The sequence below is a fragment of the Marvinbryantia sp. genome (assembly GCF_047017445.1).
In the GTDB taxonomy this organism is placed as follows: Bacteria; Bacillota; Clostridia; order Lachnospirales; family Lachnospiraceae; genus Marvinbryantia.
On record NZ_JBKXTT010000012.1, the window covers coordinates 1 to 57,120 of the forward strand.

The 57,120-nt window shown below is 47.8% G+C and carries 60 protein-coding genes and 1 pseudogene (1 of these 61 only partly in view); 58 read left to right on the forward strand and 3 right to left on the reverse strand.

Annotated features, from left to right (window positions below):
- Positions 1-76 precede the first annotated feature (76 nt).
- The 16 genes from ACLU9Q_RS13580 to ACLU9Q_RS13655 all read left to right on the forward strand — a co-directional run bounded on the left by ACLU9Q_RS13580 (position 77) and on the right by ACLU9Q_RS13655 (position 15,433).
- Positions 77-316, forward strand: coding sequence for a hypothetical protein (locus tag ACLU9Q_RS13580; RefSeq protein ID WP_412625419.1), 240 nt, complete (start codon positions 77-79; stop codon positions 314-316).
- A 62-nt stretch (positions 317-378) separates the two neighbouring features.
- Positions 379-1,260, forward strand: coding sequence for a hypothetical protein (locus ACLU9Q_RS13585; RefSeq protein WP_412625420.1), 882 nt, complete (start codon positions 379-381; stop codon positions 1,258-1,260).
- Between the two features lie 83 nt (positions 1,261-1,343).
- Positions 1,344-2,072, forward strand: a complete 729-nt coding sequence (locus ACLU9Q_RS13590; protein ID WP_412625421.1) for a DHH family phosphoesterase — start codon at positions 1,344-1,346, stop codon at positions 2,070-2,072.
- Between the two features lie 24 nt (positions 2,073-2,096).
- A complete protein-coding gene (locus ACLU9Q_RS13595; protein WP_325214143.1) occupies positions 2,097-2,627 on the forward strand; it encodes a hypothetical protein in 531 nt (176 codons plus the stop codon).
- A gap of 32 nt (positions 2,628-2,659) precedes the next feature.
- Positions 2,660-3,772 (forward strand): hypothetical protein, encoded by a 1,113-nt coding sequence (locus ACLU9Q_RS13600; protein WP_412625422.1) that lies wholly within the window; start codon positions 2,660-2,662, stop codon positions 3,770-3,772.
- A gap of 16 nt (positions 3,773-3,788) precedes the next feature.
- Positions 3,789-5,120 carry a TPM domain-containing protein gene (locus ACLU9Q_RS13605; RefSeq protein WP_412625423.1) on the forward strand — a complete coding sequence of 444 codons (1,332 nt, stop codon included), beginning with the start codon at positions 3,789-3,791 and terminating at the stop codon, positions 5,118-5,120.
- A 14-nt stretch (positions 5,121-5,134) separates the two neighbouring features.
- Positions 5,135-6,301 carry a hypothetical protein gene (locus tag ACLU9Q_RS13610; protein WP_412625424.1) on the forward strand — a complete coding sequence of 389 codons (1,167 nt, stop codon included), beginning with the start codon at positions 5,135-5,137 and terminating at the stop codon, positions 6,299-6,301.
- 23 nt (positions 6,302-6,324) lie between these two features.
- The gene (locus tag ACLU9Q_RS13615) at positions 6,325-7,923 is read left to right on the forward strand and encodes a hypothetical protein (protein WP_412625426.1); all 1,599 of its coding nucleotides are present in this window, start codon (positions 6,325-6,327) and stop codon (positions 7,921-7,923) included.
- 82 nt (positions 7,924-8,005) lie between these two features.
- Positions 8,006-8,608 (forward strand): hypothetical protein, encoded by a 603-nt coding sequence (locus ACLU9Q_RS13620; protein WP_412625427.1) that lies wholly within the window; start codon positions 8,006-8,008, stop codon positions 8,606-8,608.
- Entirely contained in the window at positions 8,605-10,383 is a 1,779-nt protein-coding gene (locus ACLU9Q_RS13625) for an ABC transporter permease (RefSeq protein WP_412625428.1), read from the forward strand. The genes ACLU9Q_RS13620 and ACLU9Q_RS13625 overlap by 4 nt, the downstream gene beginning before the upstream one ends.
- Before the next feature lie 97 nt (positions 10,384-10,480).
- A complete protein-coding gene (locus ACLU9Q_RS13630) occupies positions 10,481-10,657 on the forward strand; it encodes a hypothetical protein (protein ID WP_412625430.1) in 177 nt (58 codons plus the stop codon).
- On the forward strand, positions 10,654-11,385 hold the full coding sequence (locus ACLU9Q_RS13635) for a transglycosylase domain-containing protein (protein ID WP_412625431.1): 732 nt from the start codon (positions 10,654-10,656) through the stop codon (positions 11,383-11,385). The genes ACLU9Q_RS13630 and ACLU9Q_RS13635 overlap by 4 nt, the downstream gene beginning before the upstream one ends.
- Before the next feature lie 117 nt (positions 11,386-11,502).
- Complete coding sequence (locus tag ACLU9Q_RS13640) at positions 11,503-12,228, forward strand: winged helix-turn-helix domain-containing protein (RefSeq protein WP_412625432.1); 726 nt, start codon at positions 11,503-11,505, stop codon at positions 12,226-12,228.
- A gap of 407 nt (positions 12,229-12,635) precedes the next feature.
- Positions 12,636-12,935 carry a hypothetical protein gene (locus ACLU9Q_RS13645; protein WP_412625433.1) on the forward strand — a complete coding sequence of 100 codons (300 nt, stop codon included), beginning with the start codon at positions 12,636-12,638 and terminating at the stop codon, positions 12,933-12,935.
- A gap of 228 nt (positions 12,936-13,163) precedes the next feature.
- Complete coding sequence (locus tag ACLU9Q_RS13650; RefSeq protein WP_412625434.1) at positions 13,164-13,574, forward strand: DUF4313 domain-containing protein; 411 nt, start codon at positions 13,164-13,166, stop codon at positions 13,572-13,574.
- Between the two features lie 131 nt (positions 13,575-13,705).
- Positions 13,706-15,433: an AAA family ATPase gene (locus tag ACLU9Q_RS13655; protein ID WP_412625436.1), complete on the forward strand. Its 1,728-nt coding sequence runs from the start codon at positions 13,706-13,708 to the stop codon at positions 15,431-15,433.
- A gap of 103 nt (positions 15,434-15,536) precedes the next feature.
- Here ACLU9Q_RS13655 and ACLU9Q_RS13660 read toward each other — a convergent pair whose 3' ends face one another.
- Entirely contained in the window at positions 15,537-16,031 is a 495-nt protein-coding gene (locus ACLU9Q_RS13660; RefSeq protein WP_412625437.1) for a hypothetical protein, read from the reverse strand.
- A gap of 756 nt (positions 16,032-16,787) precedes the next feature.
- Between ACLU9Q_RS13660 and ssb the strand changes: the two genes are divergently transcribed.
- The 14 genes and pseudogenes from ssb (at position 16,788) to ACLU9Q_RS13730 (ending at position 32,682) form a co-directional block, all read left to right on the forward strand.
- Positions 16,788-17,465, forward strand: coding sequence for a single-stranded DNA-binding protein (gene ssb / locus ACLU9Q_RS13665; protein ID WP_412625439.1), 678 nt, complete (start codon positions 16,788-16,790; stop codon positions 17,463-17,465).
- A 34-nt stretch (positions 17,466-17,499) separates the two neighbouring features.
- Positions 17,500-18,132 (forward strand): hypothetical protein, encoded by a 633-nt coding sequence (locus ACLU9Q_RS13670; protein ID WP_412625440.1) that lies wholly within the window; start codon positions 17,500-17,502, stop codon positions 18,130-18,132.
- A gap of 3 nt (positions 18,133-18,135) precedes the next feature.
- Positions 18,136-20,355, forward strand: coding sequence for an ATP-dependent RecD-like DNA helicase (locus ACLU9Q_RS13675; protein ID WP_412625441.1), 2,220 nt, complete (start codon positions 18,136-18,138; stop codon positions 20,353-20,355).
- A gap of 19 nt (positions 20,356-20,374) precedes the next feature.
- Complete coding sequence (locus ACLU9Q_RS13680) at positions 20,375-20,839, forward strand: hypothetical protein (protein ID WP_412625442.1); 465 nt, start codon at positions 20,375-20,377, stop codon at positions 20,837-20,839.
- Between the two features lie 131 nt (positions 20,840-20,970).
- A complete protein-coding gene (locus tag ACLU9Q_RS13685; RefSeq protein WP_412625443.1) occupies positions 20,971-21,261 on the forward strand; it encodes a hypothetical protein in 291 nt (96 codons plus the stop codon).
- On the forward strand, positions 21,254-23,044 hold the full coding sequence (locus ACLU9Q_RS13690) for a hypothetical protein (protein ID WP_412625444.1): 1,791 nt from the start codon (positions 21,254-21,256) through the stop codon (positions 23,042-23,044). Before ACLU9Q_RS13685 ends, ACLU9Q_RS13690 begins: the two co-directional genes overlap by 8 nt.
- A 44-nt stretch (positions 23,045-23,088) precedes the next feature.
- Positions 23,089-25,320: a cobaltochelatase CobT-related protein gene (locus ACLU9Q_RS13695; RefSeq protein WP_412625446.1), complete on the forward strand. Its 2,232-nt coding sequence runs from the start codon at positions 23,089-23,091 to the stop codon at positions 25,318-25,320.
- Positions 25,321-26,028 (forward strand): hypothetical protein, encoded by a 708-nt coding sequence (locus tag ACLU9Q_RS13700; protein WP_412625447.1) that lies wholly within the window; start codon positions 25,321-25,323, stop codon positions 26,026-26,028. It abuts the gene before it with no gap.
- 21 nt (positions 26,029-26,049) lie between these two features.
- Complete coding sequence (locus ACLU9Q_RS13705) at positions 26,050-26,466, forward strand: hypothetical protein (protein ID WP_412625448.1); 417 nt, start codon at positions 26,050-26,052, stop codon at positions 26,464-26,466.
- A 50-nt stretch (positions 26,467-26,516) separates the two neighbouring features.
- Complete coding sequence (locus tag ACLU9Q_RS13710) at positions 26,517-28,709, forward strand: hypothetical protein (protein ID WP_412625450.1); 2,193 nt, start codon at positions 26,517-26,519, stop codon at positions 28,707-28,709.
- Positions 28,642-31,086 (forward strand): hypothetical protein, encoded by a 2,445-nt coding sequence (locus ACLU9Q_RS13715; RefSeq protein WP_412625452.1) that lies wholly within the window; start codon positions 28,642-28,644, stop codon positions 31,084-31,086. The genes ACLU9Q_RS13710 and ACLU9Q_RS13715 overlap by 68 nt, the downstream gene beginning before the upstream one ends.
- A gap of 324 nt (positions 31,087-31,410) precedes the next feature.
- Positions 31,411-31,649: pseudogene (locus ACLU9Q_RS13720) on the forward strand (hypothetical protein); the annotation flags it as partial.
- Between the two features lie 62 nt (positions 31,650-31,711).
- Positions 31,712-32,332: a hypothetical protein gene (locus ACLU9Q_RS13725; RefSeq protein WP_412625454.1), complete on the forward strand. Its 621-nt coding sequence runs from the start codon at positions 31,712-31,714 to the stop codon at positions 32,330-32,332.
- A 206-nt stretch (positions 32,333-32,538) separates the two neighbouring features.
- On the forward strand, positions 32,539-32,682 hold the full coding sequence (locus tag ACLU9Q_RS13730; RefSeq protein ID WP_412625455.1) for a hypothetical protein: 144 nt from the start codon (positions 32,539-32,541) through the stop codon (positions 32,680-32,682).
- A gap of 31 nt (positions 32,683-32,713) precedes the next feature.
- On the opposite strand, the gene ACLU9Q_RS13735 is transcribed toward ACLU9Q_RS13730, so the two are convergent.
- Both ACLU9Q_RS13735 and ACLU9Q_RS13740 read right to left on the reverse strand, forming a co-directional pair.
- Positions 32,714-32,944, reverse strand: coding sequence for a helix-turn-helix domain-containing protein (locus tag ACLU9Q_RS13735; protein ID WP_412625456.1), 231 nt, complete (start codon positions 32,942-32,944; stop codon positions 32,714-32,716).
- Between the two features lie 118 nt (positions 32,945-33,062).
- Positions 33,063-33,275: a helix-turn-helix domain-containing protein gene (locus tag ACLU9Q_RS13740; RefSeq protein ID WP_412625458.1), complete on the reverse strand. Its 213-nt coding sequence runs from the start codon at positions 33,273-33,275 to the stop codon at positions 33,063-33,065.
- Positions 33,276-33,372: 97 nt separating this feature from the next.
- Here ACLU9Q_RS13740 and ACLU9Q_RS13745 point away from each other — a divergent pair, with 97 nt between their 5' ends.
- The 28 genes from ACLU9Q_RS13745 to uvrA form a co-directional block, all read left to right on the forward strand.
- Positions 33,373-34,086 carry a hypothetical protein gene (locus ACLU9Q_RS13745; protein ID WP_412625459.1) on the forward strand — a complete coding sequence of 238 codons (714 nt, stop codon included), beginning with the start codon at positions 33,373-33,375 and terminating at the stop codon, positions 34,084-34,086.
- Between the two features lie 436 nt (positions 34,087-34,522).
- Positions 34,523-34,963: an RNase A-like domain-containing protein gene (locus tag ACLU9Q_RS13750; RefSeq protein WP_412625460.1), complete on the forward strand. Its 441-nt coding sequence runs from the start codon at positions 34,523-34,525 to the stop codon at positions 34,961-34,963.
- 14 nt (positions 34,964-34,977) lie between these two features.
- Positions 34,978-35,259: a hypothetical protein gene (locus ACLU9Q_RS13755; protein ID WP_412625462.1), complete on the forward strand. Its 282-nt coding sequence runs from the start codon at positions 34,978-34,980 to the stop codon at positions 35,257-35,259.
- An 18-nt stretch (positions 35,260-35,277) separates the two neighbouring features.
- A complete protein-coding gene (locus tag ACLU9Q_RS13760) occupies positions 35,278-35,598 on the forward strand; it encodes a hypothetical protein (protein ID WP_412625463.1) in 321 nt (106 codons plus the stop codon).
- Positions 35,585-35,953, forward strand: a complete 369-nt coding sequence (locus tag ACLU9Q_RS13765) for a hypothetical protein (protein WP_412625464.1) — start codon at positions 35,585-35,587, stop codon at positions 35,951-35,953. The genes ACLU9Q_RS13760 and ACLU9Q_RS13765 overlap by 14 nt, the downstream gene beginning before the upstream one ends.
- A gap of 173 nt (positions 35,954-36,126) precedes the next feature.
- On the forward strand, positions 36,127-37,593 hold the full coding sequence (locus ACLU9Q_RS13770) for a phosphoadenosine phosphosulfate reductase family protein (RefSeq protein ID WP_412625465.1): 1,467 nt from the start codon (positions 36,127-36,129) through the stop codon (positions 37,591-37,593).
- Between the two features lie 17 nt (positions 37,594-37,610).
- Complete coding sequence (locus tag ACLU9Q_RS13775) at positions 37,611-38,024, forward strand: hypothetical protein (RefSeq protein WP_412625466.1); 414 nt, start codon at positions 37,611-37,613, stop codon at positions 38,022-38,024.
- Between the two features lie 58 nt (positions 38,025-38,082).
- Positions 38,083-38,847, forward strand: coding sequence for a Cas9 inhibitor AcrIIA9 family protein (locus tag ACLU9Q_RS13780; RefSeq protein WP_412625467.1), 765 nt, complete (start codon positions 38,083-38,085; stop codon positions 38,845-38,847).
- Between the two features lie 18 nt (positions 38,848-38,865).
- Positions 38,866-39,417: a hypothetical protein gene (locus ACLU9Q_RS13785; protein ID WP_412625468.1), complete on the forward strand. Its 552-nt coding sequence runs from the start codon at positions 38,866-38,868 to the stop codon at positions 39,415-39,417.
- The gene (locus ACLU9Q_RS13790; RefSeq protein WP_412625469.1) at positions 39,414-41,570 is read left to right on the forward strand and encodes a PcfJ domain-containing protein; all 2,157 of its coding nucleotides are present in this window, start codon (positions 39,414-39,416) and stop codon (positions 41,568-41,570) included. Before ACLU9Q_RS13785 ends, ACLU9Q_RS13790 begins: the two co-directional genes overlap by 4 nt.
- Positions 41,571-41,655: 85 nt before the next feature.
- Positions 41,656-41,844 carry a hypothetical protein gene (locus ACLU9Q_RS13795; protein WP_412625470.1) on the forward strand — a complete coding sequence of 63 codons (189 nt, stop codon included), beginning with the start codon at positions 41,656-41,658 and terminating at the stop codon, positions 41,842-41,844.
- Between the two features lies 1 nt (position 41,845).
- Positions 41,846-42,988 (forward strand): sarcolemmal membrane-associated protein, encoded by a 1,143-nt coding sequence (locus tag ACLU9Q_RS13800; protein WP_412625471.1) that lies wholly within the window; start codon positions 41,846-41,848, stop codon positions 42,986-42,988.
- Between the two features lie 88 nt (positions 42,989-43,076).
- Positions 43,077-43,334, forward strand: coding sequence for a type II toxin-antitoxin system Phd/YefM family antitoxin (locus ACLU9Q_RS13805; RefSeq protein WP_412625472.1), 258 nt, complete (start codon positions 43,077-43,079; stop codon positions 43,332-43,334).
- Positions 43,324-43,656: a type II toxin-antitoxin system RelE/ParE family toxin gene (locus tag ACLU9Q_RS13810; RefSeq protein ID WP_412625473.1), complete on the forward strand. Its 333-nt coding sequence runs from the start codon at positions 43,324-43,326 to the stop codon at positions 43,654-43,656. Before ACLU9Q_RS13805 ends, ACLU9Q_RS13810 begins: the two co-directional genes overlap by 11 nt.
- Before the next feature lie 61 nt (positions 43,657-43,717).
- Positions 43,718-43,969 carry a hypothetical protein gene (locus ACLU9Q_RS13815; RefSeq protein ID WP_412625474.1) on the forward strand — a complete coding sequence of 84 codons (252 nt, stop codon included), beginning with the start codon at positions 43,718-43,720 and terminating at the stop codon, positions 43,967-43,969.
- Between the two features lie 230 nt (positions 43,970-44,199).
- Positions 44,200-44,391 carry a hypothetical protein gene (locus ACLU9Q_RS13820; protein WP_412625475.1) on the forward strand — a complete coding sequence of 64 codons (192 nt, stop codon included), beginning with the start codon at positions 44,200-44,202 and terminating at the stop codon, positions 44,389-44,391.
- 59 nt (positions 44,392-44,450) lie between these two features.
- Positions 44,451-44,786: a hypothetical protein gene (locus ACLU9Q_RS13825; protein ID WP_412625476.1), complete on the forward strand. Its 336-nt coding sequence runs from the start codon at positions 44,451-44,453 to the stop codon at positions 44,784-44,786.
- A 26-nt stretch (positions 44,787-44,812) separates the two neighbouring features.
- A complete protein-coding gene (locus ACLU9Q_RS13830; RefSeq protein ID WP_412625477.1) occupies positions 44,813-45,223 on the forward strand; it encodes a hypothetical protein in 411 nt (136 codons plus the stop codon).
- Positions 45,224-45,312: 89 nt separating this feature from the next.
- Complete coding sequence (locus ACLU9Q_RS13835) at positions 45,313-47,478, forward strand: PcfJ domain-containing protein (protein ID WP_412625478.1); 2,166 nt, start codon at positions 45,313-45,315, stop codon at positions 47,476-47,478.
- A 64-nt stretch (positions 47,479-47,542) separates the two neighbouring features.
- Positions 47,543-47,815: a hypothetical protein gene (locus ACLU9Q_RS13840; protein ID WP_412625480.1), complete on the forward strand. Its 273-nt coding sequence runs from the start codon at positions 47,543-47,545 to the stop codon at positions 47,813-47,815.
- 182 nt (positions 47,816-47,997) lie between these two features.
- On the forward strand, positions 47,998-48,522 hold the full coding sequence (locus ACLU9Q_RS13845; RefSeq protein ID WP_412625481.1) for a hypothetical protein: 525 nt from the start codon (positions 47,998-48,000) through the stop codon (positions 48,520-48,522).
- Between the two features lie 11 nt (positions 48,523-48,533).
- Positions 48,534-48,722 (forward strand): DNA-binding protein, encoded by a 189-nt coding sequence (locus ACLU9Q_RS13850; protein WP_412625482.1) that lies wholly within the window; start codon positions 48,534-48,536, stop codon positions 48,720-48,722.
- Between the two features lie 163 nt (positions 48,723-48,885).
- Positions 48,886-49,914 carry a tyrosine-type recombinase/integrase gene (locus ACLU9Q_RS13855; RefSeq protein ID WP_412625483.1) on the forward strand — a complete coding sequence of 343 codons (1,029 nt, stop codon included), beginning with the start codon at positions 48,886-48,888 and terminating at the stop codon, positions 49,912-49,914.
- Between the two features lie 68 nt (positions 49,915-49,982).
- On the forward strand, positions 49,983-51,245 hold the full coding sequence (locus ACLU9Q_RS13860; protein WP_412625511.1) for a tyrosine-type recombinase/integrase: 1,263 nt from the start codon (positions 49,983-49,985) through the stop codon (positions 51,243-51,245).
- Between the two features lie 202 nt (positions 51,246-51,447).
- Positions 51,448-51,735, forward strand: coding sequence for a UPF0175 family protein (locus ACLU9Q_RS13865; protein WP_412625484.1), 288 nt, complete (start codon positions 51,448-51,450; stop codon positions 51,733-51,735).
- Positions 51,732-52,232 (forward strand): DUF3368 domain-containing protein, encoded by a 501-nt coding sequence (locus tag ACLU9Q_RS13870; RefSeq protein WP_412625485.1) that lies wholly within the window; start codon positions 51,732-51,734, stop codon positions 52,230-52,232. The genes ACLU9Q_RS13865 and ACLU9Q_RS13870 overlap by 4 nt, the downstream gene beginning before the upstream one ends.
- A gap of 338 nt (positions 52,233-52,570) precedes the next feature.
- Entirely contained in the window at positions 52,571-54,553 is a 1,983-nt protein-coding gene (gene uvrB, locus ACLU9Q_RS13875) for an excinuclease ABC subunit UvrB (protein WP_412625486.1), read from the forward strand.
- 149 nt (positions 54,554-54,702) lie between these two features.
- Positions 54,703-57,120, forward strand: partial view of an excinuclease ABC subunit UvrA gene (gene uvrA, locus ACLU9Q_RS13880; protein WP_302592498.1) — the 5' portion only. 420 nt of this gene lie beyond the right edge of the window; 2,418 of the gene's 2,838 nt are visible here — the first part of the coding sequence; it begins with the start codon at positions 54,703-54,705; its stop codon lies beyond the right edge, outside the window.

The window sequence follows — 57,120 nt, forward strand, 5'->3', positions numbered from 1 at the left end:
GTACGTACGGTTCAATGGGAGGGGCGAGATAATTATTCTCCCTCTACCCTATTATTTTGGACGAGGAGGTACTACCGTGAAATTAAAACCGGTTTTTGCCGCGATAAGTATTCTGATGGGTATGCTGGGGCTTGCTGCCTGCGGGCAGAGCCGCGATCAGGTCGTGTATCAATATCCGGAAACCGCAGTCCTGTTCCCGCTCGTGAAAGCTGGACGTGTTTCTGCGGCACCACGAATGCCGGAAAATACTGTACGGAGTGCGGGATATCCAAGCCCCCGGACAACTTTAGCTGGACCTGCTCCTGCGGAGCGGTGAACAAGGGAAAGTTCTGCACCGAGTGCGGCAGACCGTTTTAATCTCTCGGGGGTTAATGAACTATGAAAAAGAAAAATGTATGTAAAGTAATGATTATTGTGTCAGCCCTCTCGATGTTTTCCGGACTTTTCGGATGCAGCGAAAGCAAAAAATACACTGCCGATGAGGTGGTTTCGTTCTATACCTCTTATTCTGGCATGGAAAGATACCCCGTGTATTCTTTTGCGCTGCGAAAGGAAGGCGAGAACTGGCTCTTTTCTGCAAACTGCTATGTGGGAAGCCAGAAGGAGCATTACGCATCGTTCAGTTCCGTCCAGATCCCGCCTGAAGATGCAGAAGGATTCCTTGAGATCATTCGTGAGGAAGGCGAAATAGAACGGCTCAGAAAACACCGTGAGCCGATACGCTTTTTTCACATATCCGATGCGCCGATGCGCAGCTCTGGAATGACATTCACTGACGGAAGCAGTATAGACAAGGAAACCGCATTTGGTGATAAGACGCTCGATTATCTCTATGCGCTTGCCGGCAGGCACTATGAGGCAGCTGAGAAAATTGAGATCAGGGCTGTTTCCGTCCACAGCAGCTGCATGGATCATTCCTCTTCCTATTCGTTTGCCATCGAAAAAGAAGGAGATGATTGGTTCTTTTCATTCGATGCTGCGCTCAACCGCGGTGGCGCTCACATGGAGGTGGAAAACCAACGGATTGGAGAGGGCGATGCGGAGGAGATACTCCGCATCATAAAGGAGCAGCAGCTCGTTACAAAAGTGAAAGAGTATGAAGAGCCGCCGGATGACGGCATATTCGCCCTTGACGAAACCACGTATCAGATGTCATTTGAGTTCGCAGATGGCAGCTCCATATATGCCCCGATAGATGCGGGCAATGAACTGATCGATGCGTTCTATCGTCTTGCGGCAGTGGGAATCCATCAAAGATAAGCTGACACTGCTGCACGAGGGAAAAAACGGTCAGGGCTGACAGACCGGCGGCAACCGTTGAATAGATAGGAGTGGATACGAAAATGAACGACTTTAACCAGCTTGCGGCGTTATGCCACGGCAAGCATATCTACATACAGACCCATAATTTCCCGGATCCGGATGCCATTGCCTCCGCCTTCGGCTTACAGCGCCTTCTGGCTCAGCATGGAATCACCTCTACCCTCTGCTACGATGGCAGGATCGACAAATTGAGCGCATCTAAGATGCTGGAGGCATTCCAGATCCAGATGTTCCCCTATGAGCAGCTGCGTCCGGACATGGCTGAGGAAGACTATGTGATCTGTGTGGACGCGCAGAAGCACAGCGGAAATATCACGGATTTTGTTGGGGATGAGGTGGCCTGCATCGACCACCACCCCACTTTTGTGCCAATTGAATACCGCTACCAGGACATCCGCCCCACTGGGGCCTGCGCCACGATCATCGCCCAGTATTATAAACAGCTTCCGTGCCTGCCAGACAGGTACACGGCGACTGCCCTGCTCTATGGCCTGAAAATGGACACGCTGCAGTTTACACGGGGCGTGACGGAACTGGATATTGAAATGTTCGCATTCCTGTTCCCTCTGTGTGACCAGGAAACGCTGGCGCGGCTGGAGCGCAACAACATGGAGTTCAACGATCTGAAAGCATATGGCGGCGGCCATGCGGAGATGGCTGGCGGGATGATTCGGAAAGAAAAGGAGTGTCTGCTGGGTCGGTATCCAAAAGACACCATCCGGGACTCGTTTTTACGGGTTCTGTCGTGAACAGTTTGATTGAGGAGGTTTGATATGGAGCTTTACCTGACTGAAAAAGTTCGGCTGGGCTATAGGACGGGGGAACTGATCCGTATGGCGGCATTCGCACTTTTGGGCGTGATTATTGCGGCATCGGTTTTCGAGGTGGATCTGGAGTTTGACCTGGGCAGTGTGCTTGCGGAGCTGTTCATGCTTTCAATGGGCGTCTTGTGTATCTGGAAGGGTACGCTTGGCCCGGTCCGCCGCCAGAGCGCCAGCCGGCTTGCCCATCGGCTGGCGGAATGCTTCTTCGCCAGCCCTGAGCCGGAGGTTTCCTTTGAGCAGCTTTCCGGAGCCATTGGCGGAAAGAACGTGGAACGTAAGGTACGCCATATGATCCAAAAAGGATACTTAGAAAACATCAGTCTTGATACGCCTAACAAGCGTATCATGCTGACAGCCTTTAACAAAGTTGCCCAGAAAGAGCAGTACGAAACGGTTACCTGCCCCCATTGCGGCGGAGAGAACGTCATACGGCCTGGATGGGCTTCGTCCTGCCAATACTGCGGCTCCAAGCTGATCTGAAGAAGATAAACCAGTAGGAGGAGAGATAAAAGATGCCTTCACAAGTAACAAATTACCAGTGTCCGGCCTGCACAGGCCCGCTGCACTTTGCCGGGGACTCCGGGAAACTGGAGTGCGATTACTGCGGGAGCGCCTACGAGGTCTCTGAGATTGAGGCGCTGTACCAGCAGAAAGAAGAACAGGCCGTGAAAGCCCATGAGGACGCTCAGGCCCAAGGCGCGGAAGATGACGGCTGGGACACCTCCGGCCTGAGCGGTGACTGGGGCGCGGATGCCGCAGGGATGAAAGCCTATAACTGCCCTTCCTGCGGAGCGGAGCTGATCTGTGATGAAACTACCGCCGCCACATCCTGTCCTTATTGCGGGAACCCCACCGTAGTGCCGGGGCAGTTTGGCGGTACGCTGCGGCCCGATTTTGTGCTTCCATTCAAGCTGAGCAAGGAGGATGCGGTCGCGGCCCTTAAAAAGCACTATAAGGGCAAGGTTTTTCTGCCAAAATCCTTTACCGCCGGGAACCACATCCAGGAGATCAAGGGGGTTTACGTCCCTTTCTGGATGTTTGACGGCGAGGCGGAGGGCGATGCCCGGTATGCAGCCACACGTTCCCGTACCTACCGCTCCGGCGATTATGAGGTCACCGAGACAGAACATTATGACGTTTTCCGTTCCGGTTCCGTCGCGTTTGAAAAGGTTCCGGTGGATGCGTCCAGCAAAATGCCGGACGACTACATGGATTCCATTGAACCCTATGACTATACAGAACTGAAACCCTTTTCCACGGCATATCTGCCCGGTTTTCTCGCTGACAAGTTTGATGTGACGGTAGAACAGAGCCGGGAGCGGGCTGACAAACGCTGCGAGAACACGCTGGCCGCCGCGCTGCGGGATACCGTGAAGGGCTACAATACCTGCACGTCCAAGGGGGGCAGTACTTCCCTCAAGCGCGGCAAAGTCCACTATGCGCTCATGCCGGTCTGGATGCTTAATACCAAGTGGAACGGAAAAGATTTTCTGTTTGCCATGAACGGCCAGACTGGCAGGCTGGTGGGTGAGCTGCCCGTGAGCCGCGGCAGATTCTGGGCGCTGTTCGCCGCCATCGCCGTGCCGCTGTCGGTGCTAAGTTCGGTATTGTTCACGCTTTTGTAGATAAGGGGGATCGGATATGAAGAAAATTGCGAGTTTTGTGCTGTCGGCACTGCTGGCGCTGACTCTCTGTATCCCGGCTGCGGCAGCGGAAGATTACGGCGTGATCTACGATGAGACAGGGCAGTTAGGGTCGGAACCGCTGCGGTATGCAGGAGAGGTCACGCTTCCCGCGCTCACAGAGCGGTATGGTGTTGACCTGCGGGTAGATATTCTGACGGAAAGTGATTATGATACCGTGCTTGACGCAGCGGAAGGTATTTACGAAGAGTATGAATATGGCTATGGAAAATACCACTCCGGTATTACGCTGACCCTGCTGCTTACGCCCTGCGGAGACGGCTATACAATGGCCGCGGATGACTGGTGTGTCTATCTGGGCGGTACGGATGAAAATCTGCTTTATGGGGATTGGCTTTACGATCTTACCAAAGCAGTGGAGCCTTATTTGTCAGTGGAATCCGGCATGGAGCCTGGGGCATGGTCCGGCGATATGGATATGAGCGCCGTGGCGCTTTCCCAGGCGGTGGACGCTATGGCGGAATTCGTGGCGGACTTTTTCGCGCCGGGAGACAGCGGCTATGAAATGACTGGAGGGCCGTCCGGTCAGGATGCGGAGGAACCGGACAGCACCTCAATGTACTATATCTTTGACATCAGCGACCTGCTCCCCTTTGACCAGTGGGAGGAACTGGAGCAGCGGGCCGGGGACATCTCCCGGCGGCACGGCTGCGGCGTCTATGTGGTTCTTGTGGATGACTATGAGGATTTTGGCTCCGGGGATGTCTATGATGTGACCACACAGATCTATCACTCCGAACAAAACAGCTTCGGAATGGGCGATGGGCGGGATGGCATCATGATCCTTCTGAGCATGGCGGAACGTGATTACGCCATGTTTGTCTACGGTAAAAGCGCCGGATACGCCTTTAACGAATACGGACAGGAACAGCTGGAAGAGAGCTTTTTAGGCGACTTTGGCAATGATGACTGGTATGGCGGCATTTCCCATTACCTGGACTCCTGCGATGAGTATCTTGCCAAAGCGGATGCCGGGCATCCGGTGCGGGCCAACCCCTTGTGGGGAATTGGATTGATGACGTTTTTGTCCTGTCTGGCGGCGCTGGCGGTCTGCATGGTGCTGAAACGGAAGATGAACAATGTCCGGCGGAACGCGCAGGCCAACGAATACATTGCCCCTGGCGGGCTACGCCTGGCAGATAGTTACGACCGCTACACGCACACCACTAAAACCCGTACCAAAATCGAACAGAAGAGTTCGAGCAGCAGTGGCGGCAGTAGCAGCAGCTGCAGCGGTGGCGGCGGTTCGGGCCGCAGCGGGAAATTCTAAGGAGGAACAAATTCATGAGGAGAATGATAACGCGGACCGCGTCCGCCCTTCTGACGTTTCTGCTCCTGTTTGGCCTCGCCGCCTGCGGCAGTAAGCCACAGGACGGCGCCGGCAGCGGCGATGCAGCGTCCATACCAGCCGATGGAAGTACCGGCAAAGGAGTGCTGGCCGACGGCAGACAGCCGGATAAGGATATGTCTGCCACGCCAGACGAGGGAACGGAGCAAGAGGCACTGGCCTGGCTGCGGGAATTTATGGCGGAACACGCACCGCAGGCAGCCATAGCCGCAGCATACCTTGGCTGTAGGGGGGCGGATGACACCACTTCTCTGACAGAATGGCTGTGGGACAACTCGCCCGGATTGATGGAGGAGATGCCTTTTATCTGGACGATCCCGCCCGTGCGTATTCTGGGTCCCGGCTATGGGGACCTTTACTGCATCGTGCCGAGGGACGACAGGACCACCCTTTCAGTGAATCATGTCACATGGAAATCCACAGGCAACGGAGTCTGGCCCGAATCGGATGAAGTCCTCTACCGGGAAGAGTATGCCCAGCCGGTGCTGGTATTTGTAGGTTATGAGGAATTTCGCGATGAGCCGGATATAGAGATCATTGCCAGCGACAGCGGTGGCGCAGGAGGTCTGGTGACATGGTATCCGGTATGGGACACGGAGGTTGGCGGTGATATGATCGTTCCCACAGGCGAGGACTATGCCCCCCTGGTCATGGACTTCACAATCTTTGGCGATGTCACAGGCCTGGATTATTGGGGCGATCCGGACGGCTGGGAACCGACAGGGGATGACTGGTGGGTGCCGCCCACGGAGGAAGGACTGGCGGATACCTGTTGGGTGTGCGATGGATGGTCTCTGAACCTGCTTGGCGGAGGCGGTGATCCGGACTACGCGGGCATTGCCGAACTGTATTGCCAGTTCGAGGATGGGCAGGAATATCAACTACTCTATTCCGGCATCTGGCGGATGGTGGATGACTGTCTACAGCTAATTGTCTCCACGGGAGTAGGAAATCTTCCCAGCGATGCCAGCGGCGTCTTTCCTGTCCTGATCGACCCGTCCGGGGACTACCTGCATATCCAGCAAGACAGGGACAACGGAATGCGTCCGCCTTTCTTTGATAATGACATGAGTTCCATGGAGCTGATACGCTCCTATGGATAAATAAACCGGAAAGGAACAATGGCATGAAATATAGACGCATATTTGCACTTTTATTCGTTTTGATTCTGTCCCTTACCGCCTGCGGCAGGGAGCAGGTTCCGCCAGGGAACGGCCCCCTGGATCAGGACAAGAAAATACCCGGTAAAGGAGCTATCAATACCCCCACAGAGGATGGCGGAGCATCCGGTTCCGCCGCCAGTGAAGGGGCAGCCGCCTGGCTTTCTGTCGAAGGAGGGAAAGTATTGGATGACCTGCGTGAAGGGGCGCAGGCGGACGGCTGTATCTGTTCCGTAGCTTTTTTGGGCGCCGCCCTGGAGCCTGGGGAAGATATTGCGGCCTTTCTGGCATCAGAGGAGGCGGAGCAATATCTGGATGCGTATCCATTCATCAAGGAGATACCGCCTGAACGATGGATTGCCCACCCGGAGGGTGGATATGAGGTCTACTGCATCGTTCCTACAGACCCCGAAGCTTCCACAGCGGTCAATACATGGGACATCAACGAGGACAACGATTTTCTTGGCGAAAGCGACCAGGTACTCTACCGCAGCGACTGCGGGGATCCTATCCTCCTTTTGGGCAACCTCAGCGATATTATGCCCAGCCTGGATGTGGAGATTGTGGACAGTATAGGGAGAAGCCTGAGTTACCAGCCCTCTCTGTGGCTCTACGATGGTTCGCTGTCAGGCCCGTCTGAAATTTTTGATTTTACCATGTATCATAATCCTGACCTTATTGGTATATGGTCCGCCGTGATTCCGGCGGAATTAGGAGGCGGTATCTCCCTGAACCTGAATATCGGGCGCGGGGGAAATCTTACCTACAGCTATGGCCGCGGTAACAGCGAACCGATTGCTCTGTATGAAGGCACCTGGAGCAGGCCGGATGAGGCGATGGCCCAGTTCGGGCCGGAGTGCGTGGTTTTCGAGCTGTGCCTTGTAGAGGGCATTGAGGATAACGATCTGTGGGGACAATATGGTCCGGGAGAACTTCATGATGAGATATGCGGCGTTTGGACCTGTGAGCGGGGGGACGGGCCGGGCACATCCTCACTCAGACTGACCCATGTTCAGGGAGATCCTTTTATTGATGGATATGGGGGATGCGCCATTGTATTTGAAGGCGAATACCAGGGCGGAGACAATGGAGGTATGGAACAGGGAACAAACCTCAATCCCCATGTGCTTACCACAGGCGGGCCCGAATTTACCCACATGACCGTCCTTCAAACGGAAAATTATCCTGATGGGGGCTATTACTATGAGGATATGACACAGGACGGTTACATGGCGATCATAAACTGCGCTTATCCAGGCGGCCGCGGGAATGGAGTGTCCATGGAAGAATACGCAGTAAAGAGTATCGCGCATCTGACGGATTATGAGGCAGAAGATCTCTCTGTCGAAAAGAACAGCGGCTACAGTGAGGCATTGGGACACCCCGTCTATATTTTGACGTATACGACAAGTGAAGATGATAGTACGAGACACTGGAAAATCTTTATGACGGAGGCGGATGGCTATACCTATCTCTATGCCTTCAACGTATGGCGCGGGGTCTACGCAGATATGGAGGATGTTATGGATGATGTTTTCGGACGGCTGTTCTTCCTCGAGATGTAACCGCCCGATGTTATACGCACGAACGAAAACATTTGCCAACTTAAATGTATAACGAGTGGATGAAAAAACGTGGAGGATAGATATGAGAAGCAGTAGATTTGCGGCAGCGTTGCTTTGTCTGCTGTTGCCGCTGGTACTGGCATCGTGTGGGAAAAATGGGAGAAAAATGGGTGAAAACGGCCCATCCAGTGCGTTGCCGCCTATCAATAAAGAAAGCAGCACATATTCGGATGCCTTGCCCGAAAACACTTCGGAATCGGAACCGGAAGATACTGAAGATCCGTGGACGAATACCTGCTGGCAGGCTGTACGGTACATAATGACAGAGGAAGGCCAGACGATGGAAGGGACTTTGCCGGAGGATGATTGGGTTATAGAACTGTACCTGTTGGAGGGCGGCGGCGCCCGGTATCGGGAGTGGAAGCCCCGGAGCTTTGACTATATCGGTGCGTACCACCTTCTGCTCGGGATCGGCCCGGACTGCTTCTGGTATTCGGATGGCAACGGTGGCTTTTTTCTGAGTACGGAAGCTGACGGGACAGACGAAGACACGGTTTTTGCCCAAGGCCATATGGCGGATGGTCAGTTGATGCTGGATTTCTTGGGCGACCAGTTCTGGCTGGAGCGGCAGCCCATGTCAGCCAAGGGCGGGGAATACTGCATGGCGGACCTACGGTATATATGAATAGAACAGCGTTTTCTGATTTGTGTTCGGCAAATAACGCAGAAGAATCTCCAGTTTATTATGTCCGTTTTTCATCGGATAGTGGCGTAACGAAACGCATCACCGAGATTAAAGAGGACTATGGACTTGCCGATGAGGTTGTAGATGAGAACACCGCACTCCTGGCAATTACGGGTGCCAGCAGTAATGGATATGCACAGGCTCTTTATCCGCTTGCCGCTATCTTGTTTGTATTGATTGTACTGGCAGGTGTGTTCATGATTTCGAGCAGCATGAACAGCAATGTTGCCCAGAGGACACAGTTTTTTGGCATGATGCGCTGCATTGGGATGAGCAAACAGCAGGTCACCCGTTATGTGAGGCTGGAAGCACTGAACTGGTGTAAGACCGCCATTCCCATCGGCATCGTGCTTGGCATTGCGGTAACATGGGGATTATGTTTCTGGTTGAAATATGGGATTCAGGGAGAGCTGACGGGAATCCCGCTCTTTTATGTCAGTGCGTCTGGTATTGTGCTTGGTGTGATTGTCGGTATTCTGACGGTACTCCTTGCGGCACATTCCCCTGCAAAACGTGCTGCGAAAGTCTCCCCGGCGACAGCGGTTTCCGGGAATGCTCAAAATACGGTGAAAACCAACCGGGTGAAATTGGCTGGCACTGTAAAGATTGATACGGCTCTTGGCATCAACCATGCGGTATCGGCAAGAAAAAATCTGATCCTTATGACAGGCTCTTTTGCGCTCAGTATCATTCTGTTTTTTGGTTTTTCCGCAGGCATTGATTTTGCAAAAGTGCTCATGCCGTCTACAAGAGCGTGGCAACCGGATTTTTCGATTACAAGTGATGACGAAACGAACTCCGTGGATAAAAGCCTCGCGGCAGAATTGAGTAAGATTGAAGGCGTTGATGAAGTCTATGGAAATATGGCAGCTATTGATGTACCGGCTGTGGCTGAAAAAGACGTAAGCGAAATCACACTGGTTTCTTATGAAGAATATATGCTTCAATGCGCTGAGGACAACAAAATAAGTGGAGATTTTTCAAAACTTTCTGAGAATAGCAACTATGTACTAACGATTTACGATGCGAGGAATCCGTTAGATGTTGGCGATAAGATCCAGGTTGGCGGGGTGGAATTGGAAGTTGCAGGAACCGTATCAGAAGGGCTGTTTGAAGATGATATTACGCTGATTTGTACAGAAGAACTGTTTGAACAACTGATGGGAGAATCCGGTTATGCACTGTTAAATGTTCAGATTGCGGACGATGCGGATAAAGATAAAATTGTCACATCTATACGGAACTTGATGAGCGAAGACTACAGTTTGAATGATTCTTATGATCTCAATAAAGAGAATAATACAGAATTCTGGGCGTTCCGGATTGTTGTCTACGCTTTCCTGGCAATCATTGTCCTGATGGCTGTATTGAATATTGTTAACAGCACATCTATGAGTGTGTCAGCAAGGACAAAACAGTATGGAGCCATGCGTGCGGTTGGAATGGACGGGCGGCAGCTTACCAGGATGATTGTGGCAGAAGTTTTTACTTATGCGCTTTCCGGCTGTGTGATAGGCTGTGTTTTGGGATTGCTTTTGAATAAGAAGATATTTGAAACCTTCATTACGGCATATTATGGAGAACTATGGAATGTTCCTGTGACGGAACTTGTAATTATTCTGCTGATTATCTTTGCTTCTTCGGTTATAGCGGTTCACGGACCGGCGAAACGTATGAGGAATCTGGCAATCACGGATACAATCAATGACCTGTAATTGGAACGGCAGATAAAAACTGCGGCACAGTGGGAAAAGAAAAAGCTGCTGTGCCGTAGAATTTTTACACAGCAGTTTCAGAATGTGAGAGCGGCGTATGGAAAATAAGAGTTGCATTTGCGGCACGCTGATTCAGCGGGGCAAGGAAATAGGAATGATGGCAGCACTGTGTGTATTTATGGTTCTGCTCTGCCTGCTGTTTCTTGGCGTTGGCATTGTATGGGAACTGGCAGATTGGATTATCAGAAAGCTGGAGAAGGATGGATGCTTATGAGGAAAAGGCGGAAAAAGAAACATCCGGTTAGGAAATTTTTTCGGAATATGATGGCGGCTCTGCTCTGCATATTCGTTGTGGCCTGTGTTTTTTTCAGTGCGAAGGGCTATCAGATGTACAAAGAGGCTGTGGCAGAAAAGCCGGTCAGCGAGCGGGTGGAAGAAATCCGCAGTATGGAAGGGTTTACGCCTTATTCTGAACTGCCGCAGTTTTATATAGATGCCACGATATCCGTGGAAGATCATCGGTTTGAGAAACACTGCGGAATTGACTTGATTGCGATTGGACGGGCTGTGCTGACGGATATTAAGGAACGAGCCTTTGTGCAGGGCGGGAGTACGATCACACAGCAGCTTGCGAAAAATATGCTTTTTACGCAGGAAAAGAAGCTGGAGCGGAAGGCCGCTGAGGTGTTTGCGGCGTTGGAATTGGAGTCTGATTATACCAAGGAAGAGATATTTGAGCTGTATGTGAATACTTCCTATTTTGGAAATGGATACTATGGTGTTGGCGAGGCTGCTTACGGATATTTTGGAAAGCCGCCTTCTGAGTTGAGGGAATACGAATGTGCGATGCTGGCAGGGATTCCCAATGCGCCGTCTGCCTACTCTCCGGATGGAGATGGTGAACTGGCGGCGAGAAGGACAGAAATCGTTCTGGACAGCATGGTGAGAAATAAAATTCTTACAAAGGAAGAAGCTGATGAGATAAAAGAGGAAGATTTTTAAAATATTATACGATTCATAGACGGTTCATAACTCATTCATAAGTCGGTAGTGTAAAATGATATGTTGAGTCGTTGGTCAGATGAGTCGAAGCGAGAAAATATGGGTAGAGAAACAGGTATGGATATACAACAGACAATTATGATTCTTTCCGAGCAGATAGAGCTTTATCACCTGCTGAAAGAACAATTTGGTGAGAAATATGATATTTTCCGGCATCCGCTGCATGGATGGCAGGAAGAAGTAATGAAAGAGTTTTTCGGAAACGGGATACTGCTTTTGATAATCGAGTTTGAGGATGGATTTAAAGAAATCATGGAAATGGTAAATAAAATCCGGCTGTGTGCATATACAGGATTTATTCTGCTGCTTTCCAGGACCGAGGAACGCGAGCGACAGGCGGAGGAGAAAATTCTTGCGATTGACGCTGGGGCAGATGAGTACCTGGATGGTTTCCAGACGAAAGAAGAGGTGCTTGCCAGTGTAAAAGCAGTGCTGCGGCGGCTGAACTGGAAAGGGGACTGCGTGTTGGCAGTCAGAGGCAGGCAATTTTTCATGAATATACATAATTGGCAGTTGGAGATAGACGGAAAAGAAATTCTGTTCACGAAAACGGAATTTTCCATTTTAATCTATCTGATCCAGCATTTAAATCAGACAGTCTCCTATAAAGAGCTTTATGAAGCAGTCTGGGAAAAAGCATATAGGAAAGATGACACCAATATTATGGCGCACATCCATCGGATGCGCCGGAAAATGGGGGATGATACACAGAACCCACTCTATATTCAGAACGTATATGGGATTGGATACCGGATAGAAGGAGAAATGAGCATGTATATGTGATACGAAACGAGATATAGTGGGAACACGGTTGACGAATACTGTATTTTGTGTTAGGATGAAAGAGAAATTTGGATTTGTATCCGTTAGGAGGATGGATAAGAAGTTTTTGTTCCGGCACGGTCGGAAGATAACTTTGAGGGATCGCAGATTCCTGGCTTTTGGAGCTTATGCAGCCATTTAGAATGAATCGTTCTAAATGGCTCTTTTTTTGTCTCTGAAAGAAATACGGTACAAGTACAAAGAAATTCAAAAGGAAAGGGGGATATGAGTTTAGTGGACGATGGATACTGAGAAAAGCAATCTAAGCCGCAGAGAATTTTAAGTGGTCTAGGAGGAAAAGGAGCGAAAAAACAAACAAGAAAAGTTGCTTTATGTGAGTACAATAATGCGGAGGTATTGATAGGACGATGAATAAGATTGTATATGAAGACGTCACCTATGAAGTTGGAATGAGAATTGTAGGAACAGCGGAGAGCGAGTATGAAGGTTTGTATGGGGTTATCACAGAAATCCGGGACGGAGAAGAAAAAGATACGGACAATGAAACGCCGGACATTTACTGCTGTTTTGAGCAGCCGGTACTTCCATGTGGAATTCAAAAACTGGAAGAACGGTTTTCTATCTTGTATGCGGAACCGAAGAAACTGGAGGATATTATTCTGGATGCTGTGATTATGGCTCCTGATATGATTGAACCTGTTGGCTAAAGAAGAGATCCTGAATATTTTGATAAAAAGGAGCGTGATGAGCAAAGGAAAGAATAAGGAGTACTGGTGGGATGGGAAATACCGGCGGCCAACGACCGCTACCCCGGATGAGTATGAAATGGCAGCATGAATACGTGTGGAGCGGAGCATTGATTATTTTTGAAATAATGGATGCTTTTTTTATTGCCGCTGCGAAAGCGAAAAACATAAAAAGGAGAATTTGAAAGAATGAAAGAACGCAGAACATTAGAATATGACTGGGAGCATGGACAGGAAGAACTGACAATAAAAGTGGATTCTTATTTGACAGGAGGCGGATTATATATTGGCCTGTATTGTGAAGAGGAAGGGGAAGAAGAGGCCTTTGGAGACCTGACCGTCAATCTTCCGTTTGAACCGGCAGAAGTAAACGAAGCGTATATTGCGGATTTCGGAAGCAAGGATAAACTGAAATTTATCCGGAAACATAAGCTGGGGAAGGTACTGCCTGAGTTTGGCTATTCCGGCTATTGTAAATACGCGAAGGTAGCATTTGATCTGGAACGTCTGGCAGGGCTGGATCCGGAGGGAGTGGAGCGTTACAGACTCCTGCATGGACTGACACCCAAACCGGAAACAGCCATGGAAGAAACGGATTGAGGAGTTGAGAAAAGTAACAGTAGGATTTGCACATGGTTTCTGCTATAATGGAGAAAACAGTTTACGAAGAGAGAAGGAACCGCGAATGCGCTGGCATAGAAAGCAGGAATGAAAAAGAGGAGTGTGATAAAGTGGAAATAGGGAAAAAGAGACTTCCGATAGGGATTGAAAGTTTTCAAGAACTGCAGACAGAAAATTTTTATTATGCAGATAAGACAAGCCTCATTAAAGATCTTTTGACAAGGTGGGCGAAGGTGAATCTTTTCACACGTCCGCGGCGTTTCGGAAAGTCCCTGAATATGAGCATGTTGAAATGCTTTTTTGAAATTGGCGGCGATAAAACGCTGTTTGACGGGCTGAAAATTTCGCAGGAAAAGGAGCTGTGTGAAACGTATATGGGGCAGTTTCCGGTCATATCCATAACGCTTAAGGGGGTGGATGGTTTAGACTTTATAACTGCAAACGCGGCTATGCGAAACATTATCGGAAAAGAAGCGCTGCGCTTTCAGTTCCTTTTGGAAAGTGATCGGCTTACGGAAAAGGAAAAAGAAATGTACAGCCAGCTGATTGAAGTAGGAACAGAGAAAGAGGCAATTTTTTCCATGCCGGATTCTGCACTTGGAGATAGCCTTCAGACACTATCCCAGCTCCTGGCAAAGCATTATGGCCGGAAGGTAATCCTTCTAATTGACGAGTATGATGTTCCGTTGGATAAGTCGTTCCAGGCAGGATACTATGAGGAGATGGTTGCCCTGATCCGTGGGCTGTTTGGCAATGCCTTAAAAACAAACGACAGTTTACAGTTCGCCGTCCTTACGGGCTGTCTCCGTATTTCTAAGGAAAGCATTTTTACAGGTCTGAACAATCTGAAGGTTCTGTCAATTGCAGAAGTGCAGTTTGAAGAAGCATTTGGGTTCACAGACAGAGAAGTAAGGGAGATGTTGGAGTATTATGGGCTTTCTGATCATTATGAAGAGATGAAGGAATGGTATGACGGCTATCAGTTCGGAAATGTGGAGGTATATTGCCCATGGGATGTGATCAATTACTGTGACGCACTGCGGGCAGACCCGGACGCAAGACCGAAGAATTACTGGATCAATACCAGCAGCAACGAAGTGGTCAGGAGGTTCATCCGGGAATCGGACAAGGCGTCCGTCAGACGTGAGATCGAAAACCTGGTTGCAGGTGAGAAGATTACAAAGGAGATCCATCAGGAACTGACCTACAAAGACATGTATGATTCCATCGACAATCTGTGGAGCGTCCTGTTCACTACGGGCTACCTTACCCAGAGAGGAAAGCCGGAGGGAGACCGTTTCCAGCTGGCGATCCCGAACATGGAAATCCGAAAGATCTTTACTACCCAGATCATGGAATTTTTTAAGGAGAATGTACCGAAGAACGGGGAAGCCCTGAAGGAATTTTGTGATGCGCTGATAAATGGGAATGCGGAAGGCGTGGAAAAGAGACTTGGCGAATATCTGAAACGGACGATCAGTATCCGGGATACTTTCGTAAAGAAGCAGATGAAGGAAAACTTTTATCACGGCATTCTGCTGGGAATCTTAGGGTTTGAGGATTCCTGGAGTGTTTCGTCCAATAAGGAATCAGGAGATGGTTACAGCGATATTTTAGTGGAAACAGACGATGGGGAAACCGGCATTATACTGGAGCTGAAATATGCACAGGATGGAAACCTGGATGCAGCCTGCCAGGAGGCATTGGATCAGATTGAGCGGAAACGGTATGAAGAGGCCCTTCTTGATGAAGGAATTGACCATATTTTAAAATATGGGATTGCCTTTTATAAGAAACGATGCCGCGTGATGTTTACTGGCGATGTAAATCATCAGTAAAGGCTGGAAGATAAGAACGTAATTAAAAAATCCCTTTGGACAGTCCGCTTTTAGGACTGCTCAGAGGGATTTTTTATAAGGAATATGCGGTATCGGTTCAGGGTTACCTGCCTTGATAAGGGTCTCTCTTTGAAGGGCGGAGCTGCTCATAACTGCCGGGTTTTTCTTTGCAGATTTTGATCGGGAATTTCAGGGCGGCATTGCTTTCGTCCTCACAGGCAATGTCAATCCCAATGTTCCGTTTCCAGTCGTTGCCGTAAATTTCCTTCATGTAATCGTCTGGTTTTCCATCGACAAAATCCAAAAGGCGGCTGCATTGGAAATGATACCGCTCCATTGCTCTTTGATACCATTCTTCTTCCTGCTGAGTATTTTTAGGAACTGTCGGTTTCGGGCGTTTGATATTGTCAGCAGAGATGGATTCCCTGTTCCAATCCGCGACCAGATCGTAAATATCGTGCCCGCCAAAGATCCCATAGCAGTAGTAACAAGGCTCGTAAATTACAGTGCCGTCCGGGCAGGGTACATAAGCCGTGCCATACAGCTTTAAAGCACTTCTGTTATTAGTATCTGCGTATTTCCAGCTGAATTGTCCCATGATTGTATATCTGTCTCCTTTCTGCGTTGTGTTTCCGGATCGTGAGAGTACTCCGGATTTTCTGCTCATAAAATCTCTTCCAGTCCATTCTTTCCTGTGCTTCCAACGGGGTTTGTCACCTCCTTCTGGCAAAAAATAAAGAAAAAAGGCACTGACTATTTCATAGAAAATAATCAATGCCATTCTGACAGAATGTGAAATTTTAGGTTCTAAGCAGGTTTTAGAACGAAACTTTAAGAGTTTTATGTGCGATCATAAAACTGAAACTACCATCTTCAATATACCTGTGGGAAACAGGTTTGTCAATGGAAAAACATGAAATAAAAACAAGATATGGAAAAGTTTTGTTGACGAACACTATATCTTGTGTTAGTATGATAATGAAATTTGTGTTTGTATCCATCAGGAGGATGGATAAGAAGTTTTTGTCCCGGTTTGTCCGGGAGAAAATTATGAGGGATCTTGGATTCCTGGCTTCTGGAGATTATGCGGCCGTTTAGAATGATTCGTTCTAAATGGCTTTTTTTGTTTTCCAGCAGATATTTGGTGCAAACGCAGATGATCTTATGAGAAAGGCAGGTGAAGGAAGCATTTTACGGCGGAAAGGAGGAAGCGCGGGAGAACGCAGACAGAAAAGGGAAGATGGTATGTAAACGGTATTTGGATGAAGATTCCAGATACCTTTTTTATTGCCATTTTTCAGGAAACGATGGGAAATAAAAGCAATCAAAAGTAAGACGATCAGGAGGAATGTATATGAACAAAGCAGTTATGATGGGTAGATTAGTCAAAGATCCGGAAGTACGGTATGTTAATACAAAGAAAGGGGAAATGCCGATCGCAAATTTTCGGATTGCAGTAAACCGTAGATTTGTGAAAGAAGATGGCGTAGATACAGACTTTTTTTCCTGTTCTGCATTTGGCAGATTGGCAGAATTTGTCGAAAAGTTTCTGCTCCAAGGAGTCAAGGTGATTATTTCCGGAACAATAGAAACAGAGTCTTATAAGAACCGGGAAGGCGAGCAGGTTTACGGTGTGCGTTTTCTGGCGGATGACATCGACTTTGCGGAAAGCAAACGGGCATTTGAAGAGCGCATGAATGCAGAAGCACAGGACGATCGGGGACGGCAGTCTTCCGGCCGGAGCACTTCTTCCAGAGAACGTAATGAGAACGGGGGCAGACGTTCCGGCGGCTCTAAACGGAGCGATGAATACGAGGATGAGCGAGACGCGGACAGGGATTCTGGCAGAAGAAGCTCCGGGAGCAGAAATTCCGGCGGCAGAAGTTCTGCGAGAAGCACAGCGTCTGAAAGGGGCAATGGAAGGAGTTCTGCAAGAAGCGCGGCGTCCGAGAGAAACAGTGGAAGGGGACGTAATGTAGACGATGAATACATGGAGATGGATGAGGCAGGCGAAGAGCTGGATTTTGATTGATGAGGTCTAAGAAAAACCAGAAGGAGGAAATGAAGTGGATGATTTAGAACACTGGATGAAAAATAACCGGAAACTTTGCGTTGTGACGGGGATTTTCGGGCTTTTGGTGTCCCCGTTTTTGTGGCCGTTTTTTCTGGCAGTGATCTTTCAGTCGCTGTCACTGGCGGTACCGATCATATTGGCGTGGCTGCTTATCAGGCAGCCCTGGAAAGATAAGGAGAAGCAGAATGAAGAGAGTTTTCAAAGAGAGCAGTATGGTAAAAGTACAGATACCTCAGAAATACATCCGGATGGCGCATCGCCCGATGATATGCCGAAGGATCGGGCGGAAGCGGGACAGGATCCGTTAAGCGAACAGGCGGATAAAAAGAAAGCAGAGCCACCGGACGGGGAAACCTGTCTTGCGCTTTTGTGGTATCAGAGGGAAGGACGTGAACGTTTTTTCTGCTTGAAAGAGAGTGCAAAAAAAGAAGGAAGGCAGGCGTTTTCCATCGGTAAGGAGGGAATCTGCAGTGTCCGAGGGAAACGTGGGTTCCAGCGGATCGGCGTCCTTCGGGGCTATCCGGGAAAACGGATATTAAAGGTGGCAAAAGAGATCAAAAAGGATGGTTTCTTGCTGAAGGAATCCGGAGATTATGTCTGGGTTTCGTGGAAAAAGGGGGAATGATAGATGCATTGTAAAGCGATGCAGCAGATCTATTACAATCCGGGAAACGGATATACGGTGGCCTCCTATATGACAGAGGAAGAACTTCCGCAGCAGGTCATGCTGCAGAACAAGGGAAACTATGGGATCTTCCAGGCGGTTGGCGAGGAACTCCCCACTAAAGAGGGATTAGAACTGGAACTGACGGGGGAGTGGAAGAATGGGAAATACGGCCTTCAATATGAGGTTTCCTGGTTTCATGTGGACACGCCTACCACAGAAGAAGGGATACGGGCGTATCTCTCCTCAAACCTGATCAAAGGGATCGGGCCAGTCATGGCGGAGAACATTGTAAGGAAATTTGGAAAACAGACCTTTTATGTGCTGGAACATACGCCGGAGAAGCTTCTGCAGGTAAGAGGAATCACGGAATCAAGGCTGGAAGAGATCTTAAAAGGCTACCGGGCCAGCAATTCTGTCCGGGAACTGATGGTATATCTGGCGCCTCTGGGGGTCACGCAGAGAAAGCTGGAAATGATCCAGGAGCATTTTGGACCGGCGGCAGCCAGCATTGTGCAGGAAACCCCGTTCCGTTTGTGCGAGATCAAAGGCTTTGGTTTCCTTACCGTAGACCCTATTGCGGTAAAGGCAAAAAATTTTAAGGCGGATGATCCGCTGCGTATTAAGGCGGCAATCAGCCATGTGATGGCAGAAGCGGAAGGAGAAGGGCATCTGTTCCTTACCAGCCAGGAGATCGTAAACCGGTCGGAACATCTGTTGAACCATAACAAGGAGCTGGAGCCGGTATCGGAGCGTGCCATCCGGGATGTGGGAAATGACATGATCCATGAGGAAAGAAGCCTGGTAGTAAACGGCGGCGCGTTCTATACCCCGAAATGCTTTCTGGCAGAGTTCGGAGCGGCGGCCGCCCTGGTGCGGCTCAGTATGCAGCAGGGAATGAAGGTAAAGGTGGATCACATCCTGAGAAAGGTGCAGGAAAAGGAGCAGATCGTCTTAAATAAGAAACAGCAGGAGGCGATCCGTATGGCGTTCGCACACCCGGTATCTATCATCACTGGCGGTCCGGGGCGGGGGAAAACCACCATCATCCGTTTTCTCATAGCAATCCAGGAGACGTTAAAAAAGGACGCTATGATCCTGCTCTGCGCACCAACCGGAAAGGCGAGGCGCAGGATGTATGAGAGTACGGGTTATCCGGCCATGACGATCCATAAAGCAATCGGGTTAACCGGAGAGGATGGAGAAGAAGAATGGAACGAGATGGAACCGATGCCGGATGACCTGATCATTGCGGATGAGTTCAGCATGGTGGACATGTTTCTGGCAGATAAGCTGTTTTCCTGTGTGAAAATGGGCGCCCGGCTGATCCTGGTGGGAGACAAAGACCAGATCGAGTCGGTAGGCCCCGGAAATGTGTTTAAGGAGCTGATCGATTCCGGCGTAATCCCGGTGACGGTTCTGGATGAATGTTTCCGGCAGGGGAAAAATTCTACGATCCTTCAAAATGGAGATAAGATTAACGAAAACCGTCTGGATCTAAAGTATGATGAATCCTTCCAGTTCCTTCCCGCATCGAATGCAAAAGAGGCGTCTGAACTGATTCAGAAGCTTTACCGGGAAGAACTGACGAAAGGTGAGAGAAAACTGGAAGAGGTACAGGTTTTATCTCCCCTTAGAAAAGATACTGAGGCCGGGTCTGACGCATTGAATGCCGTCCTCCGTGACATTGTAAATCCGAAACAGAAAGGGTATCCGGAGGTGGTAAACGGAAAACTGACGTTCCGGGAAACTGACAAGGTGATGCAGATCAAGAACAATGATGAGATCTCCAATGGGGATGTGGGGGAGGTACTGAACATCTACCATGAGAGCGGAAAAACAAAGATGCGCGTAGATTTCGGGGACGAGCGGATTATGACCTATGATGAGGAGGACTACTGGCCGCTGACCCATGCTTATGCCATTACGGTGCACAAATCCCAGGGCAGTGAATATCCGGTGGTGATCCTTCCGATGCTCTCCTGTTTCCGCAGGATGCTGCGCAGAAACCTTTTTTACACAGCGGTTTCCAGGGCGCAGGAAAAAGTGATCATCGTGGGCAGCAAAAGGGCAATCGCGCAGGCAATCCGTACCGATGTAACCACGAGACGGAATACCAGATTGGCGGTCCAGATGCGTAGGATTAAAGAGGAAATGCTGAGGCAGAACCAAAAATCAGCGTGAAAGGAGGAAACGATTTAAAGTGTTCATTGGAACAAAAAAACTGAAGAAAGAACTGCTGAACGAAAGAAAACTTTTGGAACAGGAACGGAAAAAAAGCCTGGAGGAAAGCAGTGAGCGGCAGGAATTGGAAATCCGTCTGTGGAGGGCGGAAGGAGAAATCCGGAACTACCAGTACCGGGAGAAGCACATCCGGGATGTGCTGAAATACGAGTACTGGAACCGGATCAGACCGTTGTATGCTATGGGAATGGAGGATTTAAAGCGTTCTGTGCGCCTCGATAACCTGTTTTTGGACAAGGGCAGTGGAAAATGGGGTGTTGTGGAGTGCTATTGCCTCCAGTGCGGAAATGCCCTTCAGGCAAGGTATTTTGACGATGAACTGGAAGCGCTCCGCTATATGGCGCTCCGGCAGGTGCTTGGAATCGCGCCGGCGTTTGATACCTGTATGGAGTGTTATCAGAAAAGCATGGAATTGTGCGCGTAGGGATGTTTTCCCGTTTGACCGGGACAGAAACATAATGTAAGAAAATAGAGATTTCTATAATTGCACAGGCAGGATATGAACGAATGGATTTCATACCCTGCCTTTTTGCATTTCAAAAAGGAGGCCGTGTTTTGGAAAAAGAAGTGGTGAGAAGTTATTATGTACAGCACGAATCCGAACTGGAGGATGTGTGTTTAATGAATGATCCCGGTTATCAGGAGCGGGAGCAGGAATTGAAGAAGGCTGTGGCAGAACTGGAGACGCTTTTAAAGGGATTCGGGCACGAGGCATGGCAGAAGCTTGACCGGGTGCTGACCGCCCAGAACTGCTGTGAGGCGTATGCATTGCGGGAAATGTATATCAAAGGCGTGCAGGACGCGTTTTCAGTTTTTGATGCAGGAAAGGGGGAGAAGGATGCCTGAGATCAGTCTTTATAACGCATGGACAATGAAACTGCCCCTGCCGGAACCGTTTGAAAAACTGGCAGAGAAGACAAAGAAAAAGCGGGTCAGCTATGAGGGGACGGAGTGTTCAAGCCACAATAAACGGCAGAAAGGACGTTCCGCAAAACTCCATCCGCCTACCTTATCGGCAATCCTGAGCCTGATCCAGATCGAGGAAGGTTCGTCTGACGGCGCCTGCGGCATCCGGAAAAGGAAGGACGTGGATTACTTCCTGATGGAATATGTAAAGCCAAAGGAAAAATGTGTCCTGGTATATAACTACAGGAACGGGCGCTTTGCCGGACAGCGGATCGCAGGAGAGCAGAAAGAGAAGCTGCTCTGCGTGGCGCCGGAGAAGAGCAGCGGGGAAGAATATCTGGCAGTGCTGGCGTATGCAAGCCTTCTGGCGGTAAGTCCTCTATATGACGCGGAGTTTTCTGAACAGTATTTCTGTTTGAAGGAGCAGTACCGGTGTGGATGGACGGAGCCGAAAGCGGCAATGCGGGCAGCGTTTCTTTGCTGCGACAACCTTTACCGCAGGCTTACTGCCTCCCCGGAAGAAGCGATCCCGCTGGAGCAGACACAGCTTTATGAGGAAGGAAAACTGGATTTTCTGTCAAATTATAAGATGGTTCTCGGTGTGTATGAACCAAACGACCATATCTGGGGGACGTTTGAGCATCTGATGGCAAAGGAACGGACATATGCAAACAGCACCATTGCGGATATGAAAAAGATCTATGGATGCGGATGGGAAGTATCTGAAGCGTCAAAAGGAAAGATACCGTCTCTCCCGGAAACCTATCAGGTGAGCGGGGATGTGGAAGAGATCCTGCAGCGGATCGTGGACACGCCTGCAAGGATGTTCATGCTGACCGGGAGTGCGGGCGGCGGAAAGACCACAGATGCAAAGATCATAGCCCAGGTTCTGGGGCTTCCTTATTATGTGTTTACCTGCGGCCCGGATACGGATGAGCTGACACTTCTTGCCAGCACCGTACCAAATATGGGCAGGAAGGCGGAAGAAACACAGGCTTTTCCCTTGCTTGAGGACCTGATGATGGATCCGGCGACCGCTCTTTCCATGATGAGCGGCGATTACCAGGAAGGGATCAGCCAGGAGGAGGCATTTGGACATCTTTTGGAGGCGGCATACCAGAAGGGATATGAGCAGGCAAAGAAGGAAAAGGATTTCCTGTTAAAGGAATCAGAGATCGTAAAGGCTTGCAGGGAACCCAGCGTGCTGGAAATCCAGGAGCCGTCTGCCATTGAAAAACCGGGAACGCTGGTGCGTTTGAATTCCCTGTTTGACGACGGCGCCTGCACAGACCTGCTAAATGGAGAGATGCTCCGGCGCAATCCAAATACCATTGTCATTATGACGACGAACCTGAATTATGCCGGATGCCAGACGTTCAACGCATCCGTAGTGTCGCGGATGGCGCTGGTACAGCACAGGGAAGATCTGTCGGTGGAAGATATGATGCGGCGCGCTATGGAGCGGACCGGGTTTGCGGATGAGGAGATCCTTCACCATATGGCGTCCACGGTAAAGAATATTCAAGCGCATTTGGAGAAGGAGGAGATCACGGACGGCATCTGCGGTTACCGTGAGCTGGAAAGCTGGATCTGGAGCTATATGGCAACGGGAAATCTGTCAAAATCGGTGAAAAATACGGTCATCAGTAAGGCGGCGCTTTTGCCGGAGGACCGGAAGATCCTGATGGAGACGTTTATTGAGCCGTATAATCCAGCACCGTAGATCAATGCGTAGAAGGGATACCATAATGAGGAAGGAGGAAACGAATGGAAGGACAGGATAGAGGCAGCTACCGGGCAAGAATCCGGGCGGAAACCGAAAAGATCCAGCCTGGGGAGGTGTTTGATACACCGGATTATAAGAACCTGCTGAGGATTCTGGCGAGGGAACTGACCGGCGGCCGTCTGGACAATGTACGGTTATATCAGAACCCATACGAAAACCGGATGGGCTGGTGTGACGGAAGGACGATTGCGATTAATTATGGAAATGCAGTGCTGGAAAGCTTCCATACACTGCCGCAGAAGAATCTCAGCCTGATCGGGACGTTGGGACATGAATGCGGGCACAAACGGTATTCCGATTTTGCCCTGCGGAAAAAGTACCTGGAAGGGATGCTGGAGGGAATCTGGTATCCGCATCCACCAAAGGCGGAGACGGCTCAGGAAGAGGAAAGCCTGGAACAGATGAAGGGCTATTTCCTCCAAAAAGATCCGGACGTGATGGCGCTTCTGGTGCAGGTGGCGGGGTATCTGGACAACCTTTTGGAAGATATTTATGTAGAAGAAAAGATGTGTGCCCTGTTTCCGGGAAGTGTGCGCAGGGGGATCCTCCTTAACCGGGAAAGAAACGTGGAGTGGATCCCCACCCTGCGTCAGCTTTTGGAGGAAGGAGAGGATCCCGTTTCTATTTTGATGAACCTGTGCGCCCAGTACACCCTGTCCGGGCGGATCAATAACTGGGATAATGAGGAAAGCGTGCTTCTGGATACGTTAAAAGAGCTGATGCCGGTGATCCAAAAAGGCATTACAGGAGAGCAGAAAAGCACCCGTTTTCTCGCTGTGAACCGAATTCTTTTGAAAATCTGGAGCTATCTTTATGAGATCATCCGGAAATTGGAAGAAGAGAAGAAGAAAAGAGAACAGGATCCGCAGGAGAATGGGCAGCAGGATGGAGCAGAAGGAAATGGACAGGAAGGTAATGGAAAGGATGAAGAAAAAGACGGCGAAAAAGGCGCAGACCAGGAAACGGAAAATGGAGCGTGTCCCAATAACCAGAAAGGAGGCGGCAAACAGCCGGAAAACGGCGGCGGAGAAATCCCGCAGGATGGATCCGGCCAGTCCGTCAGCTCTGCTATGGAGGAATATTTAAAGCATCTGGCAGGGCGTATCCCGCAGTTTATCCAGGAGCCGGAAGGGGAATCCCTTTTTTACGGTTTTCCGGAGGATACAGTATGGAGCGGGAGCTGGGAGCTGGAGGCAGAGGAATCGGAAGAACCATCTGCCGCCGCAGGCAGGGAAGAGCAGAAAACCAACCATGCCAGGCTGCCCGACGCGGAAGGAAAGCTGTGGGAGATCCTGTTCCTGCTCGCCAGCCGGCGCGTGGATGCACAGATCAATGCGGAAATAAACCGTCGGCTGCAGAATGAGATAGACGGTATGGAGTTTGACAAAGGGCATGAAAAGGTGAAAAAGCAGGTCTGCCGGATGTACGAGATTACGGACAGACAGAAATGGCAGTATGGGTTTTATGAGGAAAAGGCAAAAGCAGCGCAGAAACGTCTTCGGAGGTTTTTACTGCCGGTTTTCCAGAACCAGGGAGCAAGGTCTGAACGGCGGCTTTTCATGGGACGGCGTGTGGATATGCAGAATATCGCAAACCCGCAGGGCGCGATCTTTAAGAAGGAATATCCCGGAAAGCATCTGGATCTGGCGATGGCGGTACTGATCGACATGTCGGAATCCATGATGTACGGAAGGCTGGAACAGTCGAAGCTGGCGGCGCTCTGCCTGTATCTGTTCTGCCAGAAAGCAGGGATTCCGATCATGGTTTACGGACATCATACGGACGGTTATTCCCACAGGCGGTTGGAGGAGGAAACCGTATACCTCCATTGCTGTGCGGAATTTGAGCCGGATAAGAATGACTGCTACCGGATCGCTGCCCTGCAGCCGCATGGAGCGAACCGGGATGGCGTAGCACTGCGTTTCATTGGGGAAAAGCTCTCCAGACGGCCGGAACGGCACAAGCTTCTGGTGCTGATCAGCGATGGGATGCCGAACTCGAACCAGTACCGGGGCAAGATGGCAAAACAGGATCTAATGGAGGTAAAAAAGAAACTGACAGGCAGCGGGATTGCGTTTGTGGCGGCTGCGATCGGTGCGGACAAGATGCAGATCCGGGAAATTTACCAGAAAGCGTTTCTGGACATTTCCGATGTGGAAAAAATCCCGGATGCTCTGGTAAAAAAGGTCGTGAACTACGTGAGGAGGGTTTAAATGAAAGCGAAAGGAAGAAATAATGGAGAAAAGGACTGGAGCCAGGAAGTGTCAAAGCAGATTGGTGTATATAAAACGCAGAATGCGCTTCTGGAGCTGAATAACTGTATGCGCCCGGCATCCCCGTTGGTACCCTGGCATATCCATGCGGAAGGAAGGGAAGATGAGGAAGGCTATTCTTTGATCCGCGTGGTGATGGTGGACTATTCGGACCGGGAGAATACGAAAAGCGTTTACGCAAACCTGAGTCCGGAGCTGGTGAAGTATCTTTATACGCAGATCGCTTGGGGATTGTCAAATTTTTCTTATTCCCAGCAAAAAATCTTTCATGAAGAGGGTGCGGGACCAAAAGATGGCATCGTTACCTGGTTCTCGATCAACCGGAGTGTTCGTGACGCCCAGGGGAATGAACGGAGGATGCCATGGACAGTACGGATTCAGAATGGATATGGCAGGATCGCACATAACAAAAATGGAGGACAGTTCTGCGAAAAGGGCAGCTATCAGGTCGAGAAGGATGTATGCATCAGCCTGCGGGACGAGGACATCTTTGCCTTGTTTGCGCGGGCGGAAGCAGTGATCCGTGCATTTGAACAGGATTCCCCATTCCGTAAGCGGAACGCAGGAAACTTCCAGAAGCTGTACAAGATGCTGGAAAAACTGATCCTTGAAAAGTCGGCGGAGATGCCCATGGACCGGGCTGCCTAGCAGGTATGGAAAGGAGCAGGCATGGGAACAGAGGATTTTAAAATGAAGGAAATGCCGGAGGTATCCCGGATGCTGCGGACAGGCTATGTGATCGAACTGGATGAAAAAAGATATTTTTCCGGTTGGAGGGCAAAACGGATCTGTACAGGAATAGTGGAACGCGCCAGGTATTTTTCAAAGATGGGACAGGCGGAACGGTATGCGAGACAGAAGTTGGGATTTATCGGACTTCGCATACATATCTGCCGGGTATGCTGGACGCTGGTAGAAACAGAATCGTTGGAGGACAGCTGGCGGCTTATTAAGGAAAAGGGAGACGCGGTAAGATTTTCCACCTATGAGGAGGCAAAAAACTATCAGCGGGAGAACTCCCTTTGGAGAACAACAATGATCGAGCGTTATACGTTCCGGGAAAAGGATGTTTCCCTGGCGGCGTAAAGCGCGATTTTAGGGGCTGGAGACAGCCCCTTTTTGAATGGAGGAATTTTATGGAATGGAAGATTTTTGAAGAGCGGCTGGATATTCCTCTTTATCGGCAGATGGAAGAGCTGGTCTATCTGACAAGTACAAAGGAAGATAAATACCAGCGAAGACAGGAAAATGAAAGATATGCGCTCTTTGGGGAAAGTACAGAAAAGACGATGGAGGAAGCGTATGGGCTTCATTATCCGGGTGAAGTGCTGGAGCGTCTGTGGGAGCGTCGGGAAGTTACGGCAAAGGAACTTAAGGCTTTAGGGTTTGCGTTGGCAAAAACGAAAAACCTTCAGGAAGAGGGGCTGTTCATCGGAAACCAGTTGCCCGTATTCTTAAAAAAGCTGTATGCGCTTCCGGAGGATGCGTTTCTTTTGGGAATCCGGTATCTATTGGAGGAAAGGGAGAAAAAACAGTTTTACGAAGCGCTTTTCTCTTATCCCTACGAAGAAATCGCGGAGATCCTGTTTGTGCTGTCGATTTTGCCGGAGGATGACGACTTTTGGGAAACCGTAAAAAAGAAGCTGAATGCGAAACTGGGGACAGATAGGGAAATTTCCGTATATGAAAATTCCGGCGTATATCAGTATCTGGTACAAAATTTCCAGTTCCGTATGAAAGGCTACCGGAAAAAAGACCTGGATGTGCTGAAATATCTGATGCGCCTGCCCTTTGGAAGCATCTGCGGAAGCGGGAGGCTTGCAGGAGAAAAACTGATGGAAAATGGGTATGCCAGCGAAGAAGCTGCGTATCTGAATTATTTTCTGATCAGGGAAACAAACCTTCCCGGAAGAATCGATACAGACAGTATAACGGCGGAAAAACTGGCGATCGAGGTATGCCGTCAATTTCTGAGTGCCGAACGGGAATATCCGGATCTGGCATATGAACTGTGCAGCCAGCTTTGTGCAGCTTACCATTCGTTTGAGGTGAAGGTACAGGGATTTGCGGGGATTACAGATGTACTTGCAGAAGAGATAGAGGTTAAAAATGTGAAGGCATTCCAGGTTCTGTATCCGTATTCGGACAAATCAGGGAAAGAACACTGGAAACGGCTCCGTCTGACAGACTCCAAATGGGACGTGCTCTATTCGGTGCTGGAGAAGAAAAAATATGATGAATGTGTGCTGGAAACCCTGGAGTGGGAAACGGATGGGAAAAAGCTTGCAGAGAGCCTGACACATTACCGGGAACTGACGGGAACGGATTACCGGAAGCGGTTCTGGGAACAAGAACACTGGAAACAGCTCACAGTGTTCCGCCATCTTGCGGAACCTGGATTGATCCCGGTGACAGGGCTTATGGAACAGTTTCTGGCAGAGTATCAAATGGATGAAAAAACGGCTGTGGATAAATGGAAGAATATGCTCTATTATCTTCACAGCTATATGAAAGGTATCCAGTCTCAGGAATCCTATGCTATGCTGGAATGTTATGTGAAGGAAATGGGCATCAGGGACATAGCAAATGCATTTTCCGTGACAGAATTGTTGGAGGGCTGTTTTAAGAATATTTACAGCAATTACAGCCGTTACTGGGAACTGGATTTGTTCCGACCGTTTCTGGAACCGGAAGAACACCGGCATTTTTTTACGTGGCTGGATGATTACGTCTTCCAGAATTATACGGAGTATTACCAGAGTTTTGTGTTCCATATCCTTTCCAGGGAGGAAAACCTGCTATGGTTTCCCAAAGAGGAGGCACAGGCGGTATATTCCGGCCTTCGGGAAAAACTTGGCGATCAGAAGATGCCGAGCATCCTCCGTAAGATTTATATGACGGAAGAGGAACAGCAGAAACTAAAAGACATGGAAGAGCTTTTGGAAGAGAGAAGGGCGCTGAAAAAGCAACTGGACAAGATCCGGGATATGAAAGCTGCTTTTTCCAAAATGATTGCGGGAAGCAGGAAGAAGGCCGGGCAATTTCTAAAAATCCTTGCTTTCGTGAATTACAGCGATCTGGAAGAGGCAGAGGACAGCGCGGTTTCCTATCTCCGTTCTCTTTTCAGAAGAGGACAGGTGTATCTTTATAACGCAGAAGATATGGGAGAATTAACTGGGCTTCTGTCCAAACTTTATGCATGCGGAAAACTGGAACTGAAAGAGGAAAAGAAGTTTGTGAATGAAGTGGAGGAAATGCAGAATGAAGGAACAGATATTAAGGCACCTACAGACGGTCAACAGCATGAAGGAAGCCAGACTCCCGTATGAGTTTGTGAAGAAATTTGGCGAGAAGGGCTGCGCAGAAGTCAGTACGAAGATCGTGGAATCCGGGGTCAGCCATGTTGTAGAAAAGATGTCAGAGAACAGTAAAAAATATCTGATGAAAGATGGAGCTGTCATTGATGCAATCAGGCAGATGGACGGATCGGATATGGAGCTTCCGTTAAAACGTCTGGAGAGCCTGTTTTTACAGGCAGGAGATAAGAGGCTTTCCGAGCTTTCATACATGGATATTCAGGAAGTACTGATGGATGAGGAAATCCCGGAAGCCATCCAGTACAATTTCCTGAAGTATTATAAAAGAAGGGAACTGCCGGAAGGAATGCGCAGCCTGCTGCTGAAAAATCTGGAGAAATACCGATTTTATGTCAAAATTGACATGGGGCAGCTTACGGAGGACGAACGGGGGCTGTTGTTTCTGCCGCTGTTTTCTTCACAGCTGCTGGATTCTTTATGGGATATACGGGATACCTGGAGCTATCTGCAGCAGCCAGGGGTTCTTCCGCTGATGCAGATGATCCATGTGCTTACAAATAATACCTGTATGTTAAAAGAAGCGCAGTTTTTACAGATGGCAGGAAATGCGGAAGAAATCAAAGAATTACTGGAGAAGGTGCTGGCATTTTGGGAAGAGGAGCAGCGACAGGATTTTATGCGAATGTGGTTGAACAATGCTTCGTTCCTCACTGATTTAAAGCACCTGATAAGGGTGCTGCCGGACCTGGATGCAGGACAGAAAGAAAAAATGCTGGAAAACAGGATTTCTTATGCAGCAATGACATACCGGGCGGATTTGGATGGGGTACCGATTGATGCGCTTTCAGACAGGCATGTGAAAATTCTTCTGTATGCGATCGTAACAGGGAAGAGACACTTCCTTGCGCTTGTAAAGGAACACAGTGAGGAATTTCTCGCACTGTCTTCATGGTCTTTGCTGCTGGACGAAGATATTTACCGGAATTATCTGAACCTGAATACCTTGAATGAGAAGAATCTGCGGGATGGTTACGCTCTGATCTTCGGGAGAAAAGATGCGAAAAAATATCTGAACCGGGAAATCTATACGTTTGAGGAACTGAAAACGCTGGCTCCTTTGCAGGTATCTTATCTTCAATTATATGGTTTCCTGGAATTGGAAAGGAGCGATGACCGGATGCGTGTGCTGCGGGAACTGGTAAAACGGGGATGCCTTTCTGATGCTATGGAAGAGACGGCTTTGCAAAAGCTCGCCGGGCGTCTGTCAGAAAAGCCGTTATCGTCATGGATGCAGGAAGAACTGGGGCATATTCGGGACCTGAAAGCAAAGGTGTCCGTAAAACTGCTCGCGGACTGGGAGGATTACCAGAATTATATTCCGGAAGTGGAGAATGAACGGCAGGTGCTCTACCTGATCCGCAACCGGAAAACGGTAAGAAACTATGATTCCTTCGGACAGTTCCAGAAAAAAATGCTGCAGGAGGATGCGGCTTGGCTGTGGCTAAAGGAGATGCTTCCGATCTCCGATGAATTTGTGGAGCGGTTTGAGCAGAGGATCCGCGAATTTGTGTATGAAGGCGAGGCTGAGATCGTCTATCAGTTCTGTCAGGGAGAAGAAAACCGGTTGGAAACGGTGAGGCGTCTGGTGACAGCCGAGCTAATGGGTGAATTTGAAAAACTGAAATACCATGAAGCGGACCTGGAAAGGGAGATCGCCTATCCGGTAGATTCCAGCATGGAAAAAATATGGCGTGAAAATCTGAAAAGGAAAGATAATAAATATGAAATATGGGAGGAGGACCGTTTTATCCCGATGCTTCAGATCGGAGAAGTTCCGATGTCTACCTGCTTGTCTTATGTGAATGGTATTTATAAAGATTGCCTGCTGTCCTGCTTTGATGCAAACAAAAAGGTGCTGTACCTGGCAAAAGAAGGAAAGATCGTATTCCGGGCACTTCTGCGGCTGACAAAGGGTTCCGATACACCAAAGCCTGTGAAAACGCAGAAAATTGAATTTGTGGATCTGGTCAAAGAGGCGCAGAAAAAGGAAGAGGAGGGAAAGGAGGAATTGATCCTGTTTCTGGAGAGACCGTATTTTTCCAAAATCAGCGGGGAAGAGGAAGAAAGTGCGGTGGCCCTGGCTTATCAGGTCGTACAGGAAAAAGCAAAAAAACTGAATGCCCGTATTGTGATCAGCACAAGCTATGAAAAATATGAATCATCAAAAGCATTTCGGAGTGCGGAGTATTATGTTTACATTTCTGCATCGAAAAACGGGAAACAGTATCTGGACAGCCTGCATGGAGAGGCGTCCGTAAGCAGATCTGGCTCCTATGGGAGAAACTGGTTTTTGATGATGGAGGACAAGAGAGGGGAATGTGCGGCATGAGTTTGACATTCTTCTGTAGAAATCACTATGGCTTATCTGGGTATCACCCAGAACAGTGAAAAAATTAGAACATGTCGGCAAAATGGGGTATTTAGAAGATACACTTTTTGAAATTCGCGGGTTACGCAAGTTGAAAAAATAAACAAATCCACATCTTTTGGTACTGAAAATGACTTGAAAACAGGGCATTTTTGAAAAGATGTGGATTTTGTAAATTATAATTTGTTATTTGGGAGAATTCATATTTGAGAGGATTCGGATTGATATGGTAGCCTTTCTATGTTATATTTGTGGCAGGAAAAGGTTGGCAGTGTCTTTGGAAAATTAGAAGCTGCAAAAAGATATGTTCGTGGGGGATATGACGTGGTTGTAGATGGTATCATAGGGCCGTGGTTCTTGAAGCCATGGCTAAACATTGTTCAAGAGAAGAATCAATGTGCGAGCGATTTTGCAGTCTTGGGCTATATGAATCGAATGTTATAGATACGACAACACTTTCAATCCAAGATACTGTTTCCGTAGTAAAAGAGAAAATTTCAAAAAGAATGGCGTTACTATCTTAAAATAATTTTTATACAAGTAACTTCCCGTTTACAGAATACTGATGGAAGGGCAGAAAAATGCTATGAACATGTACGAAGAGATGGATAAAGAGACAAAGGAAATGCTGTTGGATACACTGGCGGAGCTCACTTTGTCCGGGAAACAGCAGTGGGAGAAACTGGATTATATTCCGATTTCTTTTATTGAAGAGCCGGATAATTATGGGGAACTGGCTGGAACGGAAAAAGTGGAGGCTTTTATCAGCCAGAGTTTTGAGATGGAGGGAGCTTTTAACGGGCGCAGGTACAGCCTGGAACTTATGGAGGAGATTGATTTTCCTTCTAAGAAAGGGAATATTTCTGGAATACTTACTTATGGTGGTGAACAACGGGGAAAATATGACTTTGCTTTGTCGTTTGATAACCGGTATGAGGATGCTCCGGCGGACTGCTTGAAAGAATTGTTTGCGGATTCTACTGCTGTGAAGCTGGCAGAAGCGGTGGTTTCTCTTTTTGAAGGAACCGAGGCTGTGGAAGAAGGATTTTCCTATGCGTATTTTGTAGTTCAGGATGTGGGTAGGAAATGGAAACGGATGCCGCTGGTGAAGCTGGGCGAGAAGTTAATGAAAGAAAAGAGAATAGCTGATTTCCATAGGATAGTTCTGGATATGGAATACCGAGAGAAACTCCAGGAAGAGGTTTGAGGAAGCTGTGAAGAGCGAAAAGTTTAGTAGTGGTCGTAATACATTTTACGCAAAATCCCCCAATAAGGGTTAGTATCTCCCAAAATCCACTCGTATTTGGGAGAAAAATAAACATGATGGGAGAAACTTATAAGGAAAAGGAATGTCCAGTTGTTGACTTAGTATGATGTTTTGCTATGCTGATAATAGATAAAGAGGTGACTGAGATGGCAAGTACAGATTCGCACAAGGCATTAACGGAGTCTGAATTATTAGAAAAGTTAGAAAAATCACGCGAACACGCAGCGCAGGGAATGTTTAGGGATGCTGAGAAGGTTTCTCGTGATATAAAAGAGAAATACGGATTATAGAAGAAATGTAAAAACAGGAGACGCATCCGGCTTAGGGTGTTGTCTCCTGTTTCTCTTCGTCTTCATCCGGAACATATTCCATGATGTCTTCTACCTTGCAGTGAAGAATCTTGCAGAGGGTGTCTACCGTGCTGGTCTTGATAACCATATTGTGGCGCAGCCGGTGGAGCTGCGCTTTATCAATGCCATATTTTTCAATCAGCACATACTGGCTGATGTCTTTTTCTTTTAATGTGAGCCACAGACGGTCATATTTAATCATTCGTTTTCACCTCTCTTTTTATTTTAACGGTGTGTCCCGGTTAAGAATATGGTGCGTATCCGCACCATAGAACCGGAGAAAAAAGAACATTGCAAAAACGGCGTTTTTTACAACGTTCTTATTGGACGGTATCATTTGGAATGTATTCCATAATATCCTCAATACGGCAGTCCAGAATCTCACATAGCCGGTCCAGGGTGATGGTTTTAAGAACCATGTTTTTTCTCAGCCTTTGAAGCTGGGCTTTATCAACCCCGTATTTGTAGATGAGGTCATATTGGCTGATTCCTTTTTCTTTCATGGTCTTCCATAAACGGTCATATCGGATCATTTGATCGCCTCCCTTCTCTTGCATTTTAAATAGCGTCTCTTTATAATGATATGGTGCGTATACGCACCATAAAGAAAAACGCAGGAGGAATGAAAAAGTGGGAAAACGAGGGGGATTGTGTCTTACGGTGCTTTTATTCGGAGCTTTTTTAGGATGTGGCAAAGTACACACAAATATGCCAAAGATAAAGGAAGAAATGGAGACAGAGGAATTCCAACTGGAAATATCCTCATCTGTAGAGCAGGGGGAGTGCTATATTTGCGGGGAGCGGGAAGATAGTTTAATGCCCTATTATGCAAAGCGTGATTCCATTGGCATTGTCCATTGGAACCAGCCGGCAGTTACAGATTCGGAAGTGCGGGCTTATGATGATGATGGACAGGAGGTGTTTGGACAGGATGGTACGCGTATGAGTATCGACAGTTTTGGGGAAGGGTATGGAAGTATCTGGGTAAGCGGAACCCCGGACAGAGGTTATACAGACATAAAAATCCATTGCAAGAAAGAGGATGAAATAGATTTAAGCGCGGCAAGCAAGATTTTGTGCCAGCGCTGTCTGGATCAGGTAGTAGAATTCTATACAGACCAGAAGAATTATGGGGACGATAGCAGGCTTGCGACAACAGGATATTGTCTGGTGGATTTTACGACAAGGAAATTGTATACCCTGTCAGATCCATATCGCGGATATTTTATTAGAGATTATTATGTTACTTACGACATTGAACAGGAAGCACAGGACGGGGAAGGAGAAATTGATATTTTCCTGGCGTATATGCCAAAACGGGAACCGCAGGCAGTGATAAAATAAAAGATAAAACAAAATATAGAATTGGAAAAGTTGACAAACACAATATATTGTGGTAGATTGTAGATGGATGATAAATTGTGCATAGAGCTTTTGTGCAGAAAATTTGGTTCCGGCGGTGAGGCCGGGAGAATAATTTCAGGGAATCCTTTATCATGCAAGAATGACATCAAAAATCTGAAAATGGGTTTTTGGTGTCTTTTTTTATGCCTGTATATGGAAAAAGGGTTTGTAAGGAAGCATTTATGCGAATGGAAAAAGAAGGAGGGAAGCAATCATCCGAATAAAACCAAAAGAAGATAAAACATATTTGCGGATAACAGATGGAAATATGGATTTTTGAAGGAGAAGGGAGCGCATGCCCTTCTTTTCTTTATGGAAAGAATCTGGTATCCGCAGACGGGATACCGGCATTTGTTATCGGCGGAAAGGAGAAGACATGGTTGATCTATTTGCGGATATCCCGGAGGAGATTATTGAGAATACGCTTCAGGTGATCCGGGACAATTTGGACAAGGTAAATCTGTATGGGGGACATACGCTGCGCAAACATGCGGATATTCAGGTACAGGCGCTGCAGTTCCGCTTAACCCAGGAAGACATCCGGTATGCGACATCTTTTTGGGATATGGAAGTGGCGGTAGCTGTTGCACAGGAAATGATGCGGATGTTTTTTGATGAAGAGATTACATTCTGGCTGCGGAGCAGCTATAGCGACTGCCTGCCCCTGGTAAAACGGTTTGAAAAAACGGTAGGCTACGGTTTTCGGAGAGGTGAGAACATCTTACGGGAAAATCTGAAAAAAGCCTGCCTGGTTCTGGTAAAAGACCAGGATGCAGACTGGGGATTTCGGATACTTACCAGTTATCCCATGTTTTAAGAAAGAGGGAAGAGATGAAAATACAGGTATTGATGGCGGTAAAGGAAGGGATTGCACGGGGAAAGCGGATTGATTTTGCGTTGGATGAGAAAAGCAGTCTGTACATTGCTTCCTGTGAAGGAAAGGCTTTTGGGGTTGCGAAAAAGCTTTTGCACGGAAGAAGGCGTCATTTGAAAAATCTTAGCAATTCCTTCAGCGGAGTGGCGGTTAAGGTAAGCCCGGAAAGCAGAAACATGGAAGTCAAGATTATGCGGGAAAGGAGAGGACAGGGAACGGGTAAAAACTGTCTTGGATAAGCAAAGGCGGTGTATGGCATGAGAGATGAAGAATATGCTGGCTATTGCTGCCTGGTGATTGCTATTTTATGCGATCTGAATGCAGATGAAGCCAGAAAAATGTACCAGTACGGGCCGGATCACCCGCTCTGCCGGAAAATTCGGCAGAGGAAAGTAAGCAGGGCAGGACTGGAAAAACTTGACCGGAAACAATCCGGTGAAGTGATGGCAGAATTATTAAGCCAGGGGTACAGCGTGGATGCAGTGGCAGAGGCTTTTTTCTGCTTCCCATCGACAGTCCGGCGGCGGGTAAGGGAATTTCGGACCAAAGGAGAGGAGGAAAGTGATGCACCTTCATAAATTTGCGGACATGGTTTCTTTTGCTGAAGCCGCATCATGCGGCACACTTCCGGCGACGGAGGAATACCGCATTTTTTTTAAGAAGCTGCACCCGGCCCAGTTTTTAAATTCGATCATCCGGATCCCGGTTTATGAAGTGAAGTATTCCTATTATACGAAGCGAGGGAATTACCGTGTAGCGTATAAATATATGTTCGTACAATTGGAACACGAGGAACTGGACATGGAAATAGAGATGGCGTTTCGGGATTGGGTGACGGATCTAAACAAACAGAAACCTTACCGTGGGATTTCCAATGCAGAAATTCTGGAAATCCGTCTGGTGGCCTATGCAGGACTTCGGATTGGTTTCTAAAAACGCTTTGTTTCTTCGCTTCCTAGGGGACAGCCTGGGTTGCCGCTTAGAAAGGCCGCGATTGCGCGTGAGTCTTTTGATAAAAGGAATCGGTCAGGCGGTGTAAAAAGACACACCGGAAAGCATGGCTTTTCCGTCCAAAAGCAAAATCACAGGCAGAGGACGGGGAAGGAATGGAGCAGCTTAGTTTATTTCCAATCGAGGAAAAAGTGGAACGTGCAGTGCAGAATTTAAAAATGTTTGAAGCTACGGCGCTCAGGATGCATCCGGACGGATATTATCTGGCGTTCAGCGGCGGCAAAGACAGCCAGGTGATCTATCAGCTTGCAAAAATGGCGGGGGTAAAGTTTACAGCTCATTACCATGTCACAACGGTAGATCCGCCGGAACTGGTGCGATTTATCCGCCGGGAATATCCCGAGGTGCGTATAGAACGGCCGGAAACGACTATGTGGAAACTGATTGTCCAAAAAGGGTTCCCGCCTACAAGAAAGGTACGCTATTGCTGTTCGGAATTAAAAGAACGGGGCGGCGAGGGATGTTTTGTAATTACCGGTGTCCGATGGTCGGAGAGCCGGAAGCGAAAGAGCAGAGGACTTGCGGAACTGTCGGGGAAAAAGAGCGCAGAGGTCATACTGCTGAATAATGATAATGATGAAAAACGGCGGCTCATAGAAAACTGCCAGATCCAGGGAAAACGGGTGTTAAATCCGATCATTGACTGGAGCGAAGAGGAAGTATGGAGCTTTATACACCAGTATGTCCATACTTATTGTGAACTGTATGACCAGGGGTTTACAAGGCTTGGATGTGTTGGCTGTCCGCTTGCTTCGGTTAAGAAGCGGGAGAAGGAGCTGGAGCGGTATCCGCATTTTCGGGCGGCGTATCTGAGAACATTTGAGAGGATGCTGGAAGCAAAAGAACGGACCCGTGTGGCGGACAACCGCTGGGAAACGGCAGAGGATGTCTACGCATGGTGGATGTATGGGAATGAAAAAAAGGAAGAACAGGTGCCAGGTCAATATTTATTGAACCTGCAGCCGGAAAGGGGAAAGGTGAATGGAGAGACGAAGGTAAAAGGAAAGAACAAGAAGGAATGGCAGGATTTGTATCAAAGGCGCATGGCTTTATGGCAGCACATCCATGACTATGGCGCATGGGAACAGATGTGGGCAGATGGCGTATCACTAAACATGCTTCGCCAGGAGCTTCTGGAGATACAAACGGTTCTGCTCTCATATGGCGAAAATGCAGAAGTACCAAAGGAGATGCCGGAGGGCTATATGGCCGGGGCGGAACGCATCCGTAAAGATGCGTCAGCCAGCTTAAAGTCATACATGGAATCCGAAGATTACCGCTATCTGTGTAAGATGGAAAACGGTTTAACGGACGCACAGCGGAAAAGGACAGGGATTACTGTTGCTCTTGGAACCATCCGCAGCCTGGAACTGGCGGTTAAAAAAGACGATTTGGTTATTATGCGGGAAATGGGAGAAGCAGGAAAGTTTCAAAGAACCCTGACAGAAGCCGCAGAGCAAATAAGGCAGTATCTCCTGGAATGCAAAGAAAAAGAAACAAAGGAAAACACAGAGGATTGGCAGTTAGACGGCCAGATGAGCATTTACGATCTGGTTGCCTGATGGAAAGGAGAAAACGAATGGTAGATCAAAAGATAATCTCAGGTATTTTTACCGATTTCCGGAACCTGTATATTGGAAAATCAGATATGGGGATCCTGGAACTGTGCAGGAAATATGAAAACCACCCGATGCTGATGGGTCTTTTCTTCGGTATGGAGGACGCGGTGAAACTCAATGTGCCGCAGGCCATGAAGGAGATCTACGATATTTATAAGGAGTACCGCGGACGGGATTTAGAGGATGCGGACTGGGAAGAAATCGTGGACAGAACCAGGCAGATGGTAAAAAAGCGGGAAAGTAACGCGTGGTACACAAGGGTGACGTTAGAGATGGTGAATCTTTTGGACAGCGATGCCCAGGAGAGGCACAGGATCGCAAAGGAAGTGGAAAAAGAGATGGAGGCGGCCGCAAAGGAAATGGAAGCGGCGTAAATCTGTATGGCAGGAGGGGGTAGCCCCTCCTTGCGTATTATAATAGGAGGATTGATCTATGTTAGAAAAGATTGTGAGTAATGTGGCAGAATTAAATGCGGCGGCGCAGCATCTGCGCATGGAAAAAGACATGGAAGGCATCAAGGCGCTTGCGAGGGCTTGGGCAGTTCCTTACCAGCATACGCAGGATTATATCGAGGGAAAACGGTACCGGCTTGCGGACGTGCCTGTTGCAAAAGGGGATTTTAAATTTCCTTCTGAAAAACTGCGGGAGGAAATGCTTGCGTTGGACGATAAGTATTTTGCAGACGTGATCGGATGGCATATTACCAGATTATGCCGTGATGACGAGGAACTTGCGGTGCAGGTGTTAAAAAGCCACAAGTCCCTTCAGCACTGTATGGATTTCATCACAGAAAAGGCATACGAAGTGGCACTGGGGCAGGCAAGGGAAAAGGGAATGGAGCGCATCCAGGCAAATACGGGGCTTGCGCTGACGGAAAAAGAAGTGTTTCCGTGGGCGGAAGAGTATTACCGGAAGGAGGATGAAGAGGATATAAAGAAAAAGGAAGAGGAGGAAAAGAAGAAGATCCTGGCGGAATGGGAGCGAAGAGAACGGCCGGCTGTAAGTGAAAAGAAAGCGGAAACCAAAAAGAAAAAATCGGGGAATAGAAAAACAAAAAAAGCAGAGAAAGAAACGGAGACTTCTTCCGCACAGAAAGAACAGGAAGCTTCCGTAAAAACGGAAAAGAAAAAAGAAGAAAAGAAAAAAGAGGAAAAGAAAGAATACGGCCAGATGTCATTATTTGATCTGCCACAGTAAAGCGGAAGGAGGAACGGTGTGCTTGCGTACAAAGGCTTTAGAAAAGATTTAACCTGCAGAGGATACCAGTTTGCCCGGGACAGGGTAAATGTGACCGAAAAAGCAAACTGTAAGCAGAACGGGTTTCATTGTGCGGAAAATCCCCTGGATTGCCTGAACTATTATAGTGATTGGCGAAACTCCGCATATTTTGTCGTGAAGGCAGAAGGGGATCTGGATGAAGATGGATGCGACAGTAGAATCTCGTGTACGCATATCCGGCTGTGCAAGGAACTGAATATGCAGGATCTGCTGCTTCATGGATTAGGCTATATGGTCCGGCATCCGGAGCGTTCATGGAATAGCTACGTCAGAAAGGAAGAGGGCATAGGCGAGAATGGTTTTATTGTTGTAAGAGGGAAGCATCCAATCGCTTCCGGAAGCACGGGAGATATTCTTGCCATGGCAAAAGAAAACGCGGACAGCAGCCAGATACAGGAGGTCGGGCTGTTTGTGGTGGATGAAAAAAACTACTTTTCAAATGTATGGTATGACGTAAATGGGAAGGATACAGGGAGAAAATCAGCATGAAGAAAAAACAATTATTGGAATTGCCGGTGATGGGGCTGACAGAGGCGATGCTGAATCAGGCGTTAAAGGAAGAACGGGTAAAGGGATATGGCTGGCCGGAAGAAGTCGCATTTAAAGTAGCGTATTATTTCCGTGCGGCAATAGAACAAAAAATACTGAAAGTAGAGATCTATTTTACAGGACAGCTGCAGAAAGGACTTAGGAAGCCTGCGTACCGTCTCTTTTTTGATAATGAAAAAAACGATTTTACCACATTTTGTACGAAAAATCAGAAATGGACACAGGCAAGGATAGACAATCTGGCAGGAGTCCGCTGTAGATGGGATGAAAAAATGAAGATGGAAAGTGACGAGAAGAAAAGTCTCATGGATTATCTGGGGATTACATCACTTTCAGAGATGGAATACTGGCAGTGGAAGGTCCGTGATACGCAGCGGCGGGAGCCGTTTACCCGCAGAGCAGAGCGATGGGAAGCGCTGTTCCGGAAGATCAGACCCCTTCCAAAAGACTGGGAAACCTGGCTTAGAAAGCATGTGATCCAGGAACACTATATGTTTTATGAATACCGTAAGAAGGGTCCCATGATTGGACGATGTACCCGCTGTGGGAAGGAGCAGGTATTAGAGCGCCCCAGATATAACCAGAAAGGCGTCTGCAAAAAATGCGGTTGCGCTGTTACCTTTAAATCCACTGGAAAATGCGGACGGTTATTGTCGAAGGAGTATACGGCCCATCTGCCGCAGCGGATAGAAGGCGGTATCGTGTTCCGACAGTTTACAGTCCATTCATCCTGTGGGGGCGGGCAGACAGATGCAATGAGGATTCACTTCGCAGAAGAACGGCGCGCTCTTTATGATAGGTCCGGAAATGGGAGGGCGTTTTACTTCGGAGAGTATAAAGACGGAAAGATGCATTGGATCGAAACGGAATACGGTGACACAGCTTCCCTTATTTACCGTTACAATCCCTGTTATTATGTGGCAAAAGGTGTGATTTACAGACGAACTTTATCAGACTTGTCCAAGAGAGAACTGAAAAAGACGGGTTTTATGGAGTTGGCGCGGTCTGGGAAAATTTTTTCACCGGAGCAGTACCTTATGCGGGAAAAGGAGCATCCCATTATTGAAAAGCTGGCAAAAGCAGGGTTGACGGAATTTGCCTGTGACATGGTAGAAAGCAGGGGATGGGTAGATTTTCCGCATGATGGGGAGCTGCATAAGTGTCTTGGCATCAGCAGGAGCCAATTAAAGAGGCTTAGACGGGAGAACGGAGGCTATCATTACCTGGAATGGATGAATTTTGAGCGGGTATATGGCAAAACGCTCGAAGATGAAGTGATCCGCTGGTTTCTGCGGGAGGAAATTGAAACGCAAGACATTACTTTTATTGAAGACCGCATGAGCCCGCGGCAGATCATGAATTATCTGTCCAGACAGAAAGAGAAGATGCCGGAGGAATCACATGCTTCGATCCTGCGAATCTGGAAAGACTATCTGAGTATGGCAGAGAAGAATGGGGCGGATATAAAGGATGCCATCATTTACCGAACACCGGAACTGCAGAAACGGCATGATGAAATGGTCCGGAGGATGGCGATGGAGAAAATCAATGTGCGGGCACAGAAGATACTTCTCAAATATCCGAATGTGAATGAGGTACTGGACTCTTTAAGGGGCAAGTATGATTACCAGGATGGTGCTTATGCCGTGGTGGTTCCCAAAAATCTGGCAGAGCTGCTTTATGAGGGAGACACGCTTCAGCATTGTATTAACAATACAGAGCATTATTATGAACGGATCTCAAAAAAAGAGTGCTTTCTTCTGTTTCTCAGACGCGCCGATGCGCTGGAAATCCCGTATTATACGCTGGAGGTAGAGCCGGGCGGAACGATACGTCAGAAGCGGACGAAATATAACCGTCAGAATAAGGATATTGAGGAAGCTTCCACATTCTTGAAAAAGTGGCAGAAGGTAATCCGAAAGAGAATGTCCAAAGAAGATATGGCTCTTGCAAAAAAGAGCCGGCAGCTTCGAAAGGAGGAGTATAGAAAGCTGCGGAAAGACCAGGTACGGGTCGGACAGGGAACGTATGGGGGACAACTGCTTGTTGACCTTCTGGAAGCGGACCTGATGGAGATACAGGAAGCGGCATAAAGGAATTGAAAAGGTAATAAGGAATTGAAAAGGCAATGCGGCAGGGAACGTTTCCTGCCGCAAAACTGATTGGAGGGAAAAGAAGATGCAGGCAGCGGAATGTAATAAGTGCAATAAAAAACTGAATAGCTGGGATAAACGTCTTTCAAAGGTATTCGCTTATAAATTTCCTGTATGTGAGGCGTGTATTGCGGCAGAGTACGATATGGAGAGAGAGGAGCTGCGTGAGCGGATGGAGCGTTTCTTTGACATGCGTCCATGCCAGGGAATATAGGATGGAGAAAGAAAAGAATTTATTGACGGAGGAATTGCTTCTGGCTGGCTATTCAGCGGAAAATTATCCGGCGTATGTACAGATACCTTCGGGTTCTTTCGGAACGGACGTATTGGAAAATCTGTACGGCGGTTTTGAATTCCGGCGTGATTATCTGGACAGGAACAGTTACCAGACCGGATGCGGGCTTTTTGCGAGGGCAGAGAGCTGTATCAGTGCTATGGGGTATATGGGGATTGACTGGTGCTTTGAGAATGATAACGCAGTCCTTAAATGCCCTTACCGCAAAACAGGGTGTGAAAAGAACCATCCTGCTTTAGCAGGCATGGAACCGGCGTTTTACTTTTGCGCCTGCCACATGACGGACCATTATGAATATGAAAACAGCGTGGAACGGATCATAAAAGAACAGGAGCAGAAAAAGGGACAAGCCTATGAAGCATTTGCGGCAGAACGGCAGGGCAGGATCTGCGAGCATCATATGTATTATGATGATGCCAAAAAGAAATGGGAGTTTCGTTATGATCCGGTAAAATGCGCAAAGGTTTGTATTGGAGGATTCTGTCCGGTACGTTCTCGGATGCTGGCAAGTGAAAAAGGGAATATCTTTTATGATGTCCGGGTATCCACAAAGAGAAAAGACGGCACTTTGTTTGATGGAGAGCCTATTGTGGGCGTGATCAAGGGTAAAAAATTTCTGAAGCGTCCGGTTTCTATGGATGTCTGCTGTGCGGCGGTTCCTAAATGCGGAGAAGAAATTTTCAAGAGGGAATGGTGGAATGGATATTCCATGCGGAAGCTATATGATCCGGATCTGGAGATTGCGATCATTAACATCCGGGCGGGACGAAAGGAAGGACGAGATCTGGAGCAGGATCTGGAAGACATCAAAAATGGAATCGCAATCGTGCACGAATCAGATCAGATAAAAGCGCAGAAAGAACGAAAGCAGGAACGGAAGCAAAAGCGGCTGGAGGCCCTGAAGCGGAAAATCAGGAAGAAAGGCTATGCGGGTTTAAATGATGCGGAGCGCCGCCTGGCAGATAAAAGAATAGGGGCAGAAGAAATCAAAGCGCTGGAGCAGGAAAGGAGGCAGGAGAAGAAGGAAGAACAGTTGTCCTTATCCATGTGGATGGAATTGTAAAAGGAAGAAATTTTTGCTGCTTTCTCGGCTTTCTTGACTTGTGGCTTAATTTAGGGTAAAATATAGGCACATAGAAAGGGGCGATTTTATGCAGATTATCCCAATGCGTGAATTGAAAAATACAGTGGAAGTAGAACGCCGCTGTGCAGAAGAAAACGGACCGGTTTATGTGACAAAAAATGGTTATGGACGTCTGGTGGTTATGGACATTGAATATTATGAGCGGACCATGCAGAAAATGGCGGAAGCGAAGACGCTCATGGAAGGTCTGGAGGATGTGAAAGCCGGACGGACGGTAGACGGAGAGAAGGCGGTCAGCGATATAAGGAGAAAGTATGGAATCTAAATGGGACTATCAGCTGACACGAAAAGCAGATGCCGATCTGGATGAGATTGTGGGTTATATCGCTGTGGAACTGGCAAATCCAAAAGCGGCGTCAGATTTTGTGGATAAATTGCAGGCGACGATTGAGGAGGCAAGGTCTTTCCCGGAAAGCGGCTCTCCCGTAGTTAATGAATACTTGCCAGAAACAGAAGTGAGGAAAAAAGTGGTAGGGAATTATATCATGTACTACCTGCCAGATTCTACGGAAAGAATGATTTTTGTCCTGCGGATTGTTTATGGCAGGCGCAACATGGATGAAATACTCAGGCAGATAAACAAATAACTCCTGTATAGGCGGTATCATCTGTTTTGATAAAGTTTTGGGTTCCGGAAGGAGGTTCCTTATGTCTGAAGGAAAATATTTTTTTAATGGAAAAGATATTACAATGAACATATGTATCCAGATCCGGGATGTGGTCGATATTATCCAGGAGCAGACAGGAATGAATTTTCCGGACGCAATGGTTGCATTTTACCATTCCAAAACATACAAGGCATTGCAGAATACGGAGAATACCCTGTGGGCAGAATCTGCTGGATATATCGCAGACCGTTATTTTGCGGAAGAGAAAGAAGAAAATCCTGCATCGTCATGAAAAATCGTTTGACGGACGGGAAATCTTGTGATACTGTTTAAATGTAATAATTTTGCATGGAAAACCCATGGAGTACAATGTTTTGTTCCGGTAAAGACCGGGAGATGAATTTGATTCAGTATGAACTGAATTTAAAATAGAAAGGCATCAAAAATCATGTTGGTATGGTTTTTGGTGCCTTTTTGCGTTGTACAAAGTGGAGCAGGGCGTGAGAAGGGAGGCGAAACAGTATGGAGGAAGAAGAACGGACACACATCTGCCAGCAGGAAATCCGGAGGCTGAGAAGCGTGGTACGGAGCATGGAAACAGATGAAAGAAGGTATGAGGATGAGCTGAGAAAGGAGATGGAAACAGAAAGCGATAAACAGCCAGGATTGAAGCGTGCGTTGGAAATCTGGGAGAAAATTCAGGATGGGGAATAAAAATCGGAGGATCTGTAGAAACAGGTCTTCTTTTATTTTAAGAAAGGATGGAAAAGGAATTGAAAAATTCGGATGTGCATGAAATGGATATTGCAATGACGGGAAAAGAGTATCTTCTTTATTTAAGAGCGCACCAGGAGCAGATGGAACACTACATTCTGGAGTGTGTTGAGAATGCAAAGGGGCATCGGTTGTCTGAGACGGAAATCTTGGAGTTGGTAGAGAAAAAATTCCGCTGTGAGCTGCCGGTGGATGATAAGGATCAGGTGATTTTAAAAGGCGTTCTGACGAACCTGTTGGACCGGTATGAGGTACAGGGATGTCTGATGCCGGTTTCTACCAAATATGGGCCGGGGTATCAGCTTGCCGGCAAAAAGAGAGAGGAAGCGGCTTAATGGCAGCAGGAAGGAGAAATAGTAAAATGGCAGCAGGAGAATTATCAGCGGCAGATATTCGTCACTTTTCCAGATGGCTGGGGCGTGACATAGATTATGCAAATACTTTCTGGGCATTCCGGCATTTTGCCAGACAGAATTATGCAAAAAGGGTGCAGATTCCCTATGTGGACGACGTCTGCTACGGACTTGAGGATAAGGACGGAGGATGCTTCTGCGAAATGATGATGGTATGGGAAAAGATTGACAATATAAGTGTTCCCCTTATCAGCTCTTTTTCAGAAAGCTTTGTGATTCTGACAAGTCCGATGCACAGAAAGGTAATGCAGCAGATTATGAGGCAGAAAAAGGAATACTTTACGCCGGAAGAGTTTTCGGAGACCCTGATTCGCTGCGGCTTCCGGGATATGTCTGATCGGAAATTGGAAATGGTATGAGGACAAAATAAAAGTATGGCACAAAAAGGGCATGGGTGGTAAAAATGGAAATTTTTCGCCTGTGCCTTTTTCTGCCAGGAAAGGATAATATGAGGAAAAAAGGATTGCTGGACATGAAAATGCCGGAAGCAACAGATGCAATGGTCCGGACGGCAAAAGAAGATCAGCCGGTTGAGAAACAGAACTACGGTCATTTGTTTTATGTCTACCAGTATGGAAGGTATCTTGCCGCAGAGGAAGAGAATGGGATATTGAAAGTTTCTCTTTTCCTTGCAGATTACCTGATGCTGGATGGCAGGAAGCCGGTATACAGCTTATTCATAGACCGGAAGGCGGATGAGTTTATTGGTTATAACCATTTAAAAAAATGCTGGACAAGCGCAATGATTGATCGGCTTAAATTCCTGCAGACAGCGTATTGCTCCGGGGTATATTGCGATGAAGCCACTACCAAATGCATACAAACCTATCTGGGAGTGGATCAGACAGCTTATGATGCGATTCTGACCTTCCAGACGGATCTCCGCAGGCGCCATGTTCTCCAGAGATATAAAAAGAAAACGAACCTGTGGGATGCAGTGATGAAAAAGGTTCCCAAATTGCCAAAACGCTGGGATTACTGGATAAAAAAGAAAGCACTTACGCAGAATTTCATTTTTTATGAGTATACCAGGAAAGGAGCCACGCAGGGGTACTGTACATGGTGTGAAAAGGATGTCCCGATAAGGAAGCCGAAGCATAACCAATGGGGAAAATGCAGCTGCTGTGGGCATAAAATCCAGTATAAAGCGGTAAAAAAGACGCAGAGTGTCACCACGAAGGAGGAAACAGGTTATCTCATCCAGAGATGCGGGGATGGGATTGTGGTGCGGGAGTTTATGGTACGGATGATGGTAAGAATGTCGTCTTACCGGAAACCGATGGTATTGTGGCGTGAAAGGCGGCGGTTTATATATGATTCTGAATGGAATTGTACCGAGTATTCCTATCAATATGACCGGACAGAGCAGAAAGAGCGCTGGCAGCAGGGAGAGTTGAAAACCATATGGGGTCCTGGCTATGTCGTATATGTCCCGAATGAGCGTGGTCGTGTTTTTACTGGAAACCTCATGCATTTAAAAAAGACAATCCTGGGCAGGAGCGGTTTCCCGGAGTATGCGAAACAGGCGGTTTTTACAGATCCCTGTGAGTATCTGGCGCGGCTTCGGAAGCAGCCGTTTTTGGAACAGGTGGTAAAAGCCGGTTTGATGCGTGTCGCAAAAGAGATGGTCGATAAAAATGAAAAATTGACCTATGTCCCAGCAAAGGAGCTTAGTAAAGCACTTTTGATTGATAATGCCAGATTAAAAAGGCTCCGGGATGCAGACGGTGGAATGTTATATCTGGAATGGCTGTGCCAGGAAAAGAAGCAGGGCCGGGTGATAGAGGAAGGGGTGATTCGATGGATGCAGGAAAAGGAACTCCATCCGACAGAACTTACTTTTATCAGTGACCGTATGAGTCCGGTACAGATAAAAAATTATCTGGAGAGGCAGTCTGCGGAAACGGGAGAAAAGGTGAAGGATCTGATTGCGACATGGACCGATTATCTGGTCATGGCAAAACGACTTGGACTTGACGTAACAGATCCTATCATATACCGGGCAAGGCAGCTTGTGCGCAGGCATGATGAACTGGTTCAGCGTCTTGGAAGCGCAGGGATGGTACACCGGGCAGAAGAACTGGAAAAGACATATCCAAAGCTTCCGGAAATCTGTATCCAGCTGAAAAAGTATGAGTATTCCAGCGGAAAGTATAAAATTATCGCACCGCAGAGAGTGGAAGATATTCTGATAGAGGGAGAGAAGCTACAGCACTGTATCAACAGGCAGGATCGCTATTTTGAGCGCATGAACAGCAGGGAATCCTACATTCTGTTTTTGCGGAAAACGGATAACGAGAAGGAACCTTTTTATACTCTGGAGGTGGAACCAAACGGAACGATACGGCAGAAAAGGACGCGGTATAACCGCCAGTTGGAGGATATAGAAAAAGCAGAAGGATTTCTGAAAAAGTGGCAGAAGCAGCTCCAGAAAAAACTTCGCATAGAGGACTTTGAGCTGGCAAAACGGAGCAGGGAGCTTCGCAACCAGGAAATGGAAGACCTGCGGAAAAATGAGGTGCGCGTACATGGAAACTTTGGAGGAAAGCTGCTTGCGGATCTGCTGGCTGAAGATTTGATGGAGGTTGCGGCGGAAGAAGTTCTGGCTGCGTAGAAAAAGTACGAAAAGGAGGATTATGAATTGAAAAAACGTGCGCGATTAAGGAAGGGTGAGTGATATGAGGAGAGATCATTGGCGATGGCTGGAGAAACATTTATCGGATGTAAATGCGGTTTTTGAAATTGACCTGTTGCTGGATACCCCGGAAGAACGGAAACATGCAGAGGCCTGCATTGATATTTACGATACGAAGGATGCGTTCAATGATGCTTTTGAAGGTTTGTATCAGAAAGGAAAATGTTTTTTCAAAATCCAGAACGACGAAGGCTATGCGGCGTATATTGCTGGAAAGTATGTGAGGTTTCTGGAACTGAACTATGACGAGATGTAGTATATAACTTCCTAAGATGTATCTGGCGGACACAGGGGCGTTAGCCCCTTAACGCCATATTTTTTGAAACTTTCAGGAATTATTACAGAGAAAAGATTTTTCACCGTTTTTCTTTATGTAGGCATTAAAAGGAAAACGCATGGCCCGGGTACTTTTAGTTGGCTGCGTGGGAAAGGAGAAGGATGGACAAGACAACGACAAAATATGAAAGAAGTGTCGGAACGGAAAAAGTAACTCGGGAAAATAGGGACGGCATAAGCCTGGGGAAAAACAGCATAGAAGAAATTTTAATGTATTTCAAAGAACATGGCTATGAAGGCTGGCAAGCCCGGAGTGTATGCAGGGAAATGGATGAGGCCAAGCGTACCTATACGGAACTGATAAAGAATCAGAAACATATGCCGGGGAAAAACCTGCTGGCAGAGGCAGTTGTAAAATACTATTTATTTCAGCTTGACCGGTTAAAAGGGGAACTTCCATATGATGCAATGGGATGCGATCAGATCGTGCCATTATCGGTGCTGAGGGAATTTCAGAAACCCTCGGCAGTGGAACGCATCATGGAACATACCGGGGGACAGGATGCATTTGGCGAAGAGGAGCTGCGGGAGGAAATTCAAAAATTTTCTACGGTGCATCTCGATCCGAGAGGGACTGTGCTGTATATGGATTTATTGGAAACTTGCAAAAGAGAGGAGGGATTGTAACGGAAAAAGAGATGGAAAAGAAGGTATACGGGGCGGATGAGATCAAACAGATTCTGGGGATCGGGCGAAGTAAAACCTATATGTTCCTGGATGAAGTGTACAGAAAAAAGAGCCCATTCAGAGTAATTAAGATCGGTAAGATTTACCGGGTTCCGAAGGAATCATTTGACAAATGGCTGGATGGAGAAGCGGAGGAATAAGAGGACTATGGCTACGAAATCAAAGAAATACCCGCACGCTTTTTTTGAAAGAAATTCCTGGCATTACAGGACGAAAGTCCTGCAGGAGGATTACAGTGTCAAGTATGGAAAGGTCGGAGGGTTCCAGACGGCTGAGGAAGCGGAGCAGGCATACAGGGCACATATGGAAGAATTTGAGCGGGCAAAAGAGATGCGTATGCTAAGCCAGGATAAAGAGATCACTTTAAAAAGCTACCTGCTTTATTGGTTTGAGAGTATTTATTCAGTGCGGATTAAGGGAACAACGAGGTATTTATCATCTTATGTTCTGGATACATTCTTGATGCCAAATATAGATGAAAAAATAGCCTTGAAATTTGTCAGTACCGATTACTTAGACCGATTGCTGATGCAGGCATCTCGTTATTGTGAATCTGCCGGGAATAAGAGCAGAGAACTGTTGTACACTGCGATGAAAGACGCAGTTGCTGTTCAATTATTGAAAAGCAATCCGGTGAAGGGAACACAGAAATATCCGAGAAAGAAGTCAAAAATAAGACTGCCAAGTAAGTCACAGATAAAAACGGTTCTGGAGGTTGAAAAAAACAGGAACTGGTTTTTAGAGATTATACTGGGATTGTATTGCGGACTTAGAAAAGGTGAAATTCTTGGATTAAAATTCTGCGATTTTGATATGGAAAGAAAAACGGTAACAATAGAACGGCAATTAGTGTCAGAAGTAGTGTTTGATGAAAAGGGACAGAAAACGAAAGAGTATAGCCTTTTGCTGAGGGAACCTAAAAGTGAGGCTGGTAACCGAACGTTGGAGATTCCGCCAATTATTTTTGTCGAACTTGAAAAAAGAAAGGAGAGGGTAGAAAAAAATAAGCAGAAATATAAAGAACAGTATGAGGATCATGACCTGATCAGCTGCCAGAAAAATGGAAAGCCGCATTATCTTAGCGCATTAAACAATGAACTGAATTATGTATGCCGGATTATGAAACTGCCGCATATCACAGTACATAGTTTGCGCCATATGTATGCCACGATTTTATTAGAAAGAGGAATTACATTAGCGAAAATTTCTTCCCTGTTAGGGCACAGTTCTATTAATACAACGTTTGACTTTTATGCGGACGTTATGGAAGAGGGGCAGAAAATTGTAGATTTGGTAAATGCGGAATTCTTACCGGAGGTAAATGCAGAGTAGGAGGATTGAAGGTGGATTTATCGAAACTTGATCTGAGACCGTATGTTGATTATAGAGTGGAAAACATTATGCCAATAAAGAAAAAATACGGTTTTAGGGTAACTGTGATTTACGAGGATCTATCGGAAAAGGAGTGCCAGCACTCAGGGTATGAAAAGAAAGCCGAGGCGGACAGGGCGCGAGACGCAGTGATCGCACAGCTTCATGAAGGGACCTATGTAGTTTATAAAGATATAAAGCTTTATGAATTGTTGGAATATTGGCTGGAAAATGTGATGAAAGTAAAGCCTGATTTCCGGGCAAACAGTTATACGACCTACAAGAATTGCATTTATAACCATATTATTCCGCAGATCGGGAACCTGAAGCTGGTAACACTAAACCAGGGGCATATTTTGAAATTCTTGAAAGGTTTGGCTGTAAAATATCCGTCAATGCCAAGAATAGCAAAACCTGTTTTAAACACTTCTTTAGAATATGCGGTATCCAAGAAACTGATGGTATTAAATCCGTGTGCGGAAATAAAACTTCCTGCTGAGAAAGAAAAAGCAGGATATCATACTCTTGTTATAAAAGAAAGCAAGACATTGACGTTGGAGCAGGTGAAAACACTTCTGGTTGCTTCCAAAGAATCCAAAATACATATGCAGCTGGTATTTGCCTTACTTATGGGGCTAAGACGTGGAGAAATTAATGGATTGAAATATTCAGATGTTGATTTTGAAAAGCATACATTGAGGATTGAAAGGCAGCTCGGGGAAGATCTGCATGCTGACAAAGAGAAACTGCCAGTCCATACGATCACCAAGCAGGAAGTACCGCCGAAAACACAATCCAGTTACCGAGAGATCCCGATTCCGGACTATGTATATCATGAAATACTGGAAGAACGGAAGATATATGAGAAGAACCGAAGCCGCAGGCAGCATGGAAAATGGATATTCCAGGATCTTGATTATATCTGCTGTTCCAGTTATGGAAGACCCCGAAGTAAACATTACCATTTTGTGCATTATAAAAAATTGCTGAAAGAATTGGGGTTGCCGGATATACGATTCCATGATCTGAGAGGGACATATGCTACCTTGTTGATGAAAAATAGTGTCAATCAGAAAGCAGTCGCAGAGGTCATGGGTCATGCAAATTCCATTATTACAGTGGATGTCTATACGGACAAAAAAGCAATCATTGAGGGGTGGTTGGAAGGAATGCAGCCGTTTATTGATGAGGTGCATCCATATGATGAACAGGATGTTGGGCTGCTGAAGAAAATGTTCGGGATGGATATTTCACTAAAGACAGCATCCGGCAGGAGCGAAGAAACAAAATAATCTAACAGAGCGGGAAATGTGTGTAAGAGAGATACATTTTCCGCTTTTTCTGTGTGTAAACGGATGTGCGATGAGAATGCGATGTGAATTTGTAAAATTGGGTTGTACTTTGTGGGTCTTGTGATAAAATAGAATTAGGTAATGAAAATGAGGGAGATAGTAGAAATCTGGTTATAGATGTTTTGAAAGGAGGCTGCGTTGAATGGCATATACGACAGTAGAAATCCAAGTCCCGGAAGCAATGAAGCCGTATGTGGCGGATAGAACGGAAGAGGCTACATTGGAAAGAAATGCGTTGCTGTTATATCCGTATATATTGAAAAGGACAATTTCTCATGGCAGAGCCGCTGAAATCTTAGGAATCCATAAACTGGATTTGATAGACTTATATGGACAGATGGGGTTCTGTTATTTTGACCAGACGGAAGAAGAACTGGATAAAGATCTACAAACATTTCAGGAACTCGGACTGAGCGGAGGAACCATATGATTGTTGTTGCAGATACTACGCCGATCATTTCTTTGCTGAAGGTGGGACACTTGGATCTGTTGGAAAAATATTTTGGAGCAGTACAGATTCCAAGGGCTGTTTTCGATGAATTAACATCGAATCCCAGGTTTCTGGAGGAGGCGGAACAGGTTAGAGACTGCCCGTTCATCCATATTGTGAAGGTAGATGATAGGAAGACCGTAAGTTTACTGCGGCGCGCGACAGGACTGGATTTAGGAGAAAGCGAAGCGATTGTTTTAACAGATGACTTGCAGGCGGATCTACTGCTGATGGATGAGGCAAAAGGCAGACAAGTAGCTGAACAGATGGGAATAAAAATCATGGGAACGATAGGTTTACTGATGGCGTCCTACCAAAGCGGTACAATAGAGGCGGATGAGATACGGAAATGTGTTGAAATTCTAAGGAACTCCGGACGGCATATTGGAGAGAGGTATCTTCAAATGCTATTGTCGAGGATCAAAAGTGAAAAATGAGGAAAGCTCAGGCAGCAATGCCTGAGCCTTTTCATGCTACAGTCTCGGACGGACAGAAAATAGAACATATGTTCAAAATGATATTGATTTATAGGAGGATTTATGGTAGCATGATATAGTAAAAACAGAGACATATGGAAAGCATAATTATACCGTTTTATGCATTTAGGGATGGGCAGTGCTGTTTCGTGCTGCGGTGTCAGAAAAATGCGTTTAGGTGACCTAATTCGTGCAATAGGGCAAAATAAGCCTAAAAGCAAACATATGATCGGGAAAAACGATTGGAAATTGCACGAATTTACTGGTTGATAGTAATCATAGTAAGGAGAGATTTTGCTATGGACAGATTTGAATTAGTATCAGAATACGCCCCCACCGGCGACCAGCCGCAGGCGATAGAAGCCCTTGTAAAAGGCTTCCAGGAAGGCAACCAATGCCAGACTTTACTGGGGGTTACGGGTTCCGGCAAGACCTTCACGATGGCGAATGTTATCGCCCAGTTAAACAAGCCAACCTTGATTTTGGCGCATAATAAGACGTTGGCGGCACAGCTCTATGGGGAGTTTAAAGAGTACTTTCCGAATAATGCGGTGGAGTATTTTGTCTCCTACTACGATTATTACCAGCCGGAGGCCTATGTGCCCTCGTCTGACACGTATATCGCGAAGGATTCGGCGGTAAATGATGAGATCGATAAGCTGCGTCTGTCTGCCACGGCTTCGCTGGTGGAGCGGCGGGATGTGGTGATCATTTCCAGCGTATCCTGCATCTATGGTCTGGGAGAACCGGAGAATTTTGAAAAGATGATGGTATCGCTGCGTCCGGGTATGGAGAAGGATCGCGACGAGGTGATCCGGCAGCTGATCGACATCCAGTATGACCGCAGTGAGATGGATTTCCACCGCGGCACCTTCCGGGTGCATGGCGATGTGCTGGAGATTTTTCCGGCGAGCGCCGGAGATTACGCTTTTCGTGTGGAGTTTTTTGGAGATGAGATCGACCGGATTACACAGATTGATGTGCTGACGGGTGAGATAAAGAGCAGAATGGAACATATTGCCGTTTTCCCGGCGTCGCATTATGTGGTGCCGCCGGATCGGATACGACAGGCAGCGGCGGATATCGAGGAAGAGCTGGCGGAGCGCGTGGCGTACTTTAAGAGCGAGGACAAGCTGCTTGAGGCGCAGCGCATTGCGGAGCGGACAAATTTTGACATTGAGATGATGAAGGAGACGGGCTTTTGCTCCGGTATAGAGAATTATTCGCGGCATCTGGCGGGACTGAAGCCGGGAGCGCCGCCGCACACGCTGCTTGATTACTTCCCGGATGATTTTCTGATGATCATTGACGAGTCACATAAAACGATTCCGCAGATCCGGGCGATGTATTCCGGGGATCAGTCGCGCAAGACGACGCTGGTGGACTACGGCTTCCGCCTGCCGTCCGCGAAGGACAACCGCCCCTTGAATTTTGAGGAATTTGAAAGTAAAATAGATCAGATTATGTTTGTCTCGGCGACACCGGGAGAATATGAGGAAGCACACGAGCAGCTGCGCGCCGAGCAGATCATCCGTCCGACCGGGCTGCTTGATCCGAGGGTGGATGTCCGCCCGGTGGAGGGGCAGATCGATGACCTTGTAGGTGAGGTAAACAAAGAGGTCGCAAAGAAAAATAAAGTGCTGATCACTACACTTACGAAGCGGATGGCGGAGGATCTCACGGAATATATGCGGGACATCGGCATCCGTGTGCGGTATCTGCATTCTGATATCGATACATTGGAGCGCACGGAGATCATCCGCGATATGCGTCTGGATGTGTTTGATGTGCTGGTGGGCATTAATCTGCTGCGAGAAGGCCTCGACATTCCGGAAATCACGCTGGTAGCGATCCTGGATGCAGATAAAGAGGGCTTTCTTCGTTCTGCAACTTCTCTGATACAGACGATCGGGCGCGCCGCGCGAAACGCGGAAGGACACGTGATCATGTACGCCGATGTGATGACGGATTCCATGAAAATTGCGATTGAAGAGACGGAGCGCCGCCGCCGGGTGCAGGACGCTTACAATCAGAAGCACGGCATCACGCCGCAGACGATCCAGAAGTCTGTGCGCGACCTCATCAGCATTTCGAAGGAAGTGGCGAAGGAGGAGAAGAAGCTGGCGGTCGATCCGGAATCTATGAGCAAAAAGGAACTGGAGAAGCTGATCGCAGAGGTGCAGAAGAAGATGAAGAAGGCAGCCGCGGAGCTGAATTTCGAGGCGGCGGCAGAGCTGCGTGATCAGATGATAAATCTGAAGCAGCACCTGCAGGACGCATAAATCGCAGCATCATTTACAGAGTGCATAAACCGCAGCGGCATTTACAGAATGTATAAACCGCAGCAGACTGGCGGGAGGCATAAAGCAAAGAAATCGGGCATGCCTGCGAGACAGCTTCGCCCGGAATGATAGAAAAACAGGAGAAAATCATGGCAGTGAATTCAAATAAGATGCAGTATATCCGCATACGCGGAGCAAACGAACATAACCTGAAGAATGTAGATCTCGATATTCCGCGCAATCAGCTGGTGGTGCTGACCGGTCTGAGCGGTTCGGGAAAGTCGTCGCTTGCATTTGACACCATTTATGCGGAAGGACAGAGGCGCTATATGGAGTCTCTGTCGTCCTACGCGCGCCAGTTCCTTGGGCAGATGGAAAAGCCGGATGTGGAGAGCATCGAGGGGCTTCCGCCGGCAATCTCCATCGACCAGAAATCGACGAACCGCAATCCGCGTTCCACGGTCGGCACGGTGACGGAAATCTACGACTATTTTCGTCTGCTGTATGCCAGGATCGGTACGCCGCACTGCCCGAAATGCGGACAGGAGATCAAAAAACAGACGGTCGACCAGATGGTGGATCAGCTTATGGAATTGCCGGAGCGCACGAAGATCCAGCTTCTTGCGCCGACAGTACGCGGCAGAAAGGGCGAGCACGTCAAGCTGTTTGAAAAGGCGAAGCGCAGCGGTTACGTGCGCGTGATCGTCGATGGAAATATGTACGATCTCTCCGAGGAGATCAAGCTGGATAAAAATAAAAAACATAATATAGAAATTGTGGTCGATCGACTGATGATCAAGCCGGGGATCGAAAAACGTCTGACGGATTCCATCGAGAATGTCATGGAGCTGTCGGACGGGCTGGTGATCGTGGACGTGGACGGGCGGGAGCCGATGCGCTTCAGCCAGAGCTTTTCCTGCCCGGACTGCGGCATCAGCGTGGAGGAGATCGAGCCGCGCAGCTTTTCCTTCAACAATCCGTTCGGGGCGTGCCCGGACTGCTTTGGACTTGGCTACAAAATGGAGTTTGACGAGGATCTGATGATTCCGGACAAATCGTTAAGTATTGCGGAAGGCGCGATCACGGTGCTGGGCTGGCAGTCGTGCACGACGAAGGGCAGCTTTACCAGGGCGATCCTTGACGCGCTTGCGGAGGAATATCACTTTAGCCTGGAGACGCCGTATGAGCAGCTTCCGGCGGACATTCAGCATATGCTGATCCACGGAACCGGCGGCAAAAAGGTAAAGGTGCATTATACCGGAATGCGCGGAACCGGCGTATATGATGTGGCATTTGAGGGCCTGATCCGGAATGTGGAGCGGCGCTACCGGGAGACCGGTTCGGAAAGCTCCAAACAGGAATATGAGACATTTATGCGCATCACACCCTGTAAGAGCTGTAAGGGGCAGCGTCTGAAAAAAGAGGCGCTCGCTGTCACGATCCAGGGGAAAAATATTTATGAGGTAACTTCCATGCCGATCAATAAGCTGCAGGTATTTCTGCAGGAGCTTACGCTCACGAAGCAGCAGGAGCTGATCGGGCACCAGATATTAAAGGAAATCCGGGCGCGCGTACAGTTCCTCGTGGATGTCGGGCTTCATTATCTGACGCTCGCGCGGGCGACCGGAAGTCTTTCCGGCGGCGAGGCGCAGCGTATCCGGCTTGCTACCCAGATCGGTTCCGGGCTGGTCGGCGTGGCTTATATTTTGGATGAGCCGAGCATCGGGCTTCATCAGAGCGACAACGACAAGCTGCTGAACACGCTGAATCATCTGCGGGATCTTGGAAACACACTGATTGTGGTCGAGCATGATGAGGATACCATGCGGGCGGCGGATTTTATAGTAGATGTCGGACCGGGGGCGGGAGAGCACGGCGGCGAAATTATTGCCGCGGGTACCGTCGAGGATATCATAAATTGTAAAGATTCCATCACAGGAGATTATCTGAGCGGAAGAAAGAAGATTCCGGTACCTGCGGAGCGCAAAACACCGACCGGATTTCTGCGCATAGTTGGCGCAAGGCAGAACAATCTGAAGAATATTAACGTGGAGATCCCGCTTGGTGTCATGACATGTGTGACAGGCGTGTCCGGCTCCGGCAAAAGCTCGCTGGTCAACGAAATCCTTTACAAGAGCCTGGCAAAGAAACTGAACCGTGCGCGGACGATTGCCGGGGCTCATGACCGTATCGAGGGCATCGGGCAGCTTGATAAGGTGATCAATATTGACCAGTCGCCGATCGGCAGAACGCCGCGTTCCAATCCTGCCACCTATACCGGGGTGTTCGATCAGATCCGCGACCTGTTTGCATCGACGGCGGATGCCAAGGCGCGCGGCTACAAAAAAGGACGATTCAGCTTCAATGTGAAGGGCGGGCGCTGTGAGGCGTGCAGCGGCGACGGTATTCTGAAGATCGAGATGAATTTCCTGCCGGACGTCTATGTGCCGTGCGAGGTCTGCCAGGGCAGGCGTTACAACCGGGAAACGCTGGAGGTGAAATATAAGGGAAAGAGCATTTACGATGTATTGAATATGACGGTGGAGGAGGCGCTGAAATTTTTCGAG

Excerpts from the sequence above, each read along its gene's own strand:
- ACLU9Q_RS13585 (WP_412625420.1), top strand. The coding sequence starts at position 379 with ATGAAAAAGAAAAATGTATGTAAAGTAATGATTATTGTGTCAGCCCTC.
- ACLU9Q_RS13590 (WP_412625421.1), top strand. The coding sequence starts at position 1,344 with ATGAACGACTTTAACCAGCTTGCGGCGTTATGCCACGGCAAGCATATC.
- ACLU9Q_RS13595 (WP_325214143.1), top strand. The coding sequence starts at position 2,097 with ATGGAGCTTTACCTGACTGAAAAAGTTCGGCTGGGCTATAGGACGGGG.
- ACLU9Q_RS13600 (WP_412625422.1), top strand. The coding sequence starts at position 2,660 with ATGCCTTCACAAGTAACAAATTACCAGTGTCCGGCCTGCACAGGCCCG.
- ACLU9Q_RS13605 (WP_412625423.1), top strand. The coding sequence starts at position 3,789 with ATGAAGAAAATTGCGAGTTTTGTGCTGTCGGCACTGCTGGCGCTGACT.
- ACLU9Q_RS13610 (WP_412625424.1), top strand. The coding sequence starts at position 5,135 with ATGAGGAGAATGATAACGCGGACCGCGTCCGCCCTTCTGACGTTTCTG.
- ACLU9Q_RS13615 (WP_412625426.1), top strand. The coding sequence starts at position 6,325 with ATGAAATATAGACGCATATTTGCACTTTTATTCGTTTTGATTCTGTCC.
- ACLU9Q_RS13620 (WP_412625427.1), top strand. The coding sequence starts at position 8,006 with ATGAGAAGCAGTAGATTTGCGGCAGCGTTGCTTTGTCTGCTGTTGCCG.
- ACLU9Q_RS13625 (WP_412625428.1), top strand. The coding sequence starts at position 8,605 with ATGAATAGAACAGCGTTTTCTGATTTGTGTTCGGCAAATAACGCAGAA.
- ACLU9Q_RS13630 (WP_412625430.1), top strand. The coding sequence starts at position 10,481 with ATGGAAAATAAGAGTTGCATTTGCGGCACGCTGATTCAGCGGGGCAAG.
- ACLU9Q_RS13635 (WP_412625431.1), top strand. The coding sequence starts at position 10,654 with ATGAGGAAAAGGCGGAAAAAGAAACATCCGGTTAGGAAATTTTTTCGG.
- ACLU9Q_RS13640 (WP_412625432.1), top strand. The coding sequence starts at position 11,503 with ATGGATATACAACAGACAATTATGATTCTTTCCGAGCAGATAGAGCTT.
- ACLU9Q_RS13645 (WP_412625433.1), top strand. The coding sequence starts at position 12,636 with ATGAATAAGATTGTATATGAAGACGTCACCTATGAAGTTGGAATGAGA.
- ACLU9Q_RS13650 (WP_412625434.1), top strand. The coding sequence starts at position 13,164 with ATGAAAGAACGCAGAACATTAGAATATGACTGGGAGCATGGACAGGAA.
- ACLU9Q_RS13660 (WP_412625437.1), bottom strand. The coding sequence starts at position 16,031 with ATGGGACAATTCAGCTGGAAATACGCAGATACTAATAACAGAAGTGCT.
- ssb (WP_412625439.1), top strand. The coding sequence starts at position 16,788 with ATGAACAAAGCAGTTATGATGGGTAGATTAGTCAAAGATCCGGAAGTA.
- ACLU9Q_RS13675 (WP_412625441.1), top strand. The coding sequence starts at position 18,136 with ATGCATTGTAAAGCGATGCAGCAGATCTATTACAATCCGGGAAACGGA.
- ACLU9Q_RS13690 (WP_412625444.1), top strand. The coding sequence starts at position 21,254 with ATGCCTGAGATCAGTCTTTATAACGCATGGACAATGAAACTGCCCCTG.
- ACLU9Q_RS13695 (WP_412625446.1), top strand. The coding sequence starts at position 23,089 with ATGGAAGGACAGGATAGAGGCAGCTACCGGGCAAGAATCCGGGCGGAA.
- ACLU9Q_RS13700 (WP_412625447.1), top strand. The coding sequence starts at position 25,321 with ATGAAAGCGAAAGGAAGAAATAATGGAGAAAAGGACTGGAGCCAGGAA.
- ACLU9Q_RS13705 (WP_412625448.1), top strand. The coding sequence starts at position 26,050 with ATGGGAACAGAGGATTTTAAAATGAAGGAAATGCCGGAGGTATCCCGG.
- ACLU9Q_RS13710 (WP_412625450.1), top strand. The coding sequence starts at position 26,517 with ATGGAATGGAAGATTTTTGAAGAGCGGCTGGATATTCCTCTTTATCGG.
- ACLU9Q_RS13715 (WP_412625452.1), top strand. The coding sequence starts at position 28,642 with ATGAAGGAACAGATATTAAGGCACCTACAGACGGTCAACAGCATGAAG.
- ACLU9Q_RS13725 (WP_412625454.1), top strand. The coding sequence starts at position 31,712 with ATGAACATGTACGAAGAGATGGATAAAGAGACAAAGGAAATGCTGTTG.
- ACLU9Q_RS13730 (WP_412625455.1), top strand. The coding sequence starts at position 32,539 with ATGGCAAGTACAGATTCGCACAAGGCATTAACGGAGTCTGAATTATTA.
- ACLU9Q_RS13735 (WP_412625456.1), bottom strand. The coding sequence starts at position 32,944 with ATGATTAAATATGACCGTCTGTGGCTCACATTAAAAGAAAAAGACATC.
- ACLU9Q_RS13740 (WP_412625458.1), bottom strand. The coding sequence starts at position 33,275 with ATGATCCGATATGACCGTTTATGGAAGACCATGAAAGAAAAAGGAATC.
- ACLU9Q_RS13750 (WP_412625460.1), top strand. The coding sequence starts at position 34,523 with ATGGTTGATCTATTTGCGGATATCCCGGAGGAGATTATTGAGAATACG.
- ACLU9Q_RS13755 (WP_412625462.1), top strand. The coding sequence starts at position 34,978 with ATGAAAATACAGGTATTGATGGCGGTAAAGGAAGGGATTGCACGGGGA.
- ACLU9Q_RS13760 (WP_412625463.1), top strand. The coding sequence starts at position 35,278 with ATGAGAGATGAAGAATATGCTGGCTATTGCTGCCTGGTGATTGCTATT.
- ACLU9Q_RS13765 (WP_412625464.1), top strand. The coding sequence starts at position 35,585 with ATGCACCTTCATAAATTTGCGGACATGGTTTCTTTTGCTGAAGCCGCA.
- ACLU9Q_RS13770 (WP_412625465.1), top strand. The coding sequence starts at position 36,127 with ATGGAGCAGCTTAGTTTATTTCCAATCGAGGAAAAAGTGGAACGTGCA.
- ACLU9Q_RS13775 (WP_412625466.1), top strand. The coding sequence starts at position 37,611 with ATGGTAGATCAAAAGATAATCTCAGGTATTTTTACCGATTTCCGGAAC.
- ACLU9Q_RS13780 (WP_412625467.1), top strand. The coding sequence starts at position 38,083 with ATGTTAGAAAAGATTGTGAGTAATGTGGCAGAATTAAATGCGGCGGCG.
- ACLU9Q_RS13790 (WP_412625469.1), top strand. The coding sequence starts at position 39,414 with ATGAAGAAAAAACAATTATTGGAATTGCCGGTGATGGGGCTGACAGAG.
- ACLU9Q_RS13795 (WP_412625470.1), top strand. The coding sequence starts at position 41,656 with ATGCAGGCAGCGGAATGTAATAAGTGCAATAAAAAACTGAATAGCTGG.
- ACLU9Q_RS13800 (WP_412625471.1), top strand. The coding sequence starts at position 41,846 with ATGGAGAAAGAAAAGAATTTATTGACGGAGGAATTGCTTCTGGCTGGC.
- ACLU9Q_RS13805 (WP_412625472.1), top strand. The coding sequence starts at position 43,077 with ATGCAGATTATCCCAATGCGTGAATTGAAAAATACAGTGGAAGTAGAA.
- ACLU9Q_RS13810 (WP_412625473.1), top strand. The coding sequence starts at position 43,324 with ATGGAATCTAAATGGGACTATCAGCTGACACGAAAAGCAGATGCCGAT.
- ACLU9Q_RS13815 (WP_412625474.1), top strand. The coding sequence starts at position 43,718 with ATGTCTGAAGGAAAATATTTTTTTAATGGAAAAGATATTACAATGAAC.
- ACLU9Q_RS13820 (WP_412625475.1), top strand. The coding sequence starts at position 44,200 with ATGGAGGAAGAAGAACGGACACACATCTGCCAGCAGGAAATCCGGAGG.
- ACLU9Q_RS13830 (WP_412625477.1), top strand. The coding sequence starts at position 44,813 with ATGGCAGCAGGAGAATTATCAGCGGCAGATATTCGTCACTTTTCCAGA.
- ACLU9Q_RS13835 (WP_412625478.1), top strand. The coding sequence starts at position 45,313 with ATGAGGAAAAAAGGATTGCTGGACATGAAAATGCCGGAAGCAACAGAT.
- ACLU9Q_RS13840 (WP_412625480.1), top strand. The coding sequence starts at position 47,543 with ATGAGGAGAGATCATTGGCGATGGCTGGAGAAACATTTATCGGATGTA.
- ACLU9Q_RS13845 (WP_412625481.1), top strand. The coding sequence starts at position 47,998 with ATGGACAAGACAACGACAAAATATGAAAGAAGTGTCGGAACGGAAAAA.
- ACLU9Q_RS13850 (WP_412625482.1), top strand. The coding sequence starts at position 48,534 with ATGGAAAAGAAGGTATACGGGGCGGATGAGATCAAACAGATTCTGGGG.
- ACLU9Q_RS13855 (WP_412625483.1), top strand. The coding sequence starts at position 48,886 with ATGGAAGAATTTGAGCGGGCAAAAGAGATGCGTATGCTAAGCCAGGAT.
- ACLU9Q_RS13860 (WP_412625511.1), top strand. The coding sequence starts at position 49,983 with ATGCCAATAAAGAAAAAATACGGTTTTAGGGTAACTGTGATTTACGAG.
- ACLU9Q_RS13865 (WP_412625484.1), top strand. The coding sequence starts at position 51,448 with ATGGCATATACGACAGTAGAAATCCAAGTCCCGGAAGCAATGAAGCCG.
- ACLU9Q_RS13870 (WP_412625485.1), top strand. The coding sequence starts at position 51,732 with ATGATTGTTGTTGCAGATACTACGCCGATCATTTCTTTGCTGAAGGTG.
- uvrB (WP_412625486.1), top strand. The coding sequence starts at position 52,571 with ATGGACAGATTTGAATTAGTATCAGAATACGCCCCCACCGGCGACCAG.